Origin of the sequence: Brucella rhizosphaerae (assembly GCF_002252475.1) — a bacterium.
In the GTDB taxonomy this organism is placed as follows: Bacteria; Pseudomonadota; Alphaproteobacteria; order Rhizobiales; family Rhizobiaceae; genus Brucella; species Brucella rhizosphaerae.
Genome location: NZ_NNRK01000031.1, coordinates 1 through 55,927 on the forward strand (window position 1 = coordinate 1; position 55,927 = coordinate 55,927).

Consider the following 55,927-nt stretch of genomic DNA (forward strand, 5'->3'; position numbering starts at 1 on the left):
GTCATACTCTTCCGTAAAGGCATTATCGGAGAGTTCTATGCCTCGCGGCTCGGAAAGAAACTGTTCGGATAACCGATACGTCCGGGGTCGCTCGCCTATTCGATAGCGGCTCCGCTTTTTACTGGATCGAAACTCATGACCGACACCTACGATTACATCGTGGTTGGCGCGGGCACGGCTGGCTGCGCCCTTGCGAACCGCCTTTCTGCGAACCCGGACCATTCCGTGCTCCTGCTCGAAGCGGGCGGCAAAGACAATTACGCATGGATTCATATCCCCGTCGGCTATCTCTATTGCATCGGCAATCCGCGCACCGACTGGTGCTTTACCACCGAAGCCGAACCGGGTTTGAATGGACGTGTGCTTGGCTATCCGCGCGGCAAGGTGCTTGGCGGCTGCTCATCCATCAACGGTATGATCTATATGCGCGGCCAGGCACGCGATTACGATCTGTGGCGGCAGGCGGGTTGTGAAGGCTGGGGCTGGGATGACGTGCTTCCCCTCTTCAAAAAATCTGAAGACAATTATGCGGGTTCAGATGACATGCATGGCTCAGGCGGCGAATGGCGCGTGGAAACAGCACGCCTGCACTGGGACATTCTTGATGCCTTCCGCGACGCGGCTGTTGCGGCTGGAATCCCAGCAACCGACGACTTTAATCGCGGTGACAATAACGGCGTCTCCTATTTCAAGGTCAACCAGAAACGCGGCATTCGCTGGAATACGGCCAAAGCCTTTCTGCGTCCGGCATTAAACCGTACGAACCTGCGCGTCGAGACCCGCGCACATGTGCGCCGTGTTGAGATAGAGGAATTGCGCGCAACCGGCGTTACCTTCGATCAGAACGGAACTACCCGCACAGTGAAAGCAAAACGAGAGGTCATCCTTGCCGCAGGAGCAGTCGGATCGCCACACATCCTCGAATTGTCGGGTATCGGACGCGGCGACATTCTGCAACAGGCCGGAATTCCGATTGTTCTGGAACGCAAGCACGTTGGAGAGAACCTGCAAGACCATCTGCAATTGCGCTGTGCCTATAAGGTGAGCGGAATTCCTACCCTCAATGAAAAAGCCAGCAAGCTTGCAGGCAAGGCGATGATCGGGCTTGAATATCTGCTTCGCCGTTCCGGCCCAATGTCGATGGCACCAAGTCAGCTCGGTGTTTTCACCCGCTCTGACCCATCTTATGAAACAGCCAATCTGCAATATCATGTGCAGCCGCTCAGCCTGGAAAAATTCGGCGATGCGGTGCACCCATTCCCTGCCTTCACCGCCAGTGTTTGCAATCTCCGTCCCGATAGTCGCGGATCGATACATCTGAAATCACCGGATCATCGCTCTCAGCCCGCAATCAGACCCAATTATCTTACCACCGAAAGCGACCGCCGCGTTGCTGCCGATGCCATCCGCCTCACCCGCAATATTGTGGCACAGGCACCATTGCAAAAATATCAGCCGGAGGAGTTCAAGCCGGGTCCCAGCTATGAAACGCAGGAACAGCTGGAAAAGGCTGCAGGCGACATCGGCACGACGATTTTCCACCCCGTTGGCACTTGTCGTATGGGATCGGATGCGGATGCTGTCGTGGATTCGCGCTTGAGGGTAAACGGCATTCAGGGACTGCGGGTCGCAGATGCGTCTATCATGCCGTCCATCACATCAGGCAATACGAATTCACCCACATTGATGATCGCTGAAAAGGCCTCGGAGATGATTATCAGGGATGCGCTCTGAAAGTTGGTTTGACGCTCATCTTGCCCCAAAACCGTTCCGCAATTGCCCAACGCGTTTTAGAACCTGATTCCGTTGAACAGGACGAGTGGAAATAGCAATCCGCTCACCCTTTCGTGAACGCAATTTCACATTCATCATATCGTTATTTTGTGAAATAATTTTCCTTGTTTCTTATCTGATAAACGGGAATTATCGGCCTCAAGGTGGGCAGGGGGAGAAAGATCGTCTAATTGGATCGTTTTCCGGGACCGGCTCTCCAGATCATTCAGATAAGGAAAACAAAATGTCGTCAGTCCTTTCCCGCTATTCGCTGACCCGCCGTGCCGGTCTGAAAGCCCTTCTCTTCACTGCTGCAGCCCTCACCGTAGGTTTTGCGAGCGCACCAAGCCACGCCGAAGACAAAACCATCAAGGTGGGCATCATGGGCGGCGAAGACGAAGACGTGTGGAAGGTTGTTGCCGAAGAAGGCAAAAAGCATGGCCTCAACATCGAGCGTGTGACCTTCAATGATTATAACCAGCCGAATGAAGCGCTGGAACGCAAGGAAATCGACGCCAACGCTTTCCAGCACAAGCCTTATCTTGACGAACAGATCAAGCAGCACGGCTACAAGATCAGCGTTGCAGGTTACACTGCTGTCTGGCCAATCGGCATTTACTCGCGCAAGATCAAGAGCCTTGACGAACTGAAAGAAGGCGCAGTTGTCGGCGTACCAAACGATCCATCGAATGAAGGCCGTGCGCTCCGCGTCCTTGAAGCCAGTGGCCTCATCAAGCTGAAGCCGGATGCAGGCATCCTCGCAACCCCAATCGACATTGTCGAAAACCCTAAGAAGATCGAAATCAAGGAACTCGATGCCGGCGTGGTAGGCCGTTCGATCGATGATCTTGATGTGGCAATCGTGAATAACGATTGGGCAGGCAAGGCCGGTCTTAAGAAGGAAGAAGCAATTGGTTGGGAATCGAAGGAAAACAACCCATACAACAACTTCATCGCGGTCCGCACCGATGATGAAAACGCCGAATGGGTCAAAAACCTCGTAGCCTCATTCCAGAACGACACTGTGAAGGCTGAACTCGACCGCGTTTACAAAGGCACAGGCATTCCAGCCTGGAATTGATGCATGCGTAGAAATAAGGCGTTGAAGCGCTTTTAACGTTTGAAAGACCGCGCCGGGAAGCATTTCCGGCGCGGCTTTTATTGACGTGTGTGAAAAAATTGCCCAAAAGCATCGGCGATGGCTCACATACAACGCGGCATTGCCCATATGAGCCCCTCTGGCATCATTTTCATTGAAGCCTTACCGATTAGAAAGTCGCGGTTTTCCGCGGCACAAGAAGCAGAAGAAACGATCGTGACCACTCAACCGCAAACCGCCGCTTTAGCGCCCATCGTCGAAATGAAAGACGTGCGCCGAATGTTCGGTGAAACGCCAGCCATCAACGGCGTTTCTCTTTCGGTTGCACGTGGAGAGATCCTCGGCATCATCGGCCGCAGCGGGGCGGGTAAATCCACGCTGATCCGCTGCATTAATGGCCTTGAGAAACCCGATGCCGGTTCGATCAAAATCGAAGGCCGCGAAATTACGGCACTCACGGAAAACAGCCTGCAACCGGTACGTCGCCGCATTGGCATGGTTTTCCAGCATTTCAATCTGCTGTCTGCAAAGACAGTGGCACAGAACATCGCTTTGCCGTTGAAAATCGCAGGGCAGCCCAAAGCCCAGCGCGTGAAGCGTGTTGCAGAGCTGCTTGAACTTGTTGGCCTTACCGACAAGGCCAATCACTATCCTGCTCAGCTTTCAGGCGGCCAAAAACAGCGCGTCGGTATCGCACGTGCTTTGGCAGCAGAACCGGCTGTACTGCTTTCCGATGAAGCGACATCTGCGCTTGATCCGGAAACCACACAGTCCATTCTGGCCTTGTTGAAAGACATCAACACGAAACTCGGCCTCACGATCCTGCTGATTACCCATGAAATGGATGTCATCCGCCGTATCGCTGATCGCGTGATCGTGCTCGATCATGGGGCAATCGCGGAAGAAGGACCAGTCTGGCAAGTCTTTGCGAGACCACAGGCGCCTGTCACGCAAAGCCTGCTGCATGTATTGACCCCAGAACTGCCTGTCTCCTGGCGCGAGCAGCTGGTCAGCGAAAAAGGCGATCAGGCCGTTGTTAAAATCAGGCTTTCTGGACAGGCGGCAAGAAGCACCTTCTTTAACGATATCACGGCCGCAACAGGTCTTGAGACACGTCTTATTCACGGCGGCATGGATACAATTCAGGGCGAGCCAGTCGGCACGCTTTTCATTGCCCTCCCCGCCCTGGACAAGACAAAACTCGACGCTGCCATAAATTACATCAACACCCACGCAGACGCCACGGAGGTACTTGGTTATGTCTCAGGCGATGCTTGATCTTCTCTGGCGCTCCTTCTGGGAGACCATCATCATGACAGGCTTTTCGAGCCTGATTTCACTGGTTGTTGGCCTGCCACTCGCGCTCATCATGATTCTGACCGAACGTGGTGGACTGGCGCAGAATCTGACGCTCAACACCATTCTCGGTGCGATTATAAACGGTTTCCGCTCGGTCCCGTTCATCATTCTGCTGGTGGCACTTATTCCAGTCACACGCTTTATCGTTGGGACGTCCATCGGCACATGGGCTTCCATCGTGCCGCTGTCGATTGCCGCCATTCCATATTACGCGCGCATTGCGGAAGTTTCGCTGCGCGAAGTGGATAACGGCCTTATTGAAGCTGCACGTTCGATGGGTGCAAACCGCTGGACAATCGTTCGCGAAGTGCTGGTGCCGGAAGCACTACCGGGTATCGTCGCGGGCTTCACCGTCACCATCATCACGCTTGTCGGTGCCTCCGCAATGGCCGGTGCAATCGGCGCAGGAGGCCTCGGCGATCTTGCAATCCGATATGGTTATCAACGCTTTGAAACCACCATCATGATTGCCGTGGTGATCATTCTGATCATTATGGTCTGTGGTGTTCAGTGGATCGGTGATCGCCTGGTTAGCCGTCTCGACAAGCGCAATCTGCGTTCAAGGGCTTAAATTTTCACAACTTATGCGAGTTAAATGGCTTTCGAATAAAGCATCAAATTGATGCTCTCGATGCTGAATGAAATACAATATAATTATTATGTATTTTACTATTCTCAGAGATTTCGCTTTCTTACAAAAAATCATAGGAAGCGAAAGAATGCTGAATACAGACGTTCTAAGGAAATACAATAATAATAATGAAGTATATAGCTTCTCCGACAAAATTGGGCTTAAACAATCGTATAATAATAATGAAAATGGCCTTTTAGACAAGAAAGTTAAAAGACCTGTATTAGAAATAGCGAAAAACATCACAGCCAACGGTGACAGCCTGTATGTCCAGATGACAACAAAAGGCAGCTCTTTGGGCGCTCCTTCTATTAGCACTCCAGATAAGACCCCCGGCATTTGCGGAGACATACTACCAAGTAAAATATTTCTGGCAAAACCGCACAATTTGAAGCCTTATACAAACGATATTCATCAAACAACGCACGCTTCTATCAGCTCTGAGAGAGCCAATGACGTCATAGATAAGATTCCTATGGATGCTGTTGAGAACGCCTTTTATACCGCAGGAGAAATTGCACCAGAGGGGTTAATTCAATACAAAAACCCTTTTGATGAATGGGCGAAAAAATTTGTCCTTTTTCACAAATAAGAAGCAATATTTATAAATTTATCTATTTTTTCTCTCACGAAACCCCGCTTCCAGTGTGTTGCCGTCCGGATCGAAGACAAGAGCTGCATAATAGCCCATCTCTTCCGGCCCTTGATATGCAGGCGCACCGCTTTCACTACCGCCGCCCTGAAGGGCGGCACGGTGAAATGCTTCCACATCGCCGCGACTGCTCGCATTGAACATCAGATGCAGCTGATTGCCTGGTTTGTCTTCGGGCTCCTCAGCGCCTGGCTTTGGCCCGCTGTGTATCCATAGAAAGGGCACAGGCGCCCTCTCCCCGCCACTCACGAAGAACCCTCTGTCCGAATGAGCAATGACAGCGAGCCCAAGCTTAGGCATGCAGCTTTCATAAAAAGAAAGGCTGCGGCGAAGATTTCTGCTTTGAAAGCCGATGTGATCGAAGAGCGACATAGGATTGATTATATGGCGCCTTTAAATAAAGGAAAGCGGCGTTCCCTATTTTGGAGAACACCGCCCCTATTATTCTTTACAAGTAATGATCAGCCGCGCGTACGCGCAAGACCAGTCTTGGCTGGCTGATAGTTTGCATCAAGCTGAAGTGCACGCGAATAAGAATTGGCAGCCTTCGCCTTATCGCCACGCTGTTCATAGACCAGCGCCTGATTAGACCAGCTTTCAGCAATGTTTCCATCAAGATTGATGGCCGTATTGAAATCGTCAAAAGCATTGTCGTAGTCGCCAAGAGCAACATAGGAAATGCCGCGACCATTATAAGGTTCAGGCGCCGTCGAATTCAGCGAAATCGCTTTCGAGAAATCTTCGATCGCCTGCTTATGCTGGCCTTTGGCCTGATAGATCAAACCACGATTGTGATAAGCGCGACCATCGGTCGTCTGCAATGCAATCGCCTGGTTGAAATCGCTAAGGGCCTGATCGAGACGTCCGGCCAGACGGTAAACGTTGCCACGTCCGACATAGGCCGCATCATATTGCGGATTGATCTGAATCGCACGGCTATAATCCTGCGCAGCCTTGCCGCTGTCGCCCATATAGCGATAGACCAGCCCACGATTTGCATAGGCCTGATAGAAATTTGGATTAAGCGCAATAGCCTGTTCAAAATCGCGTAACGCATCCTTATAGCGCCCTGCTTTACCATATGCAGAGCCGCGCACATTATAGGCTTCAGGATCGCGTGGATTGCTCTGGATGACGCTGGTAAGCGAACTGATGTTCTCGCTCGAACCTTGCGCCCGATCAACTGAAGTCAAGGCGCTCGTGGAAGTGCTCTGACATCCGGCGACAGCAAGTGCCAGAATTACTGTTGCGGCCAACAGACTGTTTCGGGCCATATTGGAGCGGTTCGATTTTCCGGCCCTCACAACAAAATTCCCGGACGAATGCATCACCTTAAAGCATGTTGGCAACGACAGCGTTCCTTTCTGTTGACCTTGGTCCAGAATATGCACTGAAACCTCAGTCCGCTTTGCAACTAAAGCGTATCCTGATCCGATAGAATCAGACCGACGCTCTATTTTCTTATTTTAACGCACTTCTTACCGGAAAATCGCTTCACACTTTTCGCTATGCGTTCACAAGCGAGATCGCTGCTCTGCTTCGCCGGAAATACTCTTTCATCTGTTTGTTTCTATAACACAGCAAAAGGCAGCATGGAAAATGCCGCGCCTTCTCTGGATCAACGCCAGAACAAAGGTCAGGATACGACGAGCCATTTATGCGTCAAATCTTCGTCGTCAAGCTGTAGTAGCATATCTAGCTGACCAGCTTTCAAACCCCAGACATGCAAAAACCGGCGCAAGCCAGAAGCTGCACCGGAAAGCAAAAAGGCGCCACACAGGCAGCGCCAATTTCAGATCAATCAACGAGCAGCAGGACGACCGCCGCCGATGAGACCTTCACGCTGTGCGCGCTTACGGGCCAGCTTGCGAGCGCGGCGAACGGCTTCAGCCTTTTCGCGGGCGCGCTTTTCAGATGGCTTTTCATAGTGGCCACGCATCTTCATTTCGCGGAAGATACCTTCGCGCTGCATCTTTTTCTTGAGAGCGCGGAGAGCCTGATCAACATTGTTATCGCGGACGAGTACCTGCACGTGTAATCCCGTATCGGTTAGAATTTCGATTGAGCCTGAGGCATTAAGGGCGTCTCTTAACGAGTTCCAGCTAATCGAGTCAACCGGTAAACGCCCAAAGGCTCCCAAGCTTCGCAGCTTAAACGCTGCAAATTGGTGGTGGCTATTACCAGATACCCCACCACCTGTCCACCTCCAGATGCAACTTTGCCCACCGTTGCAGATAAATAATGGCCTTATATCGATTTATAATGACTGACTGGTCCCGAATACGCTATCTGCCACCCTGTTTCGCACAATTCAGCCTCATTGCTCCAGCATAGGAGCGGTCAGGCAATTCACAGCCTTTTTCCCCTTTCAATTGATTCCTTCGCTCAAGTTTCATGTCCTTACGCAAACGACTCGTTATTCAGTTCACAGGCTATGAGGGCCTGCATCCCAAAGCCGTACGCATACGCCATGCGCTGGCGCTGAAGGATTTTGATCGGTTATGGAAAGCCAAGACGAAGCTCTCGCCCATGACCGACGAGCCGGATGATTGCGGAACGCTGATCGCGACAACGCAGGGCAACGGCTGGAAAACCGAGACAGAATTCTGCCAGTTCGGTACCGCGGATATCTTCGATGATTATGCTGCTCGTTCAACACCGAAGCGAATGCTGACAGGCTTTCATGCCTTCATGAACATCTTCTTCACCGGAACGCTGTGGCGTTATCTCATCACAAGCTGGCGCTTTGTTCTGTTCTTTATGTGGCCATTCCTGCTGTCGATTGCTCTGATCGCAGTAGCTGGCCTTATTGCATACGCGCCCATTTTAGCAGGCTTTCCGCTCTGGAATCTCTTTTGGTCCGTGCCTGTGGCAGCAATCATAGCAACTCTGCTTGTTCGCTGGCCCGGAGATCGATTCTTCATGTCCTATCTGCTCGACGACTGGTCGGCAGCCTACGACCGCATCCATAATCGCAATGAGAAGCTCATACGCCGCCGCAAAGCTTTTGCTGAGGCTCTTAAAAAGAAGATCGAAGAAAGTGGTGCTGATGAGGTCATCATCGTTGCACATAGCCTGGGCACGGTTCCGGCTGCAGAAGCTCTCGCCGACGTCCAGCGCGAGCGTCCAGACCTGTTGCGCAAACAGCCTGTCTCCTTGCTCGGCGTTGGCTCATGCCTGCTGATGATCGCTTTGCACCCCAAGGCGCGCAGCTTGCGCGAAGATGTACGTGTGGTGATGGAAGAAAGCCCGGTTCTTTGGTCTGAGTTCCAGGCCCTGACGGATATCATCCATTTCTATGGTTCGGACCCCGCGAAAACGCTCAACATCAAGACCCAGAATCCGCCGCTGATCCATCATATCCGCTTTAAGAATGTTCATAGCGAAAACCGCTACAAGCGTTCAAAGGGCAACTTCTTCCTCATGCATCTGCTTTATTTGCGCGGTGCAGAGAAGAAGAACTTCTTTGATTTTGGCATGTTTCTGCATGGCCCATTCTTTTTCCGCGAACTGATGACAACCTATAAAGACAAAGCCGCCCCGCTCGACGAAGAGGGACGGCTGATCAACTCGTAACACAGAAGTCTGTTATGCTTGCGGCGGCTCTACCACTGCGATGGTGAGCCATGTGGCCGTCAGCGCCGGCTTCACCATATTCTCAACTTCCAGCGTCACCTCGTAATGATTGACCACGCGGCCGGATGGTCGGATATCAGCATTGGCCAGCTTGAAACGGGCACGCACACGCGCACCAGTTTTCACCGGTGACATGAAACGTACTTTGTCAAAGCCGTAATTGATGCCCATCGTGGCACCTTCCAGCATCGGCAGCGCTTCAAATGCCAGTGTCGAAAGCAGCGATAGCGTCAGAAAGCCGTGCGCAATCGTGCCACCGAAAGGCGTTTCCTTGGTTGCGCGCTCCGGATCAACATGAATGAACTGATGATCGTCCGTCGCATCCGCGAACTGATCAATCATCGCCTGTGTGACTTCACGCCACTCGGAGCATCCAATTTCCGTTCCAATTGCTTCGCGCAACTGGGCGAGCGTAATTGCGTCTTTCATGCCATGAAACTTTCTGCTGAACTGATATTCTCTTGGTATCTATTAAAGCATTTCCCGCAAAAGTGCGAAGCGGTTTTGCGTGGGATAATGCGTAAAAACAAATAATTAGAGTGGTTCCAACGGCTCGATACTAACCGGAACCCCTCTAATTAAAGCACGGCAAGGCCGCAGATCAGGCAGCGACCAGTATTTCTCGTGCAATTTCATCCCAATGCGAGAAAACGCGGTTCGCACCCTTTGATGACAGCTTTTCGGCATGACCTTCATAAGTATGGCCACCGCCCGTATAGCCAAACGCAGTCATGCCAGCAGCGACAGCACCCTCAATCCCAAAAGGCGAGTCCTCGATCACCACGCAACGCGCTGGATCAATGCCCATCTTGTCCGCGGCAAACAGGAAGAGATCCGGCGCAGGCTTGCCGCGCTTGACCATGCTGGAAGAATAAACCGCTTCACCGAAATAATGGTTGATTCCCGTCTTCTCCAGGCTGAATGCAATGCGCTCAGGCTGCGACGAAGAAGCGACGCAACGCTTATGCGGCAGAACCTTCAGAAAATCTGCAATGCCCACGGCAGGCTGCAAGTGTTCAGCAAACAGAATTTTTGTCTCAGGCCAAAACTGACTGGTAGCCTCTTCAGGCAAACGATGGCCCGTCAGATCGGCAATCATGTCCATAATATCTGCCTGCTTCATGCCAATCCCCCTGGCAACGGTGCCTTGCGGCAGTGCCATACCGTGATTGGCATAGACCTGCTCGAATGCACGGCAAGAGAGTGGCTCGCTATCGACGAGAACGCCGTCGCAATCAAAAATAACGAGGTCGAAGGGGGATAGGTTACTCATGAAGGCTCCGATGGAGTAGGTATATGGAATGCGTATTTTGTCGCGCCGATTTGAGGTGCACGCTTGCCGCTGTTGATATAGAGACTGTTCGTCCATTGCGCATCTATAACAGTATAAGCGTGACAAAATTATCGCGGAATAGATAGTTAGAGCATTTGAGCCATGGGGCGTAAGCTTTTTGCGCCAGATAATGCGTAAAGACAAAGAGATGAGACGCGGTTCCAACGATTCAGTCTTAACTGGAGCCGCTTTTAGAATTTTGCGGAGACTCTCATGACGACGAATGTGGCACTGGTTGGATTGGCGCGCGATCTTCAGGCGCGCGCTGAAACAGGAAAACCAATCCGCATCGGTCTTATCGGTGCTGGCGAGATGGGCACCGATATTGTCACCCAGGTTGCGCGCATGCCCGGAATTGAAGTCGGCGCGCTATCTGCGCGACGCTTGCCCAATACTTTCAAAGCCGTGCGCACCGCTTATGGCGATGAAGAGAACGCGCAGGAAGCAACTACTGAAAGTGCCATGACCCGCACTATTGAAGGCGGCAAGATTGCAGTCACTGGCGACAATGATCTCATCCTTTCCAATCCGCTGATCGACGTCATTATCGATGCAACTGGCATTCCCGAAGTGGGTGCCGAAACCGGTATCAAGGCGATTGAAAACGGCAAACATCTCGTAATGATGAATGTCGAAGCCGACGTTACCATCGGGCCTTATCTCAAGGCACAAGCAGATAAACACGGCGTGATTTATTCGCTTGGAGCCGGTGATGAACCTTCCTCCTGCATGGAGCTGATCGAATTCGTCTCAGCACTTGGCTATGAAGTCGTCTCCGCTGGCAAGGGCAAGAATAACCCGCTTAATTTCGATGCTATCCCTGATGACTATCAGGAAGAAGCAGATCGCCGGAACATGAATGTCCGCCTGCTGGTGGAGTTCATTGATGGCTCCAAGACGATGGTCGAAATGGCTGCAATTGCCAATGCGACCGGCCTTGTTCCTGATATTGCAGGCATGCACGGACCCCGCGCTGCGATCGACCAGCTCAGCAGCACGCTTATCCCGCAAGCCGATGGCGGTGTGCTGACCAAAAGTGGCGTCGTTGATTATTCCATCGGCAAAGGCGTTTCGCCCGGCGTCTTCGTTGTCGCCAGGATGGACCACCCTCGCCTCAACGAACGACTGGAAGATCTGAAGATCGGCAAAGGCCCCTACTTCACCTTCCACCGCCCTTATCACCTCACGTCGCTTGAAGTGCCGCTCACAGTCGCGCGCGCCGTCCTGCATGGCAAGGCCGATATGGTGCCGCTGCCAAAGCCTGTTGCAGAAGTCTGTGCGGTTGCGAAGAAGGATATGCAGCCGGGCGATAAGCTCGATGCTATCGGCCAATATTGCTACCGCTCATGGATCATGACGACACCGGAAGCCCGTAGCGCCAAGGCCGTTCCTTGCGGCCTGCTCCAGAACGGCACTGTCACAGCGCCGATCAAAAAGGGAGAACTTATTACCTATGCCAATGCCGCACCGCAGCCCGGCTCAAAGATTGCCGAACTGCGCGCGCTTCAGGACAAGATGATCTACGGCTGATCCACGATCGCTGTCCTTAGTCTGTGTCTTTGCTGAAAACATACCCGGAACCGGCTGGTGGACGAATAGCGTTTGTCAGTTCGGTCGCCATGCCAATGTCCAATGCTTCTTTCGCAGTCATTGACCGACTGAAATATTCGCTTTTGAAAATTGATGTAACTTCACTGTCTGACAGCGTTGTGCAATCCTTGTAAACATCCCGAAAAATCTGATTGCTTTCATTTACGCTTCTTTGCTTTCGCTCTAGCTCATCCGGCTTATAATACCCCTTATCGAATTTGGTCGCAGCAGGGTGGATCAGAAACTGGCTACCGCTCATTGCATCGCGTTGCTTGCCTGCACAAAATAAAAGTGTCGCAGCTGATCCTACATATGAGAGATTAATCGTGCGCACGGGGATTCTGGAACTCCTTATCATCCAGTATCCGACATGGCCTGCATCCATATCTCCGCCGCCACTGTTTATGTAAAGATTGATGCCTTTGATGCTTGCGTATTGAACATTGATCCCGTCCAGAGTGGTCCCAAGCTCAATAATCTTTTGAGGTGTAATTTCACCCACAAAGTACACGTTCACTTCTGAATTTTCTTTTATCGAAGCATTATCCGGAGGAGTAACACTCATTAATTCTGCCTGCGAAAAGGTGCTGAAAATTGTAAAAAAACATGTCGCTAATAAAAATATTCTCTTCAATTCAACTCTCCATTCCTGAAATACTTTAAAAAGCCTATTTCAGTTCCGGGCAGCGCAAAATCCCAACAAAAGGGCGGCATAAAGCCGCCCTTTTTTTACTTCTCATTCTGCCACCTCAGCCTTGTGAGATTCGGGAAAACAGCGCGCCTAAAATGGTGAGGCTTGAGCACCCGGAGTACAGAACAACGCCATTAGCAGGCCGTGAGAACCAGAATATCGAAGGCCTGGCAGTCTGATTCCGACATTTGCATCCCTCGGTTACAGGCCTTGGACAAATGTGGAACCAACAGGACCACTCGCAAGATTATGAAGCGAGTGGATTTTTCGAATTTGACGTTTGAAACAGCATTGGGGTTGGTCGAGATTCAAACGTCAAATTCAATCGACTAGTGATCGAGAGCCTTCACAATGCTTTCAACCATCTTCTTTGCATCAGCAAAGAGCATCATGGTGTTGTCGCGGAAGAACAGTTCGTTCTCAACGCCCGCATAGCCCGAGCCCATGCCACGCTTGATGAACAAAACCGTACCAGCCTTGTCGACATCGAGGATCGGCATACCGAAGATCGGCGACTGCGGATCGGTTTTAGCCGCCGGATTGGTCACGTCATTCGCGCCAATCACGAAAGCCACATCAGCCGTCGCAAATTCCGAATTGATGTCTTCAAGCTCGAACACTTCATCGTAAGGCACGTTGGCTTCCGCCAGCAGCACGTTCATATGACCTGGCATACGTCCGGCAACAGGGTGGATCGCATATTTGACTTCCACACCTTCAGCCTTCAGCTTGTCAGCCATTTCACGCAGCGCGTGCTGTGCTTGTGCCACCGCCATGCCGTAACCCGGCACGATGATAACCTTCGATGCATTTTTCATGATAAATGCAGCATCGTCCGCCGAACCCTGCTTGACCGGGCGTTGTTCGACTTCTCCATTGCCACCTGCAGCGGAAGTGTCACCACCGAACCCGCCGAGAATGACCGAGATAAACGAGCGGTTCATGCCCTTACACATGATGTAAGAGAGGATCGCACCGGAGGAACCGACCAGTGCACCGGTAATGATCAATGCCAGATTGCCCAGCGTGAAGCCGATACCTGCCGCAGCCCAGCCCGAATAGGAGTTGAGCATGGAGACGACAACCGGCATGTCCGCACCACCGATTGGCACGATGATCAGCACGCCGAAAACGAGCGACAGGATGACTATCAGCCAGAATACGAAATGGCTTTCGGTGTTCACCAGCACGGCGATCAGCAAAACAATCGCAATCGCGAGTGCCGCATTGATAAGGTGACGGCCCGGCAGCATGATCGGCTTACCCGACATACGGCCATCAAGCTTGAGAAAGGCGATGATCGAGCCAGTAAAGGTGATCGCGCCAATGGCAACGCCAAGCGACATCTCAATCAGGGCCTGCGCGTGAATCTGGCCTACTTCACCAATGTCAAAAGAATGCGGTGAGTAGATCGCAGCAGCCGCAACGAGAACCGCTGCAAGACCGATCAGCGAGTGAAAGCCTGCAACGAGCTGCGGCATCGCCGTCATGGCAATGCGACGCGCAATCACGGCGCCAATCCCGCCACCAATACCGATACCAAGAAGAATAAGGACCAGACCGCCGAAGCTTGGGCGGGCCAGCAACAATGTCGTCACAATAGCAATGGCCATACCGACCATGCCGAACGTGTTGCCCTGACGACTGGTCGTCGGATGCGACAGACCACGCAACGCCAGAATAAACAGCACGCCCGAGACGAGATAAAGAAAGGCTGCAACATTAATGCTCATGATGGTTCAGCCTCACTTTTCTTTTTTCTTGTACATGGCAAGCATGCGCTGGGTGACGAGAAAGCCACCAAAAATATTCACACTCGCAAGGATCAGCGCGATGAAGCCAAAGCCGGTGGCCCAACCACTCAGCGACAAGCCCACGGCCAGCAATGCGCCGACAACAATGACGGACGAAATAGCATTGGTAACGGCCATTAACGGGGTGTGAAGCGCAGGTGTCACCTGCCAGACGACGTAATATCCGACGAAGATCGACAGGATAAAAATCGCAAAGCGGAAAACAAACGGATCGACCACACCACCCGTTGCGGCATGTGCTGCAGCAGCTGCTGCATCCCCTAAACCAGCGGTGTTTTCGGCTGCCTGTCTTACGGCATTTGCCGCCTGATTGAGGCTCTCGAGAGCTTTTTCAAGTGCTGTATCGGCCATTATGCCTCTCCTCCATCAGCGGAAGTTTTTGCGGCTTTTGCGGGAGCTTTTTTGGTTGTCTTGCGGACTGGCTTTGCCGCTGCAGGTGCGGTTTCTTTTGCAGCCTCTGCCTGCACGGCAGGCGCCTTCACCTTCGGAGCTGTTTTTGGCTTGGCCACTTTTTCAACCATCGCTGCCACAGGAGCGACCTCGGCTTCCGCCTTGGCAAAAGCCGGATGCACAACCTTACCCTGATGGGTAAGCAGCGTTGCCTTCACAAGCTCTTCCTCTGGATCGAGTTTGAGAAGCTTGGCCTCCTTGTCGACCAGCGTTTCAAGGAATGCATAAAGGTTACGCGCATAAAGCTGCGAGGCAGTTGCTGCAATCCGACCCGGTACATTGAGATGTCCAACGATCTTCACGCCATTCACCTCGGCAACCTGACCGGCAATTGCACCTTCAACGTTGCCGCCGCGCTCAACTGCCAGATCAATCAACACCGAACCCGGACGCATGGCCGCAACCATTTCCTTGGTCACAAGCCGCGGAGCCGGACGGCCCGGAATAAGCGCTGTGGTAATGACGATATCCTGCTTGGCAATATGGTCCGCAACGAGTGCTGCCTGTTTTGCCTGATATTCCTTCGACATTTCCTTGGCGTAACCGCCAGAAGTTTCTGCGGCCTTGAATTCTTCATCCTCGACCGCGATGAACTTCGCGCCAAGTGAAGCCACCTGCTCTTTGGCAGCCGGACGCACGTCGGTCGCGGTCACGACGGCTCCGAGACGACGCGCGGTCGCAATAGCCTGAAGACCAGCAACACCCGCTCCCATGACAAATACGCGTGCAGCAGGAACGGTGCCCGCTGCCGTCATCATCATCGGCATGGCGCGATCGTAGGTCTCTGACGCGTCAATGACTGCCTGATAACCCGCGAGGTTAGCCTGCGATGACAACACGTCCATGACCTGCGCACGAGTAATGCGCGGCATGAATTCCATCGTGAATGCCGAAATTCCAGCCTTGCCCAGCGCTGCGACAGCATCTTCGTGCCCGTAAGGATCAAGCATCGCAAAGAGGGCTGTGCCCGATTTATACCCTTTAAGTTCAGCGTCGTTCGGACGGCGTACCTTGAGAATCACATCTGCCGCTTTGGCATCTGCCGCAGTTCCAATGCGCGCACCTGCACCCGAAAATTCGGTATCGATGATGCGTGATTTTTCGCCTGCGCCTTTTTCCACCACGACATCAAAGCCAAGCGCGATGAATTTCTTCACCGTCTCGGCAGATGCCGCAACGCGGGTCTCGTTGGGATCACTCTCTTTCGGAATGAATATAGTCTGGGCCAACTGGTTTCCCTTTCGTGGCTTGATCCGACCTTCCGGGCGGGCACAATTCAGAACCCCTGGGAAGAGGCTCCATCAAAGTCATTCGAGGCGTTTCGATCTCGTTGATTGAGATCTGCGCGTCTCAACTTTTTGTTCTCGCGCATCTTTTCAGAAAACCGTTTCACATTTTTCGGGATGCGCTCGAAGTAGACGACATGCATAAAGCCCCGGCACGGTGCGGGCTGCACCAATACCAAGGCATTCGATCCAATCGTGCGGATTATTGCTGGTTTAAATCCTTAGAGAAGGAACCAGGCAGCAACGCAGATAAGAAGGAAAAGAACGGTCGCGGAGAAGAAACCACCCGCGAAGAAGCCGAACGCCATGGCAGCCATAAGCGCAACGAGCGCTACTGTGCCCCATTTAAAAACGATCGTGAAACCCGCATAAGTTTTCTCATGCTCAGGATAATCCATCGACGCGCCAAGTTCAGCTGGGGCTGTATTGTGATGTTCTGCCATTTTTAGTTCCACCCATTGAGATATTTTGACTATTCTTAGCCAGAATATCCGCAATCTTCAACGCGCATGCAACCTTAACCGGAGTTAGCCTTTGGCTTTTGTACCCGGCTGTTTGTCGCAGCGCCCCTCCACTCCGCAAGTGGCCGCGTAGTGCGGCTCCTCCACTTACCTAACGGTAATTTTCAAAAAGTGCTACATCTAATTATTTAGAGCAACTTTCAAAAAGATTTAAAAGATCATCGGTAAGGATCATGCGTTTACGGCATAATCGCTAAAGGTAAAAACCTATTTTGAGATAAAGACATGCGAAACCAGCGAGTGTTGAAACGTATCGCATGAATAAGATAAAACGCGACACGTTTCAGGCATTTCCAACCAATCCGGACTACACGCCAAGCCCGGTATATTTAGCGGTCGGCAAGATAGTCAGCGGTCCAACCCCGTTCACCAAATTGCCAAACATGGCACGCCGTTCATGTGGCTGCGACTTGAAAAAAGGAAAACGGACAGCAACTGCATCACGAATATTGCGAACAGGTGCAGCGCCCAGGCCAACCTTGATGCCATAGCCTTCGTGCTCGCGAGCTTCTGCCATGACTGTTGTGCCAAAAATACGCTTGTAAAAAGCCATATGCTCCGGCTTGACGGAGGCTAGACACTGATCGGCCTCGAAATATTCGGACGCCATAGCCGCAATACGCAGGGTGACATAGGGAATGGCGGGGTATTCGCTCAGCAGCTCGGGGTCGGCTGCAAATCGCGTGGGGTCGACAAAGCTCATGCCGCTGTTCAGCAGCGGATCAAGAATATCGGGAAAAAGTGCGTAGCTTGTGCCACGGCGATGATCTGGCGTGATGTGATGAATACGCAGAGTACTGACCAATTGCCCATCAATATGGATGCCATAAACAAAGGCATGGCTGTCACGATCAATGTCATCAACGATTGATTGCACTTCTGCTTCATGCATCACATTGCGCGTACGATAGGACCGATAACGCAAGCGACCAATCTCTTCGAGATCTTCTGCATGCACAACACGACGATATTCTACCCGATCCAGAAACTGCAATAGCTGCCGCGCGAAATTGGATAGCGGCGGTTGCCCGCCGGAGACAGCTTCATTGGTCATTCAAATTGTATCCGCACCCATCAAATCAGCGCGCAGAATAAGGCGCTTTATGAGCGTGTAAAGGTATAAGTTGGAGTTTTTCTCACAGGCCGGTGATAGATAAACCTCTAACCCCATAAAGCGATGCTGCATGGAGACTTATTTTGGTTAGTCGTGCAGATTCCCAGCTGTTTAGAGCGCCGACCTGATTCTGTCAGATCGGTGCTTCTACCAGATCATTCTGATGCGCTCGATAGAAAGCTAGATCGCATTGGCCAAAGACTGAAATAAGCTAATTGTTTCATCTTTAACGGCCTGACCATCGACATTGTAATTGGCATAAGCAGACGTCTTGACGATCACAACACCTTTGACGGGATTGACATAGATGAACTGTCCGTAAATCCCCACACCGCAGAAGTCGCCTTGAGGCTCTGCAGGAATCCACCACTGATAGCCGTAGCCATAGGCTGTCTTTCCTGAAGGCATTTCTCGTCCGGGCATCAAATAAGGCTCATCCGGCGTCACAGAATCGTGCACCCATTGAGCAGGCACAATCTGTTCACCGCGATAATTGCGCCCTTCGTTCATATAGAGCAGCCCGAAGCGGGCATAATCGCGAAGAACTGCATTCAAGCCACCCGCAGCGACAACCTCACCTTGTGAATCAGCCAGCCAGTAAGCATCAGCCTCCGCTCCAAGCTTCGACCAAAGCCGATCACCGAAATATTTCTGAAACGGCACACCCGTCGCCCCTTCCAGAACCAGGGCGAGAACCTGCGTATCGGCAGAAACATATTGATTGACCGTTCCCTGAGGAACCTTGTTCTTCAAGTGCGCAGTGAAATCAACAACCGAGCCCGTCAGCATCTGCACGATATAACGTACAATATCCGAACTCAGATCTCCGTAGTTTTCATTGAAACCAATACCCGAAGACATTTGCAGGACGTTTTTAACAGTAACACCTTTGTAGCCGCCCTCTTTGAGCACAGGCGCATAGTGATCCACCGTTTCATCCAGCTTGATCTGTCCATCGTGAACAGCATTTCCGATCAAAAAAGAAACGAAGGATTTTGAAAGAGACATTGCAATGGATTGCGTCTTCTCAGTGTTACCCCGTGCATACTCTTCATGTACGATCACGCCGTCCTTGAGAACGATAAAGCCGGTCGTGTCCGTCCGTTCAAGAAAATCAGCAAGCTTACGTGTTTCGCCTTTGTAGACATAAGTCTCTGGCAGTGCCTGCTCGACTTTTGGCAGAGGACTAGCTTCATTGGGATGTGCAACGCGGACTGACGAGTAACGCTTGTAAAGATTGCGAAAATTTTCATCAATAACGTCTGGTTTAAATACCTGAGCATACTGATATACAGCCCAATATTCATGTATCTTCTTCCAAAAGATAGCTGAGCCAATGCCGATAACAATCACAAGGCATATAATTACATATAATAAATAACGAAAAAACCGCTTCATTCCTTCCCCTTTATTAAATTTTACTTATAAATGACATGCAGAAATAACTCTGCCCTTTTATGGCAGATGAATATGTTCAACTTTATTGCTTTAAAGAAAATAGCTAAAATTTGCCAAGATGAAATAGGGCGTCTATTCGATACACAGATCGTTTGGCACGATTGAGCACTTGCTCATGCAACCACTACAATATCGGCCCAAAAATCGGTTGCGATTTTTGGAAAGAGCGATGTGTAGATTAAATCAAGATAGAGCGACCTTTGTGCGCCTATGAGGGTGCATAGCGCTCTATCCGACAAATGTACGCCCACTCTCGTGGGGCACCACGGCCTTCGCCGAAGAAGATCGAATTTCAGCAGCCGGAACGGGTTTGCCTAAAAGATACCCTTGCACCAAATCAGCACCCGCTGCCACGCGTATTAGTGCCAGTTGCTCTTCCGTTTCAACACCCTCAACCGTCACGGCGAGCCCAAGCTCGTGCGAAAGCTGGGTCACACCACGCAGCAACATCAGCGAACGACGATCGCCAGTGATATCATGCACGAAAGAACGGTCGACCTTGACCTTGGTCAAGGGCAGACTGTTGAGATAGCTGAGACTGGAATAGCCCGTACCGAAATCATCCAGCGCAATATTGATCCCCGCATTTTTAAGGCGCTGTAGAACCAGAGAGGTCTGATTGCGATCAGCGATAATCGCACTTTCCGTCACCTCGACCTCAAGCTGTCGCGCTGGAAGACCTGATTTCTGCAAGGCATTGGCAATATCACGGGTGATATCGCTGTTCTTCAGATCAATGGCTGACAGATTGACCGAAACTCCGATCCGATCGCCCCATGTGCTGCAATCCAGACACGCCTGCTCAAGCATGAATCGTGTGATTTGCGAGATGATGCCAATTTCTTCTGCCAGCGGAATAAATTCGGCCGGCGGCACATGCCCGAGCTCCGCATGTTCCCAACGGGCCAATGCTTCATAGGCAACAACGCGCAGCGACTGCGCGCTGACAATCGGCTGATAAACAACCTTGATCTCTCGGTTTTCGATGGCCAGGCGCAAATCGGCCTTCAATTTCTGCCGCCCGCGATACTTGGTATCCATGGCGCTCACAAAAAGTGCCCATTGCTTGCCCTCTTCGCCCTTAGCTTCATAAAGCGCCAGATCGGCATTCATATGCATGCTGCCGACGTCACTTTTCTCAATGGTCTCAGTCGCCACACCGGCACTGATCTCAATGTGAACCTGATCTCCGTTAAGATCGTAGACGCCACTTGCAACCGAAATGACATGATCCATCACCGACGGCACTTCATGATCGCCGCGAAGATTGAAGACAAAAATAACGAACTCATCACCGCCAAATCGCGACGCAACATAACGTTGCGGATCGAGCGCATTGAGCCGTTCTGCAAAAAGGCGCAGGAATACGTCGCCGACGTGATGGCCAAGCGTATCGTTGACATGCTTGAAATGGTTGATGTCGATGACGATCAGGGCCGCGAGTGTATCCGGCTCCTGATGTGCCCGCAGGGAACGCACCATCGCTTCGAAATAATTGCGGTTCGGCAACCCGGTCAAACCGTCAAAGCGCGCCATATGCTGAATGCGCGCTTCGGATTCAACCCTCTGAGTCACATCTTCAAACATCAGCACAACACCCGCATTGGATGTCTGGTTGCCGATGCATTCAATGTAACGATTATCAGCCAGTTGCAGAATGTCGCGCGCTTTGCGTCCCGACAACAAATCCTGCATGCGCGTACGGATATTGTTGAGATCATTGTGCGGAAACAGGCCCTGCTTGGCGCAATACCGCAACAACACTTCCAATCTGCGTCCACGCAATTTGGTGTGCTCAGCGATCCTCAGCAACGCTTTGGTCTTGTGGTTGATGACGGCGATGCGCTGCTGCGCGTCGAACATCAAAAGGCCTTGCGGCATGTTGTTCAGCGCTGCATCGAAACGTCCTGCCACAATAGACAGTCGCCGCTTTCCCATGACCGCTGCAAAGAGAAACTCGCGAAGCCCGTTGGCCATCTGAATATTAGATAGGAAATATGGGATCAGCAGCAGACCGATCACAACATGAAACGGCGTTCCCGCGAGAATCAAGCCAGCCAGAACAGGGATAAGCGTGCAAGCCGACATCAAGATCACGGCTTTTGCCGACGCATAATTGCGCCCAACAATCGATACGACCGATGCCAGCAAAATGGTCAGGCTGGCGAGCTCAGCAAAAGAATCGCGCAAAATATAGCTTGAGAAAAAGCAGAGCATTCCAAGCGTCGCGCAAACCAGTGAGGCGCCGACCAGATAGCGTGCTTCCCATTTATCGAGATCTGTGTGGGACAGGCTGCCAAGCTTCGCCTGATCAAATTTATGCATGTCATAAAGGCGACCGAGCGCGACGACTGTAAAAAAGCTGGCAAATCCGAGAAAGCGCCAGTCAGCGGTTTTTACATAGATGACGACGCACGCCACGACATGGGCGAGCAAACCAAACCATAACGTTGTACGATTGCCGTAAAGCGCACGCAGAAACGATAGCCGCACATCGGCTGGTATCTCAGGTTGAAGGCTTCGCCACATCTCTTTGATTGTACCCCTTTCATAGGGGGTAATATGCCACCAATCACTTAAAAATACCTTTCGTAAAACTAAACCACAAGCTGTTATTACAACTACCATAAGATGTAATCAGATTATTATTAAGCAAACTACGATCGGTACAACCCATACTCAACAATACAACTCTAAGATCTCAAACCCCATCCTTCCGTTTATTTGAAACGTGCCAAAACCCATGTAGCGAGCGGACTTTGATCCACTATTATGAAGTCCAGTCTCACCACAATGTCTCACGAAGACTGAATACAACTCGAAACAAAGCACATTTGATAGTGGAAAACCCACCCTGGAGAGCACTGAACGGAGAAACTATCGGAATCCCGTCGTCTTTTCCCGTCATGACGATACAGATCTTTAAATATGATGGCCGCCATCAACAGTAATCACTGATCCCGTCATGTAACGACTGGCATCTGATGCCAGCATCAAAACCACGCCATCGAGATCCTGCATTTCCCCAAGCCGTCGCATTGGATTGCGCCCTTTGAAATATTCGCCCGCGGGGCCTGACAGCTGGCTCTCATTGATTCGCGTCGGAAACCACCCCGGAGCGATGGCATTGACACGAATATCGTGGGACGCCCATTCAAGCGCCAACGCGCGCGTCATTTGGCTCACACAGGCTTTGGACATGGCATACGCTGCTGTACCCCTTTGCGGCCTTTCAGCAAGAATACTGGTCGTATTGACGATCACTCCGCTCTGGCTTCGCCCGATCATCCGGCGCGCCATTTCCTGCGCGGTAAAAAAAGAACCACCAACATTCACGTCGAAGATATGTTCAAGCATATCGCGGGTTGTGTCGAGCGCACGCGCCACATGGGCGACACCCGCATTATTGAATAGGACGTTGATCGGCCCCAGACGCTGCTCCGCGTCATCAAATGCAGTTTTAACTTCATCGGGATTCGTCACATCTGCCATGAGTTCCAGCACCTCTCCGCCAGACGGACAGAGTATTGCGCCTTCGTGGCTGCGAGAAATTGAGATAACTCGCGCTCCATGGCGTGCCAATACGCGCACCATATGCAAACCCAAGCCGGAAGAACCTCCGGTCACGGCAATCACCTTGCCTGCGACAGAAAAAATCTGATCGTCAGCCATATATCCCCCCGACTGCCAATTTCCTTTATATATCTAGAGCAACATCACGTTTATGTGAACCTAAAAAACTTCGTGAAATATCGCTAATAGATTGAATTTGACGTTTAAATTGCGTCCGGCATCGATGATGCTCCAAATATCAAATTCGAAAACTCCGCCAGATCGACAGTGCAGACAGACAATGCAGATATGTTGCACGTCCGTGATAAGCTGGGTGATTGCGCGGGGCGGCGCAGCATTCTACAACTCCGAAAGAACGCCATTCGCTGGATTGTAATCGACCATGCCAAAACCTATCCGCCCTCTCATCGCAGTGCCCACGGACGTAAAGCCGTTTGAAAACTACACATGGCACGCGGCACCCGAGCAATATCTCGCAGCAGCGGTCGATGTAGCAGAGGTCACGCCTCTTCTCGTGCCAAGCTTTGGAGAGAAGATGGACACGGATACGATTTTGGACGGCGTGGATGGTTTGCTCGTCACTGGCTCAAAGTCGAACGTCAATCCCGAGCTTTATGGCGTAGAGCCAAGTGCTGCCTTCGAGCCTTATGACAATGCTCGCGATGCAACATCGATACCGCTGATCCGGGCAGCGATAGAAAAGGGTGTTCCAGTTCTGGCAATCTGCCGTGGCCTTCAGGAGCTGAATGTGGCTTTAGGCGGCACTCTGGCCACCGAGATTCAGGAACTCGAAGGACGGATGGATCACCGCGCACCGGTATCTGAAAGTCAGGCCGAGCGCTTTGCCATTCAGCATCCCGTGAAAATCGCACCGAATTCCTGTCTTGCTGAAATCCTGAAATCCGACAGCGTGAAGGTCAACTCCGTCCATCGTCAGGCAATCGACAGACTGGCTCCAGAATTGGAGATCGAAGCGACTGCCGAGGACGGTACAATCGAAGCCGTATCCGTGAAAAATGCCAAAGGCTTTATTGTGGGTGTACAGTGGCACCCGGAATATTGGGTGCAGACCGACGGCCCGTCGCAAAAAATCTTCAAAGCCTTTGGCGATGCGGTGCGTGCGCATAAGGCTCAGCGCAAGGCCTGAGCCAATCTGAGACACTCAAATTGGCTCTGTTTGTTTCAGCGCATTATCCTTGCGCAAAGCCATTTCGGGCATTTGCAGGCAATGCTTTAAATCAGGCTTTCTTTATCTTCGCGGTTTCCGGCACGGGCGTGAGTGCTTCGCCCTTGTCGAACCATGAAATGAGATTGTCGATGACAAGATCGGCCATACCCTGACGGGTTTTCTCGGAAGCCGACCCAATATGCGGAAGCAATACTGTGTTGGGCGCATCAAGCAGCGTTTGCGGTATGTGCGGTTCATTCGCAAAAACGTCGAGACCAGCGGCGGCAATCGTGCCATTGGTCAAAGCCGCTGCAAGCGCATCTTCGTCAACAACCGAACCACGGCCGATATTGATCAAAACACCTTCCGGGCCAAGAGCGCTCAACACTGCAGCATTGACCGCCTTTGCAGTCTCGGCGCCGCCAGGTGCTACCAGAATGAGCGTGTCGACTGCCTTGGCAAGTTCAAGCAGACTTGGATAGTAATCATAGCTCACATCATCTGATTTACGGCGATTGTGATAGGCAATTGGTAGCCCGAATGCTTCAACGCGATGTGCTACCGCCTTACCAATGCGCCCAAGGCCAAAAATGCCGACCGTGCGGCCGCGCAGAGACAGCTTGGAAAGCGGGTAGCGCCCCTCCTTCGCCCAGTTTCCGGCACGCAGAAACTCCTGTGACTTAGACAATTCACGGACAGTGTCGATCAGCAGACCGATCGTTGTGTCGGCAACTTCTTCGGTCAGCACATCCGGGGTGTTCGTAACCATGACGCTCCTGGTCACGGCATGTTTCGCATCAACTGCGTCATAACCGACGCCAAAATTTCCAATGATCTCAAGATTTGGCAGCGCGTCGATCAACGCAGCATTGACGGTCGACATGCTTGCAATGCCTTTGACGTCTTCCGCCCAGCTTGCATCCACAAGTGTTGCATCTCCCTTGGGGATGCGCTTGACCTTGAACTCCCCCGAGAGCCTCTGCACGGCATAATCGTTGAAATTACCAAGCACCAGAATGGTTGCCTCGCGTTGGGTCATGGCAGCTTTCCTCATTTCAAGCAGAATCCATCGAGGCGACCGAAACCGCCCCTATCAGGACAGGATCATGGATGTTTCGGTTTTGACGTGGATTGCCGGATATGCAGTTCCGGTTTGATGAGTTCCTGGTTTGATGAAACTTCAACGCCGTTCAACTGATCAAGAAGCGCTCGCGCAGCCCGACGCCCGACTTCACGCTGACCATTCCAGACCGTTGTGAGCGCAGGCGTTGCAATCGCCGCCTCCTCAAGATCGTCATAGCCGGTGACAGAAATATCTTCGCCCGGCACAAGACCTGCACGTGAGATACCGTTCATCAAGCCAATTGCGGTCAGATCGTTCCAGCAGACGGCGGCAGTCGGCTTATCTTTCAACGCAAGAAACTGCGGCGCGACTTCAAAGCCACCCTGCTTCGTACGCGGACCTGAAATGCGCCATTCCGGGTTTACTTCAAGCCCGGCCTTATCCATTGCCTGCACATAACCGCGATAACGATCGCGGCCTGTTGAGGTCTGGTCTGTACCACCGATCATGGCAATGCGTGTGTGCCCGAGCGAAATGAGATGATTGGTCGCAAGCCCGATACCATAGGCATCATCGCCCCGGAAAACCGGCGCATGAACACCCTCAACACTACGCGCAATCAACACGACCGGAAGGCCGTTATCTTCAGCGAGCTGAATATCTTCCGGCGGCGTGCCAATGGCCGGCGACATGATGACGCCATCTGCACCAAGCTGCAGCAGCGTATCCATAAAGGTACGCTGTTTTTCCAGCTGGTCGTAATGGTTTGAAAGAATGAAGGTCTGACGCGAACGATCCAGCTCTGTTTCAATCGACCGCAGAATCTCGGCGAAGAACGGGTTCATAATATCATGCACAACAACGCCTACGATCCCGGAACGGGAAGTGCGCAGGCTCGCCGCTCTCCGATTATAGATATAACCGATGGTGCGGGCATGTTCTTTGATTTTTTCGCGCGTCTGGTCGGCGACAAGAGGACTGTCGCGCAATGCCAGCGAAACGGTGGCCGTCGAAACACCAAGCGCATCTGCGATGGTTGAAAGCTTGATTTTCTGAGCCAAGTCGCCTCCCCGAAATGGTCTTGCCACAGTCGAAACAGGATGGCATCGACCAGACAATCAGAGGAGCGGCCATCCCACCTTGCAGATGGTTATGCCATTGCAATCATTGAATTGAAAGTTTTTTCAGCGCGTCTTAACGACCATGCACCTATTCCACATCATCGTCATCAACAACTTCCTTGTCCAACTCGTCAGAAAGACGTGCTGCACCGCGCGCCGCAAGATTGCTTTCCATGCGTCCGAGCATCTTCAGGAAAGCCTTGCGTTCCTTCTTGTCGAGACCTTTCAGCATGTCCTTTTCCGTCTTGCGAATGGACTTTTCAATGACCTTGATTGCTTCGACCCCTTGTGGCGTCAGAAAGACGTGGGACTGACGCTGGTCTGTTTCCGAAGCTCGCTTGACGACAAAGCCCTGACTTTGCAGGCGCGTAATGGTTTTGGTAATCGTTGGAGGACGAACACCCAAACGCTGAGCGAGAATGCCGGGAGGCAGGCCATCTTCCGAGGCGAGCTGAAGCATCACCGCATCCTGACCAGCATAGAGCCCCAACTCCAGAAGACGTGTTGCCAACACTGTCCGTGTGAGACGCGCCACCGATTGCAACCGGTACAGCATCACAGCCTTATTGTCCTTACTCATCGCCACCTCGCCCTTGTTGCGACTTTAGTTTGTCGCTGGATCGACATTGTCACACATATTTATAAAGTAAAATATTGTCCGACTTATGAAATAACAAACATGCGTCCAGTAAATATGACTGTAATGATCAGTTTGGTGAAAATTGTATGACACCAGCAATGGCGACACACTCTTTTGCAATCTTCAATTTTGATTGTTGGGTCTTAATGAAACTCTTCGCGGTTTAACAAAGTATGGGCTTAGGTTGCGGTCGTAGCCCACTGGCGTTAGGCTTCAAATTCGAAGCGCATCCCGAAAAGTGGGAACCGGTTTTCGGTCAAGATGCGCGGTAAGCCAATATTTTAGAGGACCGATCTGGTTCAATCAGATCGAAACCTGCTCTAAATGAAATAGAATGAGGGAAACATGACAAATCTGCGCGACCAGAACAGTGACATGATTGTCGTCCTGCCACTCGGCGCTCACGAGCAACATGGCCCCCATCTGCCATTTGAAACAGATACGATCATCGCGGAAGGCATTGTTGCGCGCGTCAACGAGGCCCTGCCAGCCGATCTGAATGTTAATTTTCTGCCTGCACAACCCGTCGGCTATTCCATTGAACACATGGATATCGAAGGCACACAAAGCCTTGCATTTTCAGAAGCCGTCAATCAATGGATCGGCATGGGTGAAAACCTTCATGCGGGCGGCATCCGCAAACTGGTTATGCTCAATGCCCACGGCGGCAACGCACCGCTGATGACCATTGTCGCAACCGAACTGCGTGCACGTCTCGACATGCTGGCAGTGGCGACAAGCTGGACCCGTTTCGGCATGCCGGAAGGACTTATTACACCAGAGGATAAGGCACTCGATATTCATGGCGGCTTTATCGAAACATCCGTCATGCTGGCATTGCGCCCTGATCTCGTTGACATGTCAAAAGCTGCGGGTTTTTCCAACGCGCAATCTGACTTCGCGAAACAATTCAAGTATTTGCGCGCCTATGGCCCTCATGCTTTCGGCTGGAAAATGAACGATCTCAATACGCAAGGCGTTGCCGGGAATGCGGCCGCTGCCACAGCAGAGGCCGGCGAAAAGATCCTCGCACATGCGGTCAAAGGCTTCATAGAACTTCTGCACGACGTCGATCAGTTTGATCTCGCTCGCTTCTCGTCCAAACAATTAGCGAGAACGTGATTGGGACAGATGTAATAATATAGCATTGCATATAGCATTCACCGGCACCTTCCCTTATATGAAATACCCGATCTGAAGCCTCGGTGGCGCGTGTTTGCGCGAGCACCAAAAAGGCAGCAACTTCAAGAGGCATGAACAATGAGCCAGGCAGAAGCCCACACTGAGGACAAGTCGACCGCAGAAGCTGCCCGCATTCCCGTTACCGTCCTGACCGGATATCTGGGCTCGGGTAAAACGACGCTTCTCAACCGCATCCTCACCGAAAATCACGGCAAGCGTTATGCAGTCATCGTCAACGAATTCGGCGAGATTGGCATTGATAACGATCTGATCGTCGAATCAGATGAAGAAATCTACGAAATGAACAATGGCTGCATATGCTGCACCGTGCGCGGAGACTTGATCCGCGTTGTGCAAGGCCTCATGCGCCGTCCGGGCCGTTTCGACGCTATCATCGTTGAAACCACGGGCCTTGCTGATCCTGTTCCTGTCGCACAGACCTTCTTCATGGATGACGATGTGCGCGCCAAGACCGGCCTTGATGCTGTTGTAGCACTCGTAGATGCCAAGCATTTGCCGCTGCGTCTGAAAGACAGCCGCGAAGCTGAAGACCAGATCGCGTTTGCCGACGTGGTTCTGATCAACAAAACCGATCTCGTGACGCCGGAAGAACTGGCCGTTGTCGAGGCGACCGTGCGCGCCATCAATCCCCATGCTATCATTCACCGCACCGAACGCGCTTCTATCCCGCTCGATCGTGTCCTTGATCGCGGTGCCTTCGACTTGAAGCGCGCGCTCGACAATGATCCGCACTTTCTTGATCACGATCACCCGGATCATGTCTGCGGCCCTGATTGCGATCATGACCACGGGCATGATCACCATCATCATGGTCACGATCACCACCATGATCATGACCATACCTGTGGCCCGGACTGCAATCACGATCATGGGCATAATCACGAGCACGATCACGGACATGACCATGGGCACCATCATCATGCGTCGCCGATCCATGACGTGACGGTGACGTCTGTTTCGCTTCGCACTGGTGAAATCGATCCGGCCAAGTTCTTCCCCTGGATCCAGAACATCACGCAGACACAGGGTCCCAACATTCTGCGTCTCAAGGGCATCATTGCATTCAAGGATGATCCCGACCGTTATGTGGTTCAGGGCGTTCACATGATCATCGAAGGTGATCACCAGCGCGCCTGGAAACCGGAAGAAAAGCACGAAAGCCGTCTTGTCTTCATCGGACGCGAGCTTAATGCAGCCGAACTTAAAGCCGGTTTTGAAAACTGCCAGTCAAACTAAAATTGGACGCTGATGCCTACAGTTGCCCCGCTCGACCTTGATGGTCATTGCCTTTTTACCCGCTTTATCGGCGGCGTTCCCTTCTTTGCTCTGGCCGATGGAACCATCCATCGGCTGGACAATGGCCACCAAACCAGCACTGCTCATGACGGCCTTCTCAGCGCAAAGCTGACTGTCGATGGCAAAGCATTGCTAACCGGCGGCGAAGACGGTCGCGTTTGCCAGACTGCAGCCGACGGAACCGTTACCGAACTGGCCAAAATCCCCCGCAAATGGATAACAGCGGTTGCAAGCGGCCCCGGTGGAACCGTTGGGTTCGCTTCCGGGCGAATGGCATGGGTCCGCACGTCCAATGGCAACGTGCAGGAATTTGTACAGGAACGCAGCGTCGAGGGCATCGCGTTTGCGCCGAAGGGCCAACGTCTGGCAATCGCACGCTATAATGGTGCAACATTGATATGGACCGGCACCGAAGCGAAGCCTGTTGAATTGGAGTGGAAAGGCGCACATATCGACGTCATTTTCTCCCCTGACGGCCGCTTCCTGGTCACATCGATGCAAGAAAATGCACTGCACGGCTGGCGTCTGGAAGACACCAAGCACATGCGCATGACGGGCTATCCGGCAAAGGTCAAAGACTGGTCCTGGAGCGTTAAGGCCAAATGGCTGGCGACGTCCGGCGCACCGGCTGCAATTGTCTGGCCATTTGCTGGCAAGGACGGCCCTATGGGCAAAGCACCGCTCGAACTGGGCCTGCGTGCTGACAGCATGGTAACGTCGGTCGCCTGCCATCCGGTCGAAGACATTACAGCTATTGGCTATAATGACGGTATGGTTCTTCTCGTGCGCTTCTCGGACCAGAAGGAAGTTCTTCTGCGTCGTCCCGGTAAAGGTGCGATTTCCAGCATGGGCTGGGACGATCAGGGCAGCCGTCTGGCATTCGGGTCTGAAACAGGTGACTGTGGCGTCATCGACATGACAACAGCCTGACCCGTTTAAACGAACTAAAAAAAGGGCCCCGGTTGGGGCCTTTTTTATTTTGATTATTTGGCTTTCATCGTGACGGTTGGTCCGCCGTCCGGCCCAAGCGATGCAACCCATTGGCTAATCGCAGCCGCATCTTTCTCACCGAGCATATGATCAGCCTCGATTGTACGGGCATCTACCTTCGCACCGCCAGAGCGCAGCAAGGCCGACAAAGCTGGTGCGAAAGGCGAATACAGCTTGTCTTCCTGACCCGTAATCGTCAACACACGCGTTTTTCCGAGATTGGCAACGGACACATTGTCCAGAACCGGCATGGAGCGCATCAGAATCGCGCGCTTGACCAGATCAGGGTGCAACATCATGGTGGCGGCCAGCAGATTGGCACCGTTGGAATAACCGACAAAGGTTGCATGCGAAAGATCGAGATCCTTCTCTTCGGCCAGTCGCGTCAGGGATGTGACGAACGCATTGGCCTCAAGCTTCACGTCCTTCTGGTCGAACTTGACCGGGGTGATACGCTTGTACCAGCGCGTACCGCCATCCTGCATCACCCGGCCACGAATACCCAAAAGCGTTGCACGGGGCCATATTTTGGATGCGAGCGGTACGAGGCTTGCTTCATTGCCGCCAGAACCATGCAGGAGAACGATCAGTTCGTTAGAAGCGTTTTCTGGCTTATAGAAGCGATAAATGAACCGCTTGCTGCGCGAAAAATTCTGTTCCGGAGTTGTTTCTGCATCCATCTTCTTGTCGCGCATCGTTACGCCCTCGCCGAGCTGGGGAGAGCCTGTTTCATTTTTCATTGAGGCAGAGATACCGTTCAAAGCCATACCCTCGGCCTTGCCCACGACCTTTACGGGCACGAGTTGGCCTTCCGCAGAAGCGGCGCCTGTTGTTGCTGCAAACGCCATCATGATGGCGGCTATAAACGTCTTCTTTACCATAAGCTCAACTTGCCACTGATATGTTAACGAAGGTTTTAGGCAGCTCCACCCGGGTTCTTAAGACCCCTGCCGGCTCGATGAATGTATTGCTCTAAACAGCAGAGTTTTAGCGAGAATGTGGCGGAGCACACGAAAAATTACGCGATGTTACAATTCTGTTACAGCACCTCAAATCCATCAACAAAGCGTGAGCCATAAATGGGCGGCAAATTATTCATGATTTTGACGCCTTTAGGCGGAGAAATAGGCTATGATTGCGACGAACGGATTTCAAAACGATGACCAACGTTAAATTTAACCGCTTCTCGCCTGCCCGACTGAATGCTGATGAGGTGACGCCGCGCGCGTTCTACCTCAGGCGTCGTGAATTCATGGCCGGAATCGGCGCGCTGGCAGCCACAGGGCTTGCCTCCGCCGCATTCGCTGACCCGCTCAAAGGGAAAGCTTCGTCTTATACAGTCGATGAAAAACTTACGCCCAAAGAGGCTGTCACGACCTACAATAATTTCTATGAGTTCGGCACAGACAAGAGCGACCCGGCTTCCAATTCCGGCGACTTCAAACCTTTGCCATGGCGCCTGAAAATCGACGGCCTCGTCAAAGAGCCAAAGGAATTCGACATTCGGGATCTGATCGCCAAAATGCCTCTTGAAGAACGCGTATATCGTATGCGTTGCGTTGAGGCATGGTCGATGGTCATCCCATGGATTGGCTTTCAGCTGGCAAGCCTGCTTGCCCAGGTCGAGCCGCTCGGCTCTGCAAAATACATTGCCTTTACCGGCGTCGTTCGTCCCGAAGAAATGCCCGGTCAGAAAGGGTTGTTTCAGGTCCTGAATTGGCCCTATGTCGAAGGGCTTCGTTTAGACGAAGCGATGCACCCACTCACTATTCTGTCTGTCGGGCTTTATGGCGAAACGCTCCCTAATGCGAATGGCGCACCGATCCGGCTGGTTGTTCCATGGAAATATGGCTTCAAGGGCATTAAATCGATCACCAGGATCAGTTTTGTCGAGAAACAGCCACCAACATCATGGCAACAGCAAGCTGCCAATGAATATGGCTTCTATGCAAATGTGAACCCGGCCGTGGATCACCCGCGCTGGAGTCAGGCCACAGAGCGCAGGATCGGTGAAGGCAGCTTCTTTGGTTCCAGCCGTCGCCCTACTCTGCCTTTTAATGGCTATGCTGAGGAGGTTGCATCGCTTTATACCGGCATGGACCTGCAGAAGAATTACTGACATGGCCGTCGCCAAATCCAAATCTGCACGGATCAACGGATTGAAGGTCTGGGGCGTTTATGCCTTGGGCCTTCTTCCCGCCTTGTGGGCATTCTACCTCGGCGCAACCGATCAGCTCGGTGCAGACCCCGTCAAAAGCTTTGAGCATACACTCGGTCTTTGGGCGTTGCGCTTTCTTATCCTGACACTACTCGTAACACCTATCCGCGATGTCGCCGGCATCAGCCTGCTGCGTTATCGACGTGCGCTTGGCCTGCTCGCCTTCTATTATGTGTTGATGCATTTTACCGTTTATATGGTTCTGGATCAGGCTCTCAGCATTTCAGCGGTCATTACAGATATCGTCCGCAGACCGTTCATCACCATAGGCATGATCAGTCTGGCTCTTCTGGTGCCTTTGGCATTGACCTCCAACAATTGGTCCATTCGTAAACTCGGTCGGCGCTGGGTTACGCTGCACAAACTCGTCTATGTCGCCATTGCCGGCGGTGCGATACATTTTCTGATGTCTGTGAAAAGCTGGCCTGCTGAGCCAATAATCTACGCAACCATTGTAACGGCACTACTTTTATGGCGCGTTGCACGGCCCTTTGCCAAAGGAAGCAAACAAGTAAAGGGTCCTCGCGGGGCGGCTGTAATGTTAAAGAAGTAAGATACAACTTCCTTGTTTTTATAAAGTCTAATCTATCAGATAAAATGCCTTTCCCGCAGGATAGGCGATGACATTCCAATGCAAATCATGTCAGTATCGCTACAACTTCGGCAAATGAAGCGCCAGGCGAGTACGGGATGTCCATGTCTTCTATCTTGAAATCAAAACCCGTTCGTATCGCAGGCAAACTGGTCTTCGTCTTATTCGTTATCATCTTTGCAATCTGGGCCAGCTTCGCGATGTGGTTCCAGCTTCCTTTCGGCAATGCGGTACGCGGATCGATCATTGCTGCCTGGCTGTTCATCGCGGTTTGGGTGATTGCAGGCGAACGCCAATTCTCTTGTCTGCGCAAGAGGTTTTTCTTCTGTCTGCTTGCTCTCCTGTTCCTCGGCTGGTGGGCAACCATACGCCCTTCGCTTGATCGCATCTGGGCCCCCGAAGTGGCACGCACCGTCACAGGCAAGGTGGCTGGTGATCAGGTCACTCTTTTCAACGTCCGGGATTTCGACTGGCGAACAACGGCAGACTTCACACAAGTCTGGAAAGACGAAACTTACGACCTCAGCAAAATAACCTCCGTCGATGTTTATCTGTCTTATTGGGCGGGACCGGCAATTGCCCACACGCTTCTGTCATTTGGCTTTGAAGATGGACGGCATGTCGTGTTTTCCGGCGAAATTCGCAAAGAGCATCACGAAGTCTATTCTTCGATCGGAGGTTTCTTCCGCGAATTCGAGCTGGCAATGATTGCAGCCGAAGAAAGCGACATCGTTTTCCTTCGTACAAATGTGCGGAAAGAAAATGTCTTCCGTTATCGCGTGAACCTGCCTCCGGCAGATGCGCGCGAGTTATTTCTCTCTTATGTCGAACTCGGAAACAAACTGGCGTCCAAGCCCAAGTTCTATAATACGCTCAGCGCCAATTGCACGACGATCATTTTCACTATGGCGCGCCTGCTTGACCCGACATTCCCCTTCGATTACCGCATCCTCTTGTCCGGCTATCTGCCAGGCTATCTCTATGACCATGGCTGGCTCGAAAACAATGGCACGCTTGAAGAGATAGAGAAGCGCGCATCCATCGATGACAAAGCACAGGCAGGTGGTCGCGAAGGTTACTCAGAGCGGATACGCCAATAAAAAACCCCGCTTGCGCGGGGTTTCTGATCAGCACACGCAATCAATCAGATTGCAGCAGTGATAATGATTTCGACTTTGTAATCAGGCGTCGCGAGAGCGGCTTCACCGGTCGCACGCGCTGGCGTGTTGGCAGTATCGACCCAACCATCCCAGACAGCGTTCATTTCGGCGAAGTCCTTCATGTCTGCAAGCCAGATGATCGCCTGCAGGATCTTCGACTTATCCGAACCAGCAGCGGCAAGAAGACGATCAACTTCAGCCAACACAGCCTTGGTCTGATCGGTCACGCTTGCGCCCGGAGTGCCAACCTGGCCAGCGAGATAAACGGTATTGCCGTGAACAACGGCCTGGCTCATACGTGGTCCGACTTCGATACGACGGATGCTCATGGTGAACTCCTCTCATGACTGCTGCGGAAACGGTCCCGCATTTAAAATGTTGCGCATCCTTATTAAAGCCCCTGCCTGCTTTGGCAATGCCTGATCGCTGCATGAAGTGCACAATTCCATTGAAATGCCCATCTGCGCATTACTCGCGTCTTGTAAAGTGTAGTGATATGTTGCGCCCAAATGGGATGGAGAAATCATGACCAAAGACAGCTCCGTGAATGCAGACGAAGACAAAAAGCCTTCGCAACTGATTGATGCCCGGATCGTGGAACTTGCAGACTGGCGTGGTGAAACACTTGCGAAGGTCAGGGCAATCATCCGACTGACTGATCCGGAGATCGTTGAAGAATGGAAATGGCGCGGTGTGCCGGTCTGGTCGCATACGGGCATTATCTGTACCGGCGAGACGTATAAAAGCGTCGTAAAGCTGACCTTTGCCAAAGGCGCGTCTCTTGAAGATCCTTCCGCACTTTTTAACTCAAGCCTCGAAGGCAATATGAGAAGAGCCATCGATATTCGCGAGGGTGAAACTATCAATGAGGATGCTTTGAAAGCGCTCGTCCGCGCTGCCATCGTGCTCAACAAGGCGAAGCCACCCCGTCGATAAAAGCGGATCCCTGATCTTACATAGTGGTTTTCGGGATATGCTCGAAAACGGGCAATCAGACTGGCGCTGCGGCTATATTCAGCTCTGATCACATGTTTGCGTGGAATGCCCCTGTGGCAATTGACTCTTGATGCCCCTGCTCTTATAAGCCGCACCACGTTCGCCCGCACGGGTCAATGGATAGTTTGTGCTGTCCGATCCGCGAAGGAATGAACTAGCTCCTGTTCAATAGACAGAACCAAGAAGGGCCGCACACCGCGGTATTAAATAAATGAAGCGCACTTTTCAGCCATCAAACATCGTCCGCAAGCGTCGTCACGGCTTCCGTGCACGCATGGCAACTGCCGGCGGTCGCAAGGTTCTTGCTGCTCGCCGTTCGCGCGGTCGCAAGCGGCTTTCCGCTTAATCTTTCCCCGCGCGACCAGCGCGGTGGATAAAGATATGAAAAAGCAGAAACAAATACTCCGCCTTCGCAAGAGAGCGGAGTTTTTGTCTGTAAGGAATGGTGAAAAACGGCGTGGTCCACTGTTTCTTCTCGAGGTCCGAAAACGGTCTGAAGAAGAATCTGAAGCTGCCAAAATCGGCGAAAAACCCCGCGCAGGCTTCACTGTCACCAAGAAAAACGGCAATGCAGTGATACGAAATCGTATCCGACGCAGGTTGCGAGAAGCGGTTCGTTGTCACGTGGGGAGTGACATGGCGGCTTCGACCGACTATGTGATCGTAGCACGCGAGCAAGCACTCACTGCGCCCTTTTCGCAATTGACCGCAGAACTCTCCAAACGCTTAAAAGCTACGGATGGGCGGCGGGACGAAAAGAAACGCCGAACGGAAAGACCGGAATCAGGACCCGTCAATGGAAAATAATCGTAATTTCTTCATCACCATTGCCCTGTCCATCCTCGTATTAACGCTGTGGCAAGTATTCTATCTGGGACCGAAAACGGAAGCCCAGCGGGAGCAGACACGCATTGAGGAGCAGCAGCGCCAGACCCAGCAAGCAACCCAAAGCGGTTCACAGGCCGGTTCGCAAGGTGGTGCGCAGGGTGACACTCCACAAATGCCCGGCACGTCCGGCGCAATACCCGGCCAGAGCGATGGCATCACTGCAGGCGGCGCATTGACCCGCGAAGCCGCTGCAGCCCAGTCGCCACGTGTAGAGATCGACACAGCTTCGCTACGCGGTTCGATTAACCTGACCGGCGCACGCCTTGATGATCTCTATCTCAAGAAGTATCACGAGACTGTTGACGACAAGTCCCCGGAAATCGAACTGCTCGCACCATCGGCTCTCAAGCAAGGCTATTTCATTGAACTCGGCTTCACGGGCAACGAAACAACCGGTGAAGTTCCTGGCCCGAGCACCGTCTGGACGGTTGAAGGCAACAACAAGCTGACCGCTTCGACGCCGGTTACGCTGACCTACACCAACGACAAGAACATCACGTTCAAGCGCGTCATCTCAATTGACGATGCTTATATGTTTGAAGTCGATGACACCGTTACCAACAACACTGGCGTGCCAATCTCGCTTGCTTCCTATGGCCGTGTAACGCGCTTCAATCAGCCAGAACATGCCAGCGCAACCTATGTTCTTCATGAAGGCCTCATCGGCGTCATGGGACAGGACGGCCTTCAGGAAATCAAGTATTCCAAGGTCGAAGACGACAAGGACATTTCGTTCAAGGACGTGACAGGCGGCTGGGTCGGCATCACCGACAAATATTGGGCAGCAACGCTGGTTCCGCCGCAGAACGAAAAGTTCACTGCACGTTTCTCGCACTTCACCAATGATCGTCCGCGCTACCAGTCGGATTTCCTCAGTGCACCGATCACGGTTGCTGCGGGTGAAGCCAGCACCATCAAGAACCATGTTTTCGCTGGTGCCAAGGTCGTTTCAGACATCAAGAACTACGAAGAAAAGCTCGGCATCAAGCAGTTTGAACTGTTGATCGACTGGGGTTGGTTCTACTTCATCACCAAGCCGATGTTCTACCTCATCGACTGGATCTATAAATTCTCCGGCAATTTCGGCGTCGCCATTCTGGTGGTCACCGTTCTGCTCAAAGCCCTGTTCTTCCCACTCGCCAACAAATCCTACAAATCCATGGCGCGTATGAAGCTGGTACAGCCGAAGATGACTGAAATCCGCGAAAAATATGCGGATGACAAGATGAAGCAGCAGCAGGAAATGATGCAGCTTTACAAGCAGGAAAAGATCAATCCGCTAGCAGGCTGTTGGCCGGTCCTGGTTCAGATTCCCGTGTTCTTCGCGCTCTATAAGGTTCTCTACGTTACCATCGAAATGCGTCATGCGCCGTTCTTTGGATGGATTCAGGATCTTGCGGCACCAGATCCAACATCGATCTTCAACCTGTTCGGCCTCCTGCCTTTCGCAGTGCCGGCATTCCTGATGATCGGCGTATGGCCGCTGATCATGGGTGTCACCATGTTCCTGCAGATGCGCATGAACCCGACGCCTCCGGATCCAACACAGGCGATGATCTTCACCTGGATGCCAATCATCTTCACCTTCATGCTGGCATCGTTCCCAGCAGGTCTCGTCATCTACTGGGCATGGAACAACACGCTGTCCATCACCCAGCAGGCCATGATCATGAAGCGTCAGGGCGTTAAGATTGAGCTTTTTGATAATTTGAAAGATGTCTTTAAGCGAAAGCCGAAAGACGTTAAAAAGTAAAAAGACAAAAAGCCCCGCAGATGCGGGGCTTTTTTTGTGCTCGTTGATCCTGAGCGGTTGACAATGCGACGCGTAACATTGATGCGTGTATTCTTTAGAGTACACGATCAGGAAGACCACATTGAGCGATCAGGACAAAAAGCAGGCAGCAGCCCAGTTAGCAGCAGATGCGACCCGCGCGGCACACGCAGCTTTGGTCGAAGAAGGGCGCTTGCTCTTCAAGAAGTCGTGGATATTCATCCGTGGCGTGCCTTCGATGAAATTCCTGCCACCGGAAGGCCCGGTTGAAGTGGCTTTTGCTGGCCGCTCGAATGTCGGAAAATCTTCGCTCATCAATGCGATTGTCGGCAAGAAAGCCCTCGCCCGCACATCCAACACACCGGGTCGCACACAGGAACTCAACTACTTTGTACCTGATGGCTATTCCGGCGAGAATGGCGACCTGCCACCGCTCGCGCTTGTCGACATGCCGGGCTATGGCTTTGCTGAAGCACCTAAGTCTCACGTCGATGCATGGACGCGCCTCGTATTCGATTATCTGCGCGGCCGCACCACGCTGAAGCGTGTCTATCTGCTGATCGATTCCCGCCACGGCATCAAGAAAAACGATGCCGAGGTGCTCGACCTGCTCGACAAGGCCGCTGTCTCCTATCAGATCGTGCTGACCAAGATTGATAAGATCAAGGCTGCAGGCATTCCGCGTCTGATGGAAGAAACCCATGCGCTTACAAAAAAGCGTGCAGCCTGCTTCCCCGGCATCATCACAACCTCGTCGGAAAAAGGCCTCGGTCTGGATGAGCTGCGCGCCGCTATTGCGCTGGTTGCGAAAGAATAGACATTTCCCGCAGAAGCGGGAACACCTCACCCTCAGCCTGGACAGCTGGTCGACTGATTGTTGAGCCCTTGCTTGAGCTGCTCAAACCGCGTGGTGGTCTTCGTGCCATCACGTGTGACGCGCAACACATACATGCTGTCGAAGTCATCGCCGGGCCACTTGGGCACGAGAGCTTTGTCACCCCCGCTGTCCTTCACGATGTTTCTGGCAAGTTTCACGAGTTGCTTATGCTCCCAGCCAACCAAAACGGTGGCACCGCGATAGTCCGGCTGAGCGAGAGTGGCTTGTAGCTCCTCAATATCCTTGAAGCCAAAGCGCGTATCAACAGGCATTCCAAATTTAATGGCCGTCGGCTCGACCGTGGCAAGTGGGCGATTATAAGAATAGATCGCGCCTTTGTCTTCCTTGAGTTGAGCGGGATTGGGCGCAAAGATAAAATCCGGCTTGCCAAACTTCTGCGCGATCACCGTTGGCAGTTTCAGCGCACGATTGAGGCCCTGACAGTTGAGCTGCCCCAGCCCCTGTTCAGGCTTTTCACCATGTCGCAGCATGATAATGGTTTCAGTTGTCGACGCTGCTTGCGATGCGCCGATGCCCGCCAGAAAAATCAAAGCCGTGAAAACTACGCGTCGCATTAAACCACTCCATCCAAGAGCCTGTGTTATGCGCAATCTTCTAGCGCTCTCAAAGGGTTTTAATTAGGTGATCTTTGGCAACGCGTTCAAATAATCGCGAACGAACAACCGAAAACCGTTTTACAGACCCTTGCTTATTGCTTAGAAAAGCCTGCCTCTCTTGCCCTGTCGCCAGCCATGGAGCCCGCGATGACGACTCTTGAAAATCCTGAAATGCAAGCGCAACTTCTGTCCGCAGCCCTGCCTTATATGCAGCGCTACGAAAACAAGAATGTCGTGGTGAAATATGGCGGTCACGCCATGGGCAACCCGGAGTTGGGTAAGGCCTTTGCCCGCGATATCGCGCTTCTCAAGCAATCAGGTATCAATCCGATCGTTGTACACGGCGGTGGCCCGCAGATTCAGGCGATGCTGACCAAGCTCGGCATTGAATCGCGCTTTGAAGGCGGTCTTCGCGTCACCGACGAAAAGACGGTTGAAGTGGTGGAGATGGTTCTCGCCGGTTCCATCAACAAGGAAATCGTTGCGCTCATTAATGCTGAAGGTGAATGGGCCATTGGCCTTTGCGGCAAAGATGGCAACATGGTCTTTGCGCGCAAGGCGCACAAAACCGTCATCGATCCGGATTCCAATATCGAAAAGGTGCTCGATCTGGGCTTCGTTGGTGAACCAGCCGAAGTCGACCGTACGCTCCTCGACCTTCTGGCCCGCTCGGAAATGATCCCGGTTATCGCGCCTGTTGCACCCGGCCGCGACGGTCATACATACAACATCAATGCCGATACTTTTGCAGGCGCTATTGCTGGCGCGCTCGCTGCGACACGCCTGCTGTTCCTTACCGACGTTCCGGGTGTTCTCGACAAGGACAAAAAGCTCATCAAGGAATTGTCGGTTGCCGATGCACAGGCACTCATCAAGGACGGCACCATTTCCGGCGGCATGATCCCGAAGGTCGAAACCTGCATCGACGCGATCCGTCGTGGTGTTGAAGGCGTTGTCATTCTCAACGGCAAGACACCTCATTCCGTGCTGCTTGAGCTGTTCACCGAGCACGGTGCCGGCACGTTGATCGTGCCGTAATGAAGAATGCAAACACCAAGCCGCCTTCGGGCGGCTTTTTCTTGATCTCCCTTCGTGACATAAAGACTTATGACCAATCAACCTGATGCTCCGGCCTTTGCTCACGTCACCGACTGGGTATTCGATCTCGACAATACGCTTTATCCGCACGCTGCCGATCTGTTCTCGCAGATCGACGTGCGCATGACTAATTATGTCGAAAATCTTCTTCAGCTTCCGCGCGACGAAGCGCGCAAGATACAAAAGCAGTTCTATCTGGAATATGGCACGACGCTGAAAGGCCTGATGGAATGCCACGAAATCGATCCGGATGACTTTCTCAGGAAAGTTCATGACATCGACTATACTTGGTTAAAGCCCGATCCCGCCCTTGGGCAAGCGATACGTGCCCTGCCCGGTCGCCGCTTCATCTTCACAAATGGCGATCGCGGCCATGCCGAACGCGCTGCCCGTCAGCTCGGTATTCTCGATGATTTCGATGATATTTTCGACATTGTTGCAGCGGGTCTGACACCAAAACCGGAACGTGTCACTTACGACCGTTTTCTCGGAGCTTTCGGGGTAGATGCGCAAAAGGCTGTCATGTTCGAGGACCTAGCGCGCAATCTCGTCGTGCCCAAGACACTTGGCATGAAAACCGTGCTCGTGGTTCCGAACAATTTTGAGCCTGCATTTTCAGAGATTTGGGAAAGCGACCCGGAATTCACCGATCAGGTCGATTATGTAACTGATAATCTGACCCAGTTTCTGGAAACCATAATTGCAGACCGATAGGCAGTTTACCGGCCTTGAAAAGCGCATCGATAAGGCGGCACACCGCCTTCTTGACAGCTTGCCCCGTCATCGGATCAGCGACGCACTGATTGAATTTCTGGTTTTTGGACTGAAACAGGCATGGGCCTGCCTTTTTGGTGGCGCGATGCTGGGCCTCATCATCCTCACACGCTGGTTCTGGCCAGAAGGTGGAATTGGGGACGGTGCTGGTTTTATCACACGCTACGACTTCCTGTTTCTGTCCGCAGTACTGATCCAGCTTGGCATGCTCGTTTTCAAGCTTGAGGCATGGGAAGAAGCCAAGGTCATCATCATCTTCCACATTGTTGGAACGGCAATGGAAGTGTTCAAAACCCATGCCGGGTCATGGATTTACCCGGAAGAAAACTTTTTCCGTATCGGTGGTGTGCCGCTCTTTTCAGGCTTCATGTATGCAGCCGTCGGCTCCTATATGGCGCGTATCAATCGCATCTTTGATATCAGGCTCAACCACTATCCGCCGCTCTGGATGACGGTGGTTCTGGCGGCTGCGATCTACATCAATTTTTTCGCACATCACTTTATCTGGGATATGCGCTGGGTGCTGTTTGCTATCACCTTCGCGCTGTACTGGCGCACAAGCATGCATTATCGCGTGTTCCGCTTTCGGCACAGAATGCCACTGCTTATCGCGTTCCTGCTGACATCACTGTTCATCTGGATTGCTGAGAATATCGGCACATGGTCGAAGGCCTGGCTCTATCCCAACCAGCGCGATGGCTGGGAGCTGGTTTCAATAAGCAAGCTCGGATCATGGTATCTGCTGATGATTATTTCAGTCGTGCTGGTGACCCTCGTGCACCGCCCGCGCGAATATTCAGAAAACGAAAACGCCCGGCCTTGATTGACCGGGCGCCTGGTAATTCTCGATCGAACAAAATCAAAGCTTATAGAAGTTCTTGATCTCGTCCCATGCTTCGTCTGCGGTATCGACAAATGTCAGCAATTCGATATCGGAAGGCGAAATCGTACCCTGCTCTGCCAGAAACTCGATATTGATCGCCTTGCTCCAGAACTCTTTGCCAAAAAGGATCAGAGGCATCCGTTCCATACGATCGGTCTGGATCAGTGTCATCGCTTCAAACAGCTCGTCCATCGTGCCAAAGCCGCCCGGAAATACACAGACAGCTTTTGCACGCATGAGAAAATGCATCTTGCGCAGCGCAAAATAATGGAAATTGAAGCAGAGTTCCGGCGTTACATAGGCGTTGGGTGCCTGCTCATGCGGCAGGACGATATTAAGCCCGATGGTTGGCGCACCGACATCGGCTGCACCGCGATTACCAGCTTCCATCACGCCCGGACCACCGCCCGTAACAACAATGAACTCGCGATAATAGGTGGTTGCAGAATATTCAGAGCAGATACGGGCAAACTTACGCGCTTCCTCATAGTAGCGCGAATTGGCCTCAAGATTTTTCTTCTGCACTTCATTTTTCGCGGCCCAGGCTTCGCCGCCCGGTTCAGGAATACGCGCGCCTCCGAACATGACCACCGTCGATTTGATGCCGCGATCCGCCAGGATCAGCTCAGGTTTAAGAAGTTCAAGCTGCAACCGCACCGGACGCATGTCGCGCCTTGTCATGAAGTCGTCGTCCATAAAGGCGAGACGATAGGCAGACGCCTCAGTCTGAGGGGTTTGCGGCACAGTGCGCGCCTGTTTAGCAGCCTCCTCGGAATTCGGGAAAGGCGTCCAGCCGGACTTCTCCATTGGGTTCATGCTCTGCCTGCTCCTTCAATTACAATGCGTAAAGATGCTTTAGCATCAATTTTGGCGCTAAACTCTTAATCCGTCTCAAATAGGGCGCTTCCCCAAAAGTTTGAAACGGTTTTCGGACAAAGATGCGCGTAAACAAACAATAGGGCCGCGCAATTCACACAACAACGCGATTGACCCATATGGTCCCTTCGCTTAATCACTTCTACGACAATTGCCGACCGTAAAGGTGGCAACCGCTTATCCTGCCAGTTCCACCCATTCCGCCATTCATGGAGACCGCTATATGACCAAGCCAGATTTCGCCTCCCTTGAGAAGGTCATCGAAAAGGCTTTTGACGAACGCGATGGCATCAGCACGGCAACCCGCGGCGAAATCCGCGATGCTGTAGAGCAATCGCTTCTTTTGCTCGATCGCGGTGAAGCGCGTGTGGCAGAAAAACAGGCGGACGGCAACTGGCAGGTCAATCAATGGCTCAAGAAAGCCGTCCTGCTTTCCTTCCGCCTCAACCCGATGGAAGTCATCAAAGGCGGCCCCGGTCAGTCTTCCTGGTGGGACAAGGTGCCATCAAAGTTTGACGGCTGGACAGCCAACGAATTTGAGAAAGCCGGTTTCCGCGCTGTTCCAAATTGTATCGTTCGTCATTCGGCCTATATCGCGCCAAGCGCGATCCTCATGCCATCTTTCGTCAATCTCGGCGCTTATGTCGGTGAAGGTAGCATGATTGACACATGGGCAACGGTTGGCTCCTGCGCACAGATCGGCAAGCACGTTCATCTTTCCGGCGGCGTCGGCATTGGCGGCGTTCTGGAGCCAATGCAGGCAGGCCCGACCATCATCGAAGACAACTGCTTCATCGGCGCTCGTTCTGAAGTCGTCGAAGGCTGTATCGTTCGCGAAGGTGCCGTACTCGGCATGGGCGTATACATCGGCAAATCAACCAAGATCGTTGATCGTGCAACCGGCGAAATCTTCTACGGCGAAGTGCCCCCTTACTCGGTTGTTGTTGCTGGCACCATGCCAGGCAAAAATGTTCCGGGCGAAAACTGGGGGCCAAGCCTCTATTGCGCAGTGATCGTCAAGCGTGTCGATGAGAAGACCCGCTCCAAGACTTCAATCAACGAATTGCTCCGCGACTGATTATCCAGCGCCGCGAAACAAAAAAGGCGAAGCCCAAAAGCTTCGCCTTTTCTTCAAGGATTTCCAGAAATATTAGTTCTGGTAGCTCGAAGGCGATGCATCGCCGAAGCGGTGTGCAGAACCGTCGCTATAGGTCTGGCCCTGAGTCTGGATCGAAGCAGGAGCAGTGTAATCTACGCCCTGAGTTGCCACAGGTGTGCGGTCGTTTGCATAAAGATCAGCTGGTTCACCAACACGTGGGTTTTCAGCGAAAGCAGCACCGGCGCTAAGGGCAACGGCTACGGCAGCAAGAGCAAACTTCTTCATTTTCATAATCCTTCTATCACCCCATCGGATGGCAACTTGCCTTTCCCTTCGGGGACTCCGGGATGGCATGAAGCCATCCTCCGGGGAGATTCGTTAATATCGTTGAGTATTTCAAATCCGGTAATGAGAACCTTGGGAGGCCGCACTCACTACCTTCTTTTTTGCTATCCCGATCTGGAATTAAAGTCTTCGATCAGACCGGAATAGCAAAGCTTTCAGTCGAACTCTTAGTTCGAGAAGCTGGAAGGCGAAGCATCACCGAAACGGTTTGCCGAACCATCCATGTAGGTCGACTGGCCAATTGCTGCAGTCGCGGTATGATCAACGCGCTGAGTAGCAACTGGAGTACGATCATTTGCATAAAGATCAGCTGGCTCACCTACGCGTGGGTTTTCAGCAAAAGCAGCACCGGCGCTAAGAGCGAGAGCAGCAGCAGCAGCAGCAAGAATGAACTTATTCATTTTCTATCTCCTTAGTCTGTGGCCGACGTACTATGCGTCGTCCTCATGCATCTCAAATGGGTGACAGTGGGAGAAAGTTCCAGTCACGAAAATGTTTTCTTAATCACACATTCGTGCTCCCAATTTTTTAAAAACTGGTCAAAATATAGAAAATTATATATATTAAACAATATATTGGGTCATATATCAGCATTCACAGATCTGTTATATGGGTACTTTTGTTCATTTTTGTCGAACAGTCTGTTTGCTTTCACTGTATAATAATAGCGAACAATGAGGCGCATTGGCGACAATTGTGTGGCTGATAGTTTCAAGGGCGGTATGATCTCAAAATCAGAAAATAAGCCTTCGAAACCAGCAGAGCCGCAGCCGGGTCACTCACAATTAAAAAAGGGGCGCAGAATGCGACCCCATCTGAGCACATCCCGAAAACTCTAAACTGGCTTTCGGACTAAGATGCACATCATAACAAAAGCACAAAACGCCGATCCAATTTTATCGGACCGTCGCAAAAAATTTTGCGATCAAAGATCAGCGACTTCCAGCCTCGACAAAAGGACAGGCCAGCTTCAGTTATTGGCTACAGCCATCGAACGCCCGGCTATCGAAACCCACTGACCAGAATTGGCTGGCGATTGCATCTTGATATAACGATAGGAAGTCTTCTCCACCGGCAGAACTTCTCCACGCATATTGTCGAGAATATAATCCCCGTGATCCGTCCGTGCGGTCAGCACGATATGGGGCTCACTGCCCTGCACCATCGTAATAAGAAGTTGTGACGGGCTGATCCCACGTGCCATGAGTTTGGCGCGCTTCAACAGCACATAATCTTCGCAGTCACCCTTACCGTTCCGAGGAATGGTCCAGTAATCGCGTTTGCCATAATTATCCTGATCGGAAACCGGCTTGATCGCAGCATTGGCAGATGCATTCACGCTTTGCAGCATTCGCATGCGATCAGGCGTCAACTTCATCGGCGCAAGCACACGATGGGCTCCGCAATCGCGCGGTGTGCGCTTGCAATAATCAAGATGACCATATGGAATACTGGTAATCCCGCCCGCTTCACTCCATTGTGCTGCCTTGGCCGGCGCCAGCGTCGCCCCGGATAAAGCCATTATACCTGCTGCCGCAGAGATCAGTGAGCGCATGATGGATTCCCATTTTTAAAACGTCCCCTAGAACAATTCCCTGGTGACCGGTCCGTTTTCCGGATCTCGTTATCAACCTTTTTTTAACTAACGATGACAAAGGCCCCTTGGTCAAGGAAATTTCATTCCCGAATTGCAACGAATTGAGAAAAGCCGCGATAAACCTCAATGCGTAGTGTTTACCCAGTTATGGGATTGTTGTTTCATCTGGGCGCTTCCCGATCTAATCTCAAGCCCATACGATTCTCAGAATAAAGCTGTGACACCATGAGCCTGCCTACCAATCCTGCCGAAAACCTCGCCGCCCTTATTCGCTGTCCGTCGGTTACGCCCGCTGAAGGTGGCGCACTGACGGCACTTGAAGGCATGCTTGCACCGATGGGCTTTTCCATCCAGCGCCCGGTCTTTACCGACAAGGACACGCCGGATATTGAAAATCTCTATGCACGTAAGTCTGGCAATGGCGCTCATCTGATGTTTGCTGGCCATACCGATGTGGTACCTCCCGGCGATGAAGCCGACTGGAAACACCCGCCCTTCTCGGCAGCCATTGAAGACGGCATTATGTATGGTCGCGGCGCAGTCGACATGAAAGGTGGCATTGCCTGCTTTGTTGCAGCGGTCGCGCGTCATGTGGAGAACCACGGAAGCCTTAAGGGCAGCATCTCCTTCCTCATTACGGGTGACGAAGAAGGCCCTGCGATCAACGGCACCGAAAAGCTGCTGAAATGGGCCAGGGATCGCGGCGAAAGCTGGGATGCATCACTCGTTGGCGAACCAACAAACCCCAATGCACTTGGCGATATGATCAAGATCGGACGCCGTGGCTCACTGTCCGGCACGATTACCGTTCATGGCGTGCAGGGCCACGCCGCTTATCCGCATCTTGCAGAAAATCCAGTGCGAGGCATTACAACGCTTGTCGATAGCCTGCTTTATCCGGCTTTTGATGAAGGAACAGCGGATTTTCAGGCCAGCAACCTTGAAGTGACAACCGTCGATGTTGGCAACAAAGCCACCAATGTCATTGCCAATAAGGCAAGTGCGTCCTTCAATATCCGCTTCAACGACACATGGACGGCTGAAAGCCTGCAGGCGGAGATCATCGCACGTCTTGAAAAGGCGTCACGCAATGATCGCCTGCGCCCGGGTCGCGAAACTCCGATCAATTATGAACTGACCTGGCGCGAAAATCCGAGCCATGTCTTTTTGACCCGTGACGAGAAGCTGATCGGCACGCTGACTTCATCTGTGGAAGCGGTAACCGGCAAGCGTCCCAATCTCTCGACGTCGGGCGGCACGTCCGATGCACGCTTCATCAAGGACTACTGTCCAGTGGTCGAGTTTGGCCTTGTCGGGCAGACCATGCACATGGTTGACGAACGTGTCGCGGTTGCTGATCTTGAAGGCCTCACACAGATTTACGAACGTTTCATCACTGATTTCTTCGGATAAGGAACTTCATGCCCAGTCTGGATGATATTTTCAGATATTTCACGGGCGTCTGGAAGATGATGCTTGGCCGCAAAGACGGCCTTGCATACCTTGATATCTCTGCAGAAGATTTCTGGGCATCTTTCTATGCGATTGTCATCGCCCTTCCTCCGCTTTTGGCAACATGGGTTGCCTATGCTGCGGACCTGACCGCCGGTCGCGATGAAGCAGGCTTGCGCCTCGCCATCGTCATCCGCGCGGCGTTCGTCGATCTTTCCGCATGGGTGATACCGCTTGTCATTATTGGGATCATTGCCCGACGCATCGGCATATCGAAGCGTTACGCGGCCTATGTTATCGCAACCAACTGGGGCAGCGCTTTGCTGTCCTGGCTTTTCGCTCCGATCACGCTGCTGCAGCTGTTCTTTCCGGGCTTTCTCGATGTTGCGACGCTGTTTGCGATCGTTCTGTTCGCCATATCCGTGATATTGAGCTATCGCCTGACATTCATTGTCCTGCAACGCCCACATGCTTATGTCGCGCCGTTCTTTGCCTGCGTATTCTTTGGCTCACTGTTTATTACAGTGTTCCTGCAGCAGCTTTTCGGCATAGGGATTAGCGCGCAGACGTTTTAAAACGGAAATGGGTAGTCGACGCCGACGAGATAAAGGCCGTAAGGCGGGGCAACCTGACCGCAAGCTTTACGGTCCTTGGCTTCCAAAGCAGCCTGTAAATCATCTGCCGTCCAGCGACCCACGCCCACTTCCATGAGACTGCCCGCAAAGGATCGCACCTGATTGTGCAGGAACGAGCGGGCAGAGACCCGCATTTCCACATAGTCACCTGTGCGCGTGATATCGAGCCGGTCGAGCGTTTTCACCGGGCTCTTGGCCTGGCATTGCGTAGCGCGGAAGGTTGTAAAGTCATGCTCGCCCAAAAGCCGCTTTGCGGCCTCGTGCATCGCTTCATGATCAAGACGCTTCTGCACCCACCAAACGCGCTGATAATCAATCGCCAACGGCGAACGGCGGTTATGAATGCGATAGAGATAATGGCGGGCACGCGCTGAAAAGCGCGCATCAAAAGCATCCGTCGTCTTCTCGACATTGAGAATGCTGATGCGTTCTTCGGCCATCACCAGATGAGCATTGAGTGCATCGCGCACTTTCGCTGCACCCCAATCCTTGGTGAGATCGACGTGAATCATCTGCGCTACCGCATGAACGCCGGCATCGGTGCGGCCAGCCGCACTCAATGTGAGATCTTCACCGCAAAACTTTTTGAACGCCTGTTCAATCGCATTCTGCACGGCATGGCCGTTTTCCTGCCGCTGCCAGCCGACATAGGGCGTGCCATCATATTCGACGGTGATTTTATAACGAGGCACCGCTCAGAGAACCTTCGTAATCTGCGCGCCGCGCAGAAACTCTTGTGCCGCCAAAGGTTTACCGCCAGAACGTTGCAGCATCACAAGCCGGACTGCACCATCCCCGCAGGCAACGGTCAATCGGTCATCAAGTACCGTACCCGGCACACCGCTGCCCTCACCCATCGTAGAACGCTGTAGTTTCACGCGTTCAACCGCACCATTGATTTCCATCTCGCACCAGGCGCCCGGAAACGGCGACAAGCCGCGAATGGTATTGTGCACGTGCCTGGCAGGCTTCGACCAATCGACGCGGGCTTCGGCCTTGTCGATCTTGGCAGCATAAGTAACGCCTTCTTCAGCCTGTGGCTGAAGCGTAAGGCTTTCACGTTCAAGAGCACCCAGCGCACGCACCATCAGGTCGGCACCAATCATGCTCAAACGATCATGCAATTCACCCGCCGACATATCCGGCGTAATGGCAACCTTTTCCGCCATGGCAACAGGGCCGGTATCCAGCCCCGCATCCATCTTCATGATCATCATGCCGGTTTCAGTATCACCTGACATGATAGCACGCTGAATAGGTGCAGCACCACGCCAGCGCGGCAAAAGCGAGGCATGGCCATTGTAACAACCAAGACGCGGTGCATCGAGAATAGCTTGTGGCAACAGCAGGCCATAGGCCACAACAATCGCAACATCGGCTTCGAGGCTTGCGAAAACATCCTGCTCTTCCGCACCCTTAAGACTTTTGGGCGTGAAAACCGGAATGCCGAATTCTTCGGCCTTTTCATGAACTGGCGATTTGGTCAGCTCGAGCCCGCGACGACCTGCCGGGCGTGGCGGCTGCGTATAGACCGCGACCACCTCATAGCCCTGCCCGATAATTGCAGTCAGAATCGGCACTGAGAAGTCTGGCGTGCCCATGAAGACAATACGCATCACAGAACCTTTTTCGTAGCGCGCTGGCTTGCGAGCTTCCTGAACTTCTTGATGACCATATCGCGCTTGAGCTTGGAGATATGATCAATGAACAGCACACCATTGAGATGGTCAATTTCATGCTGCAAACAGGTGGCCATCAGACCATCGGCGTCCATCGAATGTGGCTTGCCGTCAGCATCGAAATAATTGACCTTGATGGTCGCAGGCCGTTCAACTTCCGCATAATAATCCGGGATCGACAAACAGCCTTCCTCATAGACGCTGCGCTCGTCAGACGAGGCAACAATCTCGGGATTTATAAAGACGTGCGGGGCTTTCGCCTCATCTTCCTTGGCAATGTCGATCACCAGCATGCGCAAGGGTTCGCCCACCTGAATGGCGGCAAGACCAATGCCCGGCGCATCATACATCGTGTCGAACATGTCGCCGGCAAATTTGCGCAATTGATCATCAAAGCGCTCGACGGGCTTGGACAGTTCACGAAGAACGGGATCAGGAAGAATAATAAGCGGTTTTATAGACATGAGTTTCACGTAATCGCTCGCAAAAGAATCGTCAATTGTAACTTGCAATATGTTCTCGTTTTGATCTCATCATTGCAATACGAATCAGCTAAGCTGGATAAATGGAAAATCAGAATCTGTTGAATGAGCCGCTCCTGCAGCTCGGCGCTTCTTCGTTCTCGCTCGGAGATATTCTTCTGGCGGGCATTGTCGTGCTTGTGGTTTGTCTTGCCATTTTCCTCATTGCGGCAGCGCGCTCAGCCCGCCTTCGTGCAGTAGCGGAAGCACAGGCAGAAGATCGTGCCCGCGATGCGGAATATCGCATGTCGGAGATTCTGAAAGCACAGTCCGAGATGCAGGGTCGTATGCAGACCATGGCCGAAGTGTTTGGCTCGCGTCAGGCAGAACTCAATCAGTCGATCCGCGAGCGCCTCGACGGCATGACGCATCGCATCGGTCAGACCATGACCGAGCAGACCCGCTCGACCCATGAAAACCTTGCCAAATTGCAGGAGCGTCTTGCCGTTATCGACACGGCGCAGAACAATATTCAGTCGCTGGCAGGACAAGTGGTACAGTTGCAGGCGATCCTCGCCAATAAGCAGACGCGTGGCGCTTTCGGCCAATCACGGATGGAAGCGATCATCGCTGATGGCCTGCCGCAAGGTGCTTACGAATTTCAGGCCACATTGACCAATGGCACACGCCCCGACTGCCTGGTGCGAATGCCAAACAATTCGCCATCACTGGTGATCGATGCGAAATTCCCGCTCGAAGCATGGAATTCGATGCGCGAAACGGAGAATCCTGAGGCGCGCAAGGCTGCTGTCGCCCAGTTCCGCCGGGACATGGAAGTGCATATCAAGGATGTGTCCGATAAATATCTCATTACCGGCGAAACACAGGATACAGCTTTCCTTTTCGTGCCTTCGGAATCGATCTTCGCGGATATTCACGAGCATTTTGAAGCGATCATCCAGCGTGCGCACCGTGCGCGGATCGTGATTGTTTCACCCTCGCTGCTCATGCTGTCCATTCAGGTTATCCAGTCGATCCTCAAAGATGCCCGCATGCGCGAGCAAGCCCATGTCATTCAGGGGGAAGTGGTGCGCTTAATGGAGGATGTAGGTCGTCTTGATGAGCGTGTGCGCAAGCTGCAAACCCACTTCCTGCAGGCCAACAAAGACATCGACGATATTCTGGTATCCTCGAACAAGGTAACAAAACGAGGCGCGAAAATCGAAGCGCTTGAATTTGGCCCCGCGCCGACTGAGGAAACGCCGCAGATGCGACAGGCAGAACAGTCGCGACAGGCGGAAACCCCACCGACCCAAATGCGGCTGCGCGTCGTGGACGAAGATTAAACAATGAAACAGAAAGCCCGCAAGTTGCGGGCTTTCTGTTATTCCGGTTTCGGCTTGCTATCCGAATGTCCAAGATCACGATCAGGCCAAACAATATCGCGCAAGCGTTGCTTCAGAACCTTGGCTTCTGGAAAACCACCATCGCGCTTGCGTTCCCAGATAAGCTCTTCATTGCCCTCCGGCATATGAACGCGGACTTCAAACACGCCACCCGTACCGGGCCGTAGTGCCACTTCCGCCAGATCCTGCCCGAATGTCTGCAGCAACTCCTGCGCCAGCCACGCTGCCCGCAGCATCCAGTTGCATTGTGTGCAGTAGGTGATCGATATGCGCGGTAAACCACTCATAAAATTCATCTCTATCTCTGCCAATATTTACAGTGAAACAAAAAAGAGGCGCCAAAGGCCCCTCTTTATGTTTCTCAATCATCACCCATCTTAAGAGCCTGAATGAAGGCCTCTTGTGGAATTTCCACCTTGCCGAACTGGCGCATGCGCTTCTTGCCTTCCTTCTGCTTATCCAGAAGTTTGCGCTTACGCGAGATATCGCCGCCGTAGCACTTAGCCGTCACGTCCTTGCGCAGAGCCGAGATGGTTTCTCGCGCAACGATACGTCCGCCAATGGCTGCCTGAATCGGAATTTTGAACATGTGCTGCGGGATCAGCTCCTTGAGCTTTTCGCAAAGTACGCGCCCGCGCTTTTCTGCAGCCGAACGGTGAACCAGCATCGAAAGTGCATCGACAGGCTCTTCGTTGACCAGGATCGACATCTTGACCAGATCACCTTCGCGATAATCCGACAGATTATAGTCGAACGATGCGTAGCCCTTCGAGATCGACTTCAGACGGTCGTAGAAATCGAACACAACTTCATTGAGCGGCAGGTCATATGTCACCATGGCGCGTGGGCCGACATAAGTCAGATCAATCTGAAGGCCACGCCGCTCCTGACAGAGCTTCATGATCGCACCGAGATAATCATCCGGCGTCATGATTGTTGCGCGAATCCAAGGCTCTTCAATCGCTGCGATCTTGACCACATCGGGCATGTCAGCCGGGTTATGCAGTTCTTTTTCGCTGCCGTCTGACATCTTCAGACGGTAAACAACCGAAGGTGCTGTCGTGATGAGGTCGAGATTGAACTCGCGCTCAAGACGTTCCTGAATAATTTCAAGATGCAAAAGCCCGAGGAAGCCACAGCGGAAGCCAAAACCAAGGGCCGCTGAAGTTTCCATTTCAAAGGAGAACGACGCATCGTTCAGGCGAAGCTTGCCCATTGCGCCGCGCAGATCTTCAAAATCTGCTGCATCGACCGGGAACAATCCGCAGAACACAACCGGCTGTGCAGGCTTGAAACCTGCCAAAGCCTTTTCAGCAGGGCGACGATCTTCGGTGATGGTATCGCCGACGCGGGTATCAGCCACTTCCTTGATGGAAGCCGTAATGAACCCGAGCTCGCCCGGACCAAGATCGTCTACCTGCACCATTTTCGGTGTGAACACACCGGTACGCTCGACCGGATATTTCGCGCCTGTACCCATCATGCGGATGGTCTGGCCCTTTTTCAGCACACCGTCGATGATACGGACCAGAACGATAACGCCAAGATAGCTGTCATACCAGCTATCCACCAGCATAGCCTTCAGCGGCGCATTGCGGTCACCCTCTTTCGGAGGAGGCAATTGCTCGATGATTGCTTCGAGAACATCGGGAATGCCGAGGCCAGTTTTGGCCGAGATCATCACGGCCTTGCTTGCATCAATGCCGATCACTTCTTCGATCTGCTGCTGAACGCGCTCAGGCTCTGCTGCGGGAAGATCGACCTTGTTGAGCACCACCACGATGTCGTGATTGTTGTCGATGGCCTGATAGACATTGGCCAACGTCTGCGCTTCAACGCCCTGTGAGGCATCAACCACCAGAAGCGAACCTTCGCAAGCAGCCAGCGAACGCGAGACTTCATAGGCGAAGTCGACGTGTCCGGGCGTATCGATGAGGTTCAGCACATAGTCCTCGCCGTTCTTCGCCTTGTAGTTAAGACGAACGGTCTGGGCTTTGATGGTGATGCCGCGCTCGCGCTCGATATCCATCGAGTCGAGGACCTGGTCTTTCATCTCACGCATATCCAGTCCGCCGGTCAATTGAATGAGGCGGTCGGCCAGCGTCGATTTGCCGTGGTCGATATGGGCGACGATCGAAAAATTGCGAATGTGGTCAAGTGGTGTGCTCATGCGCGCGATTTACCAGTAAGCCGCGAAATCTCAAAGCGGTATTGCACGTTTAATGCTGGAAAAGCGGTCAGTTTCGACATCGTGACAACAAGTCCCCTTTGCGTTGTTGCCAAAAGGCGATAAATCACCGCCATAAAAGCATGCCGCAATCATTATAGTTGGCGGTATAATCAGGCTTTCATGCAGGAGTTTAGGATGAAGACCGAACCGAACGAAGTCCACAACAGGCCAAAATTGGTTACCGTTTTCGGCGGCTCTGGCTTTGTCGGGCGCGCGGTTGTAGCAAGCCTTACCAAGCGCGGCTATCGTGTACGCGTCGCCGTGCGCAAGCCAGAAGTTGCTTATTATATGGCACCACTTGGCAATGTCGGCCAGATTCAGATGGTTCAGGCCAATGTGCGCCATCGCTGGTCTGTCGAGCGCGCCGTCATGGGTGCCGACCATGTCATTAATCTCGTCGGCATTCTTTCCGAAAGCGGCAAGCAGCGTTTCAACAGCGTTCAGGTGCTCGGCGCTAAGAATATTGCTGAGGCCGCGAAGGCTGCAGGCGTCCCCTTGACACATCTCTCGTCACTCGCGGCCGATGCCAATTCGAAGTCTGACTATGCCCGCACCAAAGCAGAAGGTGAAAAGGCAGTTCTCGCGGTTCTGCCCGAAACTGTAATCCTGCGTCCGTCGATCATTTTCGGCCATGAAGATCGCTTCTTCAACCGCTTTGCCAACCTGGCACGCTTCTCGCCATTCCTGCCGGTCATCGGTGGCGGCGAAACCCGGCTCCAGCCGGTCTATGTTGGCGACGTCGCAGAAGCCGCGGCCCGTGCGGTCGATGGCAAGTTGCAGCGCGGCAGTGTTTATGAACTGGGCGGCCCGGACGTACAGCCATTCAAGCATTGGATGAAGGATATGCTCGGCGTCATCGCCCGCAAGCGCATCATTATTTCCATGCCGTGGTGGGTTGCCCGCGTGCAGGCATCGGTCCTTGGCCTTTTGCCAAATCCGCTGCTCACCAATGATCAGGTGACGCTGCTCAAATATGACAATGTTGTTTCGGAACAGGCAGCCAAAGAAGGCCGGACGCTTCAGGGCATGGGCATCACACCCGAAGCCGTAGATGCAATTCTTCCAGCCTACCTCTGGCGTTACCGCGTCGCTGGTCAGTACACCAAGACCGGCTTTGCGTGAGCATATAACGAGAATAAAATAAGGGGCCGAAAGGCCCCTTTTCTTTTGCTCTTTAATGTCGGCTTAGCCCCAGATGAAAAGGGCCGCCATTCCCAGCGCACCGACGATCAAACGCCACCAGGCGAACAGCTTGAAGCCATGACGGGAAACATAGTCGAGCAGGTGGCGCACGACGAACACACCCGAAATGAACGCCATCACAAAACCGACCACGATCAACGCGCCATCGTTGAGCGACAACATGCTGTGACTCTTATAGAGATCATATGCGAAAGCACCCGCCATGGTTGGCATGGCAAGGAAGAACGAAAACTCTGCCGCCGAACGCTTGTCCGCACCAAGTAAAAGCGCACCAACGATGGTTGAGCCGGAGCGCGACACGCCCGGGATCATGGCAAGGCACTGGACAAAGCCAATGGCCAGACAGATCGGCAACGGATAATCCATCACATCGCGATAACGCGGCTTCAATTCCAGCTGATCCACCCAAAGAAGAATAAAGCCGCCGATGATCAGCATGACGCAAACCAGCATCGGCGTTTCAAAAAGCACGCTCTTGATAAAACCATGTGCCATCGCACCGATGACCGCTGCGGGCAGGAAGGCTACCAGAATGCCTAAAACGAAACGGCGTGTTCGCGCATCGCGCGGAAAATCGGTGAGGATTTTGATGAGCTTTGCTGAGTAGAC

At 52.6% G+C, this 55,927-nt stretch carries 57 protein-coding genes (1 of these 57 cut by a window edge); 27 read left to right on the plus strand and 30 right to left on the minus strand.

Annotated features, from left to right (window positions below; translation table 11 throughout):
* The first annotated feature begins 135 nt into the window (after positions 1-135).
* The 5 genes from CEV32_RS15070 (at position 136) to CEV32_RS15090 (ending at position 5,454) form a co-directional block, all read left to right on the plus strand.
* Entirely contained in the window at positions 136-1,734 is a 1,599-nt protein-coding gene (locus CEV32_RS15070) for a GMC family oxidoreductase (RefSeq protein WP_094577954.1), read from the plus strand.
* A 283-nt stretch (positions 1,735-2,017) separates the two neighbouring features.
* Positions 2,018-2,854, plus strand: a complete 837-nt coding sequence (locus CEV32_RS15075) for a MetQ/NlpA family ABC transporter substrate-binding protein (protein ID WP_094577955.1) — start codon at positions 2,018-2,020, stop codon at positions 2,852-2,854.
* Between the two features lie 279 nt (positions 2,855-3,133).
* Positions 3,134-4,150 carry a methionine ABC transporter ATP-binding protein gene (locus tag CEV32_RS15080; RefSeq protein ID WP_094578045.1) on the plus strand — a complete coding sequence of 339 codons (1,017 nt, stop codon included), beginning with the start codon at positions 3,134-3,136 and terminating at the stop codon, positions 4,148-4,150.
* Entirely contained in the window at positions 4,131-4,802 is a 672-nt protein-coding gene (locus CEV32_RS15085; RefSeq protein ID WP_094577956.1) for a methionine ABC transporter permease, read from the plus strand. The genes CEV32_RS15080 and CEV32_RS15085 overlap by 20 nt, the downstream gene beginning before the upstream one ends.
* A gap of 148 nt (positions 4,803-4,950) precedes the next feature.
* Positions 4,951-5,454, plus strand: coding sequence for a hypothetical protein (locus CEV32_RS15090; protein ID WP_143128836.1), 504 nt, complete (start codon positions 4,951-4,953; stop codon positions 5,452-5,454).
* 18 nt (positions 5,455-5,472) lie between these two features.
* Here the strand turns inward: CEV32_RS15090 and CEV32_RS15095 are convergent, their stop codons facing one another.
* The 3 genes from CEV32_RS15095 to rpsU form a co-directional block, all read right to left on the minus strand.
* Positions 5,473-5,886: a VOC family protein gene (locus CEV32_RS15095; protein WP_094577958.1), complete on the minus strand. Its 414-nt coding sequence runs from the start codon at positions 5,884-5,886 to the stop codon at positions 5,473-5,475.
* 89 nt (positions 5,887-5,975) lie between these two features.
* A complete protein-coding gene (locus tag CEV32_RS15100) occupies positions 5,976-6,788 on the minus strand; it encodes a tetratricopeptide repeat protein (protein ID WP_094577959.1) in 813 nt (270 codons plus the stop codon).
* Positions 6,789-7,315: 527 nt separating this feature from the next.
* Positions 7,316-7,546 carry a 30S ribosomal protein S21 gene (rpsU, locus tag CEV32_RS15105; RefSeq protein WP_024899289.1) on the minus strand — a complete coding sequence of 77 codons (231 nt, stop codon included), beginning with the start codon at positions 7,544-7,546 and terminating at the stop codon, positions 7,316-7,318.
* Positions 7,547-7,908: 362 nt separating this feature from the next.
* Between rpsU and CEV32_RS15110 the strand changes: the two genes are divergently transcribed.
* Entirely contained in the window at positions 7,909-9,090 is a 1,182-nt protein-coding gene (locus tag CEV32_RS15110) for an alpha/beta hydrolase (RefSeq protein ID WP_094577960.1), read from the plus strand.
* A 12-nt stretch (positions 9,091-9,102) separates the two neighbouring features.
* Here the strand turns inward: CEV32_RS15110 and CEV32_RS15115 are convergent, their stop codons facing one another.
* Together CEV32_RS15115 and CEV32_RS15120 are read right to left on the minus strand one after the other, a co-directional pair.
* On the minus strand, positions 9,103-9,579 hold the full coding sequence (locus CEV32_RS15115) for a MaoC family dehydratase (protein ID WP_094577961.1): 477 nt from the start codon (positions 9,577-9,579) through the stop codon (positions 9,103-9,105).
* A gap of 172 nt (positions 9,580-9,751) precedes the next feature.
* A complete protein-coding gene (locus CEV32_RS15120; RefSeq protein WP_094577962.1) occupies positions 9,752-10,423 on the minus strand; it encodes an HAD family hydrolase in 672 nt (223 codons plus the stop codon).
* 273 nt (positions 10,424-10,696) lie between these two features.
* Between CEV32_RS15120 and CEV32_RS15125 the strand changes: the two genes are divergently transcribed.
* Positions 10,697-12,013, plus strand: a complete 1,317-nt coding sequence (locus CEV32_RS15125) for a 1-deoxy-D-ribulose 5-phosphate reductoisomerase (RefSeq protein ID WP_094577963.1) — start codon at positions 10,697-10,699, stop codon at positions 12,011-12,013.
* Between the two features lie 16 nt (positions 12,014-12,029).
* On the opposite strand, the gene CEV32_RS15130 is transcribed toward CEV32_RS15125, so the two are convergent.
* The 9 genes from CEV32_RS15130 to CEV32_RS15170 all read right to left on the minus strand — a co-directional run bounded on the left by CEV32_RS15130 (position 12,030) and on the right by CEV32_RS15170 (position 23,079).
* Positions 12,030-12,707 carry an ATP-dependent Clp protease proteolytic subunit gene (locus tag CEV32_RS15130; protein ID WP_143128837.1) on the minus strand — a complete coding sequence of 226 codons (678 nt, stop codon included), beginning with the start codon at positions 12,705-12,707 and terminating at the stop codon, positions 12,030-12,032.
* A gap of 386 nt (positions 12,708-13,093) precedes the next feature.
* Positions 13,094-14,497: an NAD(P)(+) transhydrogenase (Re/Si-specific) subunit beta gene (locus CEV32_RS15135; protein WP_094577965.1), complete on the minus strand. Its 1,404-nt coding sequence runs from the start codon at positions 14,495-14,497 to the stop codon at positions 13,094-13,096.
* Between the two features lie 12 nt (positions 14,498-14,509).
* Positions 14,510-14,929: an NAD(P) transhydrogenase subunit alpha gene (locus CEV32_RS15140; RefSeq protein WP_094577966.1), complete on the minus strand. Its 420-nt coding sequence runs from the start codon at positions 14,927-14,929 to the stop codon at positions 14,510-14,512.
* The gene (locus CEV32_RS15145) at positions 14,929-16,257 is read right to left on the minus strand and encodes a Re/Si-specific NAD(P)(+) transhydrogenase subunit alpha (protein WP_094577967.1); all 1,329 of its coding nucleotides are present in this window, start codon (positions 16,255-16,257) and stop codon (positions 14,929-14,931) included. Before CEV32_RS15145 ends, CEV32_RS15140 begins: the two co-directional genes overlap by 1 nt.
* Before the next feature lie 278 nt (positions 16,258-16,535).
* Positions 16,536-16,757: an aa3-type cytochrome c oxidase subunit IV gene (locus CEV32_RS15150; RefSeq protein WP_094577968.1), complete on the minus strand. Its 222-nt coding sequence runs from the start codon at positions 16,755-16,757 to the stop codon at positions 16,536-16,538.
* A gap of 385 nt (positions 16,758-17,142) precedes the next feature.
* A complete protein-coding gene (locus tag CEV32_RS15155) occupies positions 17,143-17,889 on the minus strand; it encodes an N-acyl amino acid synthase FeeM domain-containing protein (RefSeq protein ID WP_094577969.1) in 747 nt (248 codons plus the stop codon).
* A 240-nt stretch (positions 17,890-18,129) separates the two neighbouring features.
* Positions 18,130-19,347 carry a serine hydrolase domain-containing protein gene (locus tag CEV32_RS15160; protein WP_094577970.1) on the minus strand — a complete coding sequence of 406 codons (1,218 nt, stop codon included), beginning with the start codon at positions 19,345-19,347 and terminating at the stop codon, positions 18,130-18,132.
* 288 nt (positions 19,348-19,635) lie between these two features.
* Positions 19,636-21,936 carry a putative bifunctional diguanylate cyclase/phosphodiesterase gene (locus tag CEV32_RS15165; RefSeq protein ID WP_094577971.1) on the minus strand — a complete coding sequence of 767 codons (2,301 nt, stop codon included), beginning with the start codon at positions 21,934-21,936 and terminating at the stop codon, positions 19,636-19,638.
* Between the two features lie 393 nt (positions 21,937-22,329).
* The gene (locus CEV32_RS15170) at positions 22,330-23,079 is read right to left on the minus strand and encodes an SDR family NAD(P)-dependent oxidoreductase (protein ID WP_094577972.1); all 750 of its coding nucleotides are present in this window, start codon (positions 23,077-23,079) and stop codon (positions 22,330-22,332) included.
* Between the two features lie 283 nt (positions 23,080-23,362).
* On the opposite strand from CEV32_RS15170, the gene CEV32_RS15175 reads away from it, so the two are divergent.
* Entirely contained in the window at positions 23,363-24,127 is a 765-nt protein-coding gene (locus CEV32_RS15175; RefSeq protein ID WP_094577973.1) for a gamma-glutamyl-gamma-aminobutyrate hydrolase family protein, read from the plus strand.
* A 91-nt stretch (positions 24,128-24,218) separates the two neighbouring features.
* On the opposite strand, the gene CEV32_RS15180 is transcribed toward CEV32_RS15175, so the two are convergent.
* The 3 genes from CEV32_RS15180 to CEV32_RS15190 form a co-directional block, all read right to left on the minus strand.
* A complete protein-coding gene (locus CEV32_RS15180; protein WP_094577974.1) occupies positions 24,219-25,187 on the minus strand; it encodes a 2-hydroxyacid dehydrogenase in 969 nt (322 codons plus the stop codon).
* A 65-nt stretch (positions 25,188-25,252) separates the two neighbouring features.
* A complete protein-coding gene (locus tag CEV32_RS15185) occupies positions 25,253-26,272 on the minus strand; it encodes a LacI family DNA-binding transcriptional regulator (protein ID WP_094577975.1) in 1,020 nt (339 codons plus the stop codon).
* A gap of 148 nt (positions 26,273-26,420) precedes the next feature.
* Positions 26,421-26,912: a MarR family winged helix-turn-helix transcriptional regulator gene (locus CEV32_RS15190; protein WP_094577976.1), complete on the minus strand. Its 492-nt coding sequence runs from the start codon at positions 26,910-26,912 to the stop codon at positions 26,421-26,423.
* 405 nt (positions 26,913-27,317) lie between these two features.
* Here CEV32_RS15190 and CEV32_RS15195 point away from each other — a divergent pair, with 405 nt between their 5' ends.
* The 3 genes from CEV32_RS15195 to CEV32_RS15205 all read left to right on the plus strand — a co-directional run bounded on the left by CEV32_RS15195 (position 27,318) and on the right by CEV32_RS15205 (position 30,401).
* Positions 27,318-28,094 carry a creatininase family protein gene (locus CEV32_RS15195; protein ID WP_094577977.1) on the plus strand — a complete coding sequence of 259 codons (777 nt, stop codon included), beginning with the start codon at positions 27,318-27,320 and terminating at the stop codon, positions 28,092-28,094.
* 138 nt (positions 28,095-28,232) lie between these two features.
* A complete protein-coding gene (locus CEV32_RS15200) occupies positions 28,233-29,411 on the plus strand; it encodes a CobW family GTP-binding protein (protein ID WP_094577978.1) in 1,179 nt (392 codons plus the stop codon).
* 12 nt (positions 29,412-29,423) lie between these two features.
* Positions 29,424-30,401, plus strand: coding sequence for a WD40 repeat domain-containing protein (locus tag CEV32_RS15205; RefSeq protein WP_094577979.1), 978 nt, complete (start codon positions 29,424-29,426; stop codon positions 30,399-30,401).
* A 53-nt stretch (positions 30,402-30,454) separates the two neighbouring features.
* Here CEV32_RS15205 and CEV32_RS15210 read toward each other — a convergent pair whose 3' ends face one another.
* Positions 30,455-31,312, minus strand: a complete 858-nt coding sequence (locus tag CEV32_RS15210; RefSeq protein ID WP_235818837.1) for an alpha/beta hydrolase — start codon at positions 31,310-31,312, stop codon at positions 30,455-30,457.
* Between the two features lie 308 nt (positions 31,313-31,620).
* Here CEV32_RS15210 and msrP point away from each other — a divergent pair, with 308 nt between their 5' ends.
* The 3 genes from msrP (at position 31,621) to CEV32_RS15225 (ending at position 34,371) form a co-directional block, all read left to right on the plus strand.
* Entirely contained in the window at positions 31,621-32,580 is a 960-nt protein-coding gene (msrP, locus tag CEV32_RS15215; protein WP_094577981.1) for a protein-methionine-sulfoxide reductase catalytic subunit MsrP, read from the plus strand.
* A gap of 1 nt (position 32,581) precedes the next feature.
* Complete coding sequence (gene msrQ / locus CEV32_RS15220; protein WP_094577982.1) at positions 32,582-33,232, plus strand: protein-methionine-sulfoxide reductase heme-binding subunit MsrQ; 651 nt, start codon at positions 32,582-32,584, stop codon at positions 33,230-33,232.
* A gap of 143 nt (positions 33,233-33,375) precedes the next feature.
* Positions 33,376-34,371, plus strand: coding sequence for an Lnb N-terminal periplasmic domain-containing protein (locus CEV32_RS15225; protein ID WP_208620858.1), 996 nt, complete (start codon positions 33,376-33,378; stop codon positions 34,369-34,371).
* 44 nt (positions 34,372-34,415) lie between these two features.
* On the opposite strand, the gene CEV32_RS15230 is transcribed toward CEV32_RS15225, so the two are convergent.
* Positions 34,416-34,760, minus strand: coding sequence for a RidA family protein (locus CEV32_RS15230; protein ID WP_094577984.1), 345 nt, complete (start codon positions 34,758-34,760; stop codon positions 34,416-34,418).
* A gap of 196 nt (positions 34,761-34,956) precedes the next feature.
* On the opposite strand from CEV32_RS15230, the gene CEV32_RS15235 reads away from it, so the two are divergent.
* The 5 genes from CEV32_RS15235 (at position 34,957) to yihA (ending at position 38,903) form a co-directional block, all read left to right on the plus strand.
* Complete coding sequence (locus tag CEV32_RS15235; RefSeq protein WP_094577985.1) at positions 34,957-35,367, plus strand: DUF1801 domain-containing protein; 411 nt, start codon at positions 34,957-34,959, stop codon at positions 35,365-35,367.
* Positions 35,368-35,638: 271 nt separating this feature from the next.
* Entirely contained in the window at positions 35,639-35,773 is a 135-nt protein-coding gene (gene rpmH, locus CEV32_RS15240; RefSeq protein ID WP_094540207.1) for a 50S ribosomal protein L34, read from the plus strand.
* 35 nt (positions 35,774-35,808) lie between these two features.
* A complete protein-coding gene (gene rnpA / locus CEV32_RS15245; protein ID WP_094577986.1) occupies positions 35,809-36,234 on the plus strand; it encodes a ribonuclease P protein component in 426 nt (141 codons plus the stop codon).
* The gene (yidC, locus tag CEV32_RS15250) at positions 36,224-38,068 is read left to right on the plus strand and encodes a membrane protein insertase YidC (RefSeq protein ID WP_094577987.1); all 1,845 of its coding nucleotides are present in this window, start codon (positions 36,224-36,226) and stop codon (positions 38,066-38,068) included. The genes rnpA and yidC overlap by 11 nt, the downstream gene beginning before the upstream one ends.
* A 121-nt stretch (positions 38,069-38,189) precedes the next feature.
* Entirely contained in the window at positions 38,190-38,903 is a 714-nt protein-coding gene (gene yihA, locus CEV32_RS15255) for a ribosome biogenesis GTP-binding protein YihA/YsxC (RefSeq protein ID WP_094577988.1), read from the plus strand.
* 32 nt (positions 38,904-38,935) lie between these two features.
* On the opposite strand, the gene CEV32_RS15260 is transcribed toward yihA, so the two are convergent.
* Entirely contained in the window at positions 38,936-39,538 is a 603-nt protein-coding gene (locus CEV32_RS15260; RefSeq protein ID WP_094577989.1) for a hypothetical protein, read from the minus strand.
* A 189-nt stretch (positions 39,539-39,727) separates the two neighbouring features.
* On the opposite strand from CEV32_RS15260, the gene argB reads away from it, so the two are divergent.
* The 3 genes from argB (at position 39,728) to CEV32_RS15275 (ending at position 42,275) form a co-directional block, all read left to right on the plus strand.
* Complete coding sequence (gene argB, locus CEV32_RS15265) at positions 39,728-40,618, plus strand: acetylglutamate kinase (RefSeq protein ID WP_094577990.1); 891 nt, start codon at positions 39,728-39,730, stop codon at positions 40,616-40,618.
* Between the two features lie 69 nt (positions 40,619-40,687).
* Entirely contained in the window at positions 40,688-41,392 is a 705-nt protein-coding gene (locus tag CEV32_RS15270) for a pyrimidine 5'-nucleotidase (protein ID WP_094577991.1), read from the plus strand.
* Entirely contained in the window at positions 41,379-42,275 is an 897-nt protein-coding gene (locus tag CEV32_RS15275) for a DUF817 domain-containing protein (RefSeq protein WP_094577992.1), read from the plus strand. The genes CEV32_RS15270 and CEV32_RS15275 overlap by 14 nt, the downstream gene beginning before the upstream one ends.
* Positions 42,276-42,311: 36 nt before the next feature.
* Here the strand turns inward: CEV32_RS15275 and CEV32_RS15280 are convergent, their stop codons facing one another.
* A complete protein-coding gene (locus CEV32_RS15280) occupies positions 42,312-43,151 on the minus strand; it encodes an LOG family protein (RefSeq protein ID WP_094577993.1) in 840 nt (279 codons plus the stop codon).
* 283 nt (positions 43,152-43,434) lie between these two features.
* On the opposite strand from CEV32_RS15280, the gene dapD reads away from it, so the two are divergent.
* Positions 43,435-44,289, plus strand: a complete 855-nt coding sequence (dapD, locus tag CEV32_RS15285; protein WP_094577994.1) for a 2,3,4,5-tetrahydropyridine-2,6-dicarboxylate N-succinyltransferase — start codon at positions 43,435-43,437, stop codon at positions 44,287-44,289.
* Between the two features lie 72 nt (positions 44,290-44,361).
* Here dapD and CEV32_RS15290 read toward each other — a convergent pair whose 3' ends face one another.
* The 3 genes from CEV32_RS15290 to CEV32_RS15300 form a co-directional block, all read right to left on the minus strand.
* Positions 44,362-44,595, minus strand: a complete 234-nt coding sequence (locus tag CEV32_RS15290; RefSeq protein WP_094578046.1) for a hypothetical protein — start codon at positions 44,593-44,595, stop codon at positions 44,362-44,364.
* A gap of 227 nt (positions 44,596-44,822) precedes the next feature.
* Positions 44,823-45,056: a hypothetical protein gene (locus tag CEV32_RS15295; RefSeq protein ID WP_094577995.1), complete on the minus strand. Its 234-nt coding sequence runs from the start codon at positions 45,054-45,056 to the stop codon at positions 44,823-44,825.
* Between the two features lie 569 nt (positions 45,057-45,625).
* Positions 45,626-46,177: a transglutaminase-like cysteine peptidase gene (locus CEV32_RS15300; protein ID WP_208620859.1), complete on the minus strand. Its 552-nt coding sequence runs from the start codon at positions 46,175-46,177 to the stop codon at positions 45,626-45,628.
* A gap of 300 nt (positions 46,178-46,477) precedes the next feature.
* On the opposite strand from CEV32_RS15300, the gene dapE reads away from it, so the two are divergent.
* Both dapE and CEV32_RS15310 read left to right on the plus strand, forming a co-directional pair.
* Positions 46,478-47,665: a succinyl-diaminopimelate desuccinylase gene (gene dapE / locus CEV32_RS15305; RefSeq protein WP_094577997.1), complete on the plus strand. Its 1,188-nt coding sequence runs from the start codon at positions 46,478-46,480 to the stop codon at positions 47,663-47,665.
* 8 nt (positions 47,666-47,673) lie between these two features.
* Positions 47,674-48,279 (plus strand): hypothetical protein, encoded by a 606-nt coding sequence (locus CEV32_RS15310; protein ID WP_094577998.1) that lies wholly within the window; start codon positions 47,674-47,676, stop codon positions 48,277-48,279.
* Here the strand turns inward: CEV32_RS15310 and truA are convergent.
* The 3 genes from truA to def are packed head-to-tail and all read right to left on the minus strand — an operon-like array spanning position 48,276 to position 50,482.
* Positions 48,276-49,031 carry a tRNA pseudouridine(38-40) synthase TruA gene (truA, locus tag CEV32_RS15315; RefSeq protein ID WP_094577999.1) on the minus strand — a complete coding sequence of 252 codons (756 nt, stop codon included), beginning with the start codon at positions 49,029-49,031 and terminating at the stop codon, positions 48,276-48,278. The two genes, CEV32_RS15310 and truA, sit on opposite strands and share 4 nt — an antisense overlap.
* A gap of 3 nt (positions 49,032-49,034) precedes the next feature.
* Entirely contained in the window at positions 49,035-49,955 is a 921-nt protein-coding gene (fmt, locus tag CEV32_RS15320) for a methionyl-tRNA formyltransferase (RefSeq protein ID WP_094578000.1), read from the minus strand.
* Positions 49,955-50,482, minus strand: a complete 528-nt coding sequence (def, locus tag CEV32_RS15325) for a peptide deformylase (RefSeq protein WP_094578047.1) — start codon at positions 50,480-50,482, stop codon at positions 49,955-49,957. The genes fmt and def overlap by 1 nt, the downstream gene beginning before the upstream one ends.
* Positions 50,483-50,583: 101 nt before the next feature.
* On the opposite strand from def, the gene CEV32_RS15330 reads away from it, so the two are divergent.
* Complete coding sequence (locus CEV32_RS15330; protein ID WP_094578001.1) at positions 50,584-51,825, plus strand: DNA recombination protein RmuC; 1,242 nt, start codon at positions 50,584-50,586, stop codon at positions 51,823-51,825.
* Between the two features lie 38 nt (positions 51,826-51,863).
* Here CEV32_RS15330 and CEV32_RS15335 read toward each other — a convergent pair whose 3' ends face one another.
* Both CEV32_RS15335 and lepA read right to left on the minus strand, forming a co-directional pair.
* Entirely contained in the window at positions 51,864-52,172 is a 309-nt protein-coding gene (locus CEV32_RS15335) for a SelT/SelW/SelH family protein (protein WP_094578048.1), read from the minus strand.
* Between the two features lie 74 nt (positions 52,173-52,246).
* The gene (gene lepA / locus CEV32_RS15340; RefSeq protein WP_094578002.1) at positions 52,247-54,055 is read right to left on the minus strand and encodes a translation elongation factor 4; all 1,809 of its coding nucleotides are present in this window, start codon (positions 54,053-54,055) and stop codon (positions 52,247-52,249) included.
* 195 nt (positions 54,056-54,250) lie between these two features.
* Here lepA and CEV32_RS15345 point away from each other — a divergent pair, with 195 nt between their 5' ends.
* Positions 54,251-55,237, plus strand: a complete 987-nt coding sequence (locus CEV32_RS15345) for a complex I NDUFA9 subunit family protein (RefSeq protein ID WP_094578003.1) — start codon at positions 54,251-54,253, stop codon at positions 55,235-55,237.
* A gap of 63 nt (positions 55,238-55,300) precedes the next feature.
* Here the strand turns inward: CEV32_RS15345 and CEV32_RS15350 are convergent, their stop codons facing one another.
* Positions 55,301-55,927, minus strand: partial view of an undecaprenyl-diphosphate phosphatase gene (locus CEV32_RS15350; protein WP_094578004.1) — the 3' portion only. Its footprint extends 180 nt past the window's final position; the window shows 627 of its 807 coding nt (coding positions 181-807); the start codon falls outside the window, past its right edge; its stop codon occupies positions 55,301-55,303.

What these genes read in the sequence shown, in the direction of transcription:
- CEV32_RS15070 (WP_094577954.1), top strand. Translation starts at nt 136, where the DNA reads ATGACCGACACCTACGATTACATCGTGGTTGGCGCGGGCACGGCTGGC.
- CEV32_RS15075 (WP_094577955.1), top strand. Translation starts at nt 2,018, where the DNA reads ATGTCGTCAGTCCTTTCCCGCTATTCGCTGACCCGCCGTGCCGGTCTG.
- CEV32_RS15080 (WP_094578045.1), top strand. Translation starts at nt 3,134, where the DNA reads ATGAAAGACGTGCGCCGAATGTTCGGTGAAACGCCAGCCATCAACGGC.
- CEV32_RS15085 (WP_094577956.1), top strand. Translation starts at nt 4,131, where the DNA reads ATGTCTCAGGCGATGCTTGATCTTCTCTGGCGCTCCTTCTGGGAGACC.
- CEV32_RS15090 (WP_143128836.1), top strand. Translation starts at nt 4,951, where the DNA reads ATGCTGAATACAGACGTTCTAAGGAAATACAATAATAATAATGAAGTA.
- CEV32_RS15095 (WP_094577958.1), bottom strand. Translation starts at nt 5,886, where the DNA reads ATGTCGCTCTTCGATCACATCGGCTTTCAAAGCAGAAATCTTCGCCGC.
- CEV32_RS15100 (WP_094577959.1), bottom strand. Translation starts at nt 6,788, where the DNA reads ATGGCCCGAAACAGTCTGTTGGCCGCAACAGTAATTCTGGCACTTGCT.
- CEV32_RS15110 (WP_094577960.1), top strand. Translation starts at nt 7,909, where the DNA reads ATGTCCTTACGCAAACGACTCGTTATTCAGTTCACAGGCTATGAGGGC.
- CEV32_RS15115 (WP_094577961.1), bottom strand. Translation starts at nt 9,579, where the DNA reads ATGAAAGACGCAATTACGCTCGCCCAGTTGCGCGAAGCAATTGGAACG.
- CEV32_RS15120 (WP_094577962.1), bottom strand. Translation starts at nt 10,423, where the DNA reads ATGAGTAACCTATCCCCCTTCGACCTCGTTATTTTTGATTGCGACGGC.
- CEV32_RS15125 (WP_094577963.1), top strand. Translation starts at nt 10,697, where the DNA reads ATGACGACGAATGTGGCACTGGTTGGATTGGCGCGCGATCTTCAGGCG.
- CEV32_RS15135 (WP_094577965.1), bottom strand. Translation starts at nt 14,497, where the DNA reads ATGAGCATTAATGTTGCAGCCTTTCTTTATCTCGTCTCGGGCGTGCTG.
- CEV32_RS15140 (WP_094577966.1), bottom strand. Translation starts at nt 14,929, where the DNA reads ATGGCCGATACAGCACTTGAAAAAGCTCTCGAGAGCCTCAATCAGGCG.
- CEV32_RS15150 (WP_094577968.1), bottom strand. Translation starts at nt 16,757, where the DNA reads ATGGCAGAACATCACAATACAGCCCCAGCTGAACTTGGCGCGTCGATG.
- CEV32_RS15155 (WP_094577969.1), bottom strand. Translation starts at nt 17,889, where the DNA reads ATGACCAATGAAGCTGTCTCCGGCGGGCAACCGCCGCTATCCAATTTC.
- CEV32_RS15160 (WP_094577970.1), bottom strand. Translation starts at nt 19,347, where the DNA reads ATGAAGCGGTTTTTTCGTTATTTATTATATGTAATTATATGCCTTGTG.
- CEV32_RS15165 (WP_094577971.1), bottom strand. Translation starts at nt 21,936, where the DNA reads ATGTGGCGAAGCCTTCAACCTGAGATACCAGCCGATGTGCGGCTATCG.
- CEV32_RS15170 (WP_094577972.1), bottom strand. Translation starts at nt 23,079, where the DNA reads ATGGCTGACGATCAGATTTTTTCTGTCGCAGGCAAGGTGATTGCCGTG.
- CEV32_RS15175 (WP_094577973.1), top strand. Translation starts at nt 23,363, where the DNA reads ATGCCAAAACCTATCCGCCCTCTCATCGCAGTGCCCACGGACGTAAAG.
- CEV32_RS15180 (WP_094577974.1), bottom strand. Translation starts at nt 25,187, where the DNA reads ATGACCCAACGCGAGGCAACCATTCTGGTGCTTGGTAATTTCAACGAT.
- CEV32_RS15190 (WP_094577976.1), bottom strand. Translation starts at nt 26,912, where the DNA reads ATGAGTAAGGACAATAAGGCTGTGATGCTGTACCGGTTGCAATCGGTG.
- CEV32_RS15195 (WP_094577977.1), top strand. Translation starts at nt 27,318, where the DNA reads ATGACAAATCTGCGCGACCAGAACAGTGACATGATTGTCGTCCTGCCA.
- CEV32_RS15200 (WP_094577978.1), top strand. Translation starts at nt 28,233, where the DNA reads ATGAGCCAGGCAGAAGCCCACACTGAGGACAAGTCGACCGCAGAAGCT.
- CEV32_RS15205 (WP_094577979.1), top strand. Translation starts at nt 29,424, where the DNA reads ATGCCTACAGTTGCCCCGCTCGACCTTGATGGTCATTGCCTTTTTACC.
- CEV32_RS15210 (WP_235818837.1), bottom strand. Translation starts at nt 31,312, where the DNA reads ATGATGGCGTTTGCAGCAACAACAGGCGCCGCTTCTGCGGAAGGCCAA.
- msrP (WP_094577981.1), top strand. Translation starts at nt 31,621, where the DNA reads ATGACCAACGTTAAATTTAACCGCTTCTCGCCTGCCCGACTGAATGCT.
- msrQ (WP_094577982.1), top strand. Translation starts at nt 32,582, where the DNA reads ATGGCCGTCGCCAAATCCAAATCTGCACGGATCAACGGATTGAAGGTC.
- CEV32_RS15225 (WP_208620858.1), top strand. Translation starts at nt 33,376, where the DNA reads ATGTCTTCTATCTTGAAATCAAAACCCGTTCGTATCGCAGGCAAACTG.
- CEV32_RS15230 (WP_094577984.1), bottom strand. Translation starts at nt 34,760, where the DNA reads ATGAGCATCCGTCGTATCGAAGTCGGACCACGTATGAGCCAGGCCGTT.
- CEV32_RS15235 (WP_094577985.1), top strand. Translation starts at nt 34,957, where the DNA reads ATGACCAAAGACAGCTCCGTGAATGCAGACGAAGACAAAAAGCCTTCG.
- rpmH (WP_094540207.1), top strand. Translation starts at nt 35,639, where the DNA reads ATGAAGCGCACTTTTCAGCCATCAAACATCGTCCGCAAGCGTCGTCAC.
- rnpA (WP_094577986.1), top strand. Translation starts at nt 35,809, where the DNA reads ATGAAAAAGCAGAAACAAATACTCCGCCTTCGCAAGAGAGCGGAGTTT.
- yidC (WP_094577987.1), top strand. Translation starts at nt 36,224, where the DNA reads ATGGAAAATAATCGTAATTTCTTCATCACCATTGCCCTGTCCATCCTC.
- CEV32_RS15260 (WP_094577989.1), bottom strand. Translation starts at nt 39,538, where the DNA reads ATGCGACGCGTAGTTTTCACGGCTTTGATTTTTCTGGCGGGCATCGGC.
- argB (WP_094577990.1), top strand. Translation starts at nt 39,728, where the DNA reads ATGACGACTCTTGAAAATCCTGAAATGCAAGCGCAACTTCTGTCCGCA.
- CEV32_RS15270 (WP_094577991.1), top strand. Translation starts at nt 40,688, where the DNA reads ATGACCAATCAACCTGATGCTCCGGCCTTTGCTCACGTCACCGACTGG.
- CEV32_RS15280 (WP_094577993.1), bottom strand. Translation starts at nt 43,151, where the DNA reads ATGAACCCAATGGAGAAGTCCGGCTGGACGCCTTTCCCGAATTCCGAG.
- dapD (WP_094577994.1), top strand. Translation starts at nt 43,435, where the DNA reads ATGACCAAGCCAGATTTCGCCTCCCTTGAGAAGGTCATCGAAAAGGCT.
- CEV32_RS15290 (WP_094578046.1), bottom strand. Translation starts at nt 44,595, where the DNA reads ATGAAGAAGTTTGCTCTTGCTGCCGTAGCCGTTGCCCTTAGCGCCGGT.
- CEV32_RS15295 (WP_094577995.1), bottom strand. Translation starts at nt 45,056, where the DNA reads ATGAATAAGTTCATTCTTGCTGCTGCTGCTGCTGCTCTCGCTCTTAGC.
- CEV32_RS15300 (WP_208620859.1), bottom strand. Translation starts at nt 46,177, where the DNA reads ATGGCTTTATCCGGGGCGACGCTGGCGCCGGCCAAGGCAGCACAATGG.
- dapE (WP_094577997.1), top strand. Translation starts at nt 46,478, where the DNA reads ATGAGCCTGCCTACCAATCCTGCCGAAAACCTCGCCGCCCTTATTCGC.
- CEV32_RS15310 (WP_094577998.1), top strand. Translation starts at nt 47,674, where the DNA reads ATGCCCAGTCTGGATGATATTTTCAGATATTTCACGGGCGTCTGGAAG.
- fmt (WP_094578000.1), bottom strand. Translation starts at nt 49,955, where the DNA reads ATGCGTATTGTCTTCATGGGCACGCCAGACTTCTCAGTGCCGATTCTG.
- def (WP_094578047.1), bottom strand. Translation starts at nt 50,482, where the DNA reads ATGTCTATAAAACCGCTTATTATTCTTCCTGATCCCGTTCTTCGTGAA.
- CEV32_RS15330 (WP_094578001.1), top strand. Translation starts at nt 50,584, where the DNA reads ATGGAAAATCAGAATCTGTTGAATGAGCCGCTCCTGCAGCTCGGCGCT.
- CEV32_RS15335 (WP_094578048.1), bottom strand. Translation starts at nt 52,172, where the DNA reads ATGAGTGGTTTACCGCGCATATCGATCACCTACTGCACACAATGCAAC.
- lepA (WP_094578002.1), bottom strand. Translation starts at nt 54,055, where the DNA reads ATGAGCACACCACTTGACCACATTCGCAATTTTTCGATCGTCGCCCAT.
- CEV32_RS15345 (WP_094578003.1), top strand. Translation starts at nt 54,251, where the DNA reads ATGAAGACCGAACCGAACGAAGTCCACAACAGGCCAAAATTGGTTACC.